The organism is Ekhidna sp. ABH4_415, assembly GCF_056161305.1.
In genome coordinates this window covers 57672-114618 of record NZ_JBSWYW010000010.1, presented here as the reverse complement: position 1 = coordinate 114618, position 56947 = coordinate 57672, and the positions used below count along the sequence as shown (strand labels likewise).

General features: G+C 41.5%; 63 protein-coding genes, 1 tRNA gene and 1 other RNA gene (2 of these 65 only partly in view). 41 read left to right on the top strand and 24 right to left on the bottom strand.

Going from position 1 to position 56947, the window contains the following annotated elements; translation table 11 throughout:
- The 11 genes in view from murI to ACXAH9_RS16415 are tightly spaced (at most 47 nt apart) and all read left to right on the top strand, a layout consistent with a single transcriptional unit that may run on beyond the window.
- Positions 1–167 carry the end of a glutamate racemase gene (gene murI / locus ACXAH9_RS16465; protein WP_474895944.1) on the top strand. The gene continues 658 nt to the left of window position 1, outside the view, so 167 of the gene's 825 nt are visible here — the last part of the coding sequence; the start codon falls outside the window, past its left edge; its stop codon occupies positions 165–167.
- A gap of 9 nt (positions 168–176) precedes the next feature.
- Complete coding sequence (locus ACXAH9_RS16460) at positions 177–665, top strand: hypothetical protein (RefSeq protein ID WP_474895943.1); 489 nt, start codon at positions 177–179, stop codon at positions 663–665.
- Between the two features lie 47 nt (positions 666–712).
- Positions 713–1687 carry an NADH-quinone oxidoreductase subunit NuoH gene (nuoH, locus tag ACXAH9_RS16455; RefSeq protein ID WP_474895942.1) on the top strand — a complete coding sequence of 325 codons (975 nt, stop codon included), beginning with the start codon at positions 713–715 and terminating at the stop codon, positions 1685–1687.
- A 4-nt stretch (positions 1688–1691) separates the two neighbouring features.
- Complete coding sequence (locus ACXAH9_RS16450) at positions 1692–2342, top strand: 4Fe-4S dicluster domain-containing protein (protein ID WP_474895941.1); 651 nt, start codon at positions 1692–1694, stop codon at positions 2340–2342.
- Positions 2342–2833 (top strand): NADH-quinone oxidoreductase subunit J family protein, encoded by a 492-nt coding sequence (locus tag ACXAH9_RS16445; RefSeq protein ID WP_474895940.1) that lies wholly within the window; start codon positions 2342–2344, stop codon positions 2831–2833. The genes ACXAH9_RS16450 and ACXAH9_RS16445 overlap by 1 nt, the downstream gene beginning before the upstream one ends.
- Positions 2826–3137 (top strand): NADH-quinone oxidoreductase subunit NuoK, encoded by a 312-nt coding sequence (gene nuoK / locus ACXAH9_RS16440; RefSeq protein WP_474895939.1) that lies wholly within the window; start codon positions 2826–2828, stop codon positions 3135–3137. Before ACXAH9_RS16445 ends, nuoK begins: the two co-directional genes overlap by 8 nt.
- A complete protein-coding gene (locus ACXAH9_RS16435) occupies positions 3134–5014 on the top strand; it encodes an NADH-quinone oxidoreductase subunit 5 family protein (RefSeq protein WP_474895938.1) in 1881 nt (626 codons plus the stop codon). Before nuoK ends, ACXAH9_RS16435 begins: the two co-directional genes overlap by 4 nt.
- Positions 5015–5020: 6 nt before the next feature.
- A complete protein-coding gene (locus ACXAH9_RS16430) occupies positions 5021–6604 on the top strand; it encodes a complex I subunit 4 family protein (protein WP_474895937.1) in 1584 nt (527 codons plus the stop codon).
- Complete coding sequence (locus ACXAH9_RS16425; protein ID WP_474895936.1) at positions 6601–8034, top strand: NADH-quinone oxidoreductase subunit N; 1434 nt, start codon at positions 6601–6603, stop codon at positions 8032–8034. Before ACXAH9_RS16430 ends, ACXAH9_RS16425 begins: the two co-directional genes overlap by 4 nt.
- Positions 8027–9913 (top strand): amidophosphoribosyltransferase, encoded by a 1887-nt coding sequence (locus ACXAH9_RS16420; RefSeq protein WP_474895935.1) that lies wholly within the window; start codon positions 8027–8029, stop codon positions 9911–9913. Before ACXAH9_RS16425 ends, ACXAH9_RS16420 begins: the two co-directional genes overlap by 8 nt.
- 36 nt (positions 9914–9949) lie before the next feature.
- Positions 9950–10366 carry an arsenate reductase family protein gene (locus ACXAH9_RS16415; protein ID WP_474895934.1) on the top strand — a complete coding sequence of 139 codons (417 nt, stop codon included), beginning with the start codon at positions 9950–9952 and terminating at the stop codon, positions 10364–10366.
- Here the strand turns inward: ACXAH9_RS16415 and ACXAH9_RS16410 are convergent, their stop codons facing one another.
- From ACXAH9_RS16410 to ACXAH9_RS16400, 3 genes are read right to left on the bottom strand one after another with little or no spacing between them, the layout of a single operon-like run.
- A complete protein-coding gene (locus tag ACXAH9_RS16410; RefSeq protein ID WP_474895933.1) occupies positions 10367–10900 on the bottom strand; it encodes a hypothetical protein in 534 nt (177 codons plus the stop codon). It lies immediately after the preceding gene.
- Between the two features lie 30 nt (positions 10901–10930).
- Positions 10931–11257, bottom strand: coding sequence for a HesB/IscA family protein (locus ACXAH9_RS16405; RefSeq protein ID WP_474895932.1), 327 nt, complete (start codon positions 11255–11257; stop codon positions 10931–10933).
- Positions 11257–11664 carry a hypothetical protein gene (locus ACXAH9_RS16400; protein WP_474895931.1) on the bottom strand — a complete coding sequence of 136 codons (408 nt, stop codon included), beginning with the start codon at positions 11662–11664 and terminating at the stop codon, positions 11257–11259. The genes ACXAH9_RS16405 and ACXAH9_RS16400 overlap by 1 nt, the downstream gene beginning before the upstream one ends.
- An 80-nt stretch (positions 11665–11744) precedes the next feature.
- Between ACXAH9_RS16400 and mce the strand changes: the two genes are divergently transcribed.
- The 3 genes from mce to ACXAH9_RS16385 all read left to right on the top strand — a co-directional run bounded on the left by mce (position 11745) and on the right by ACXAH9_RS16385 (position 13841).
- Positions 11745–12146: a methylmalonyl-CoA epimerase gene (mce, locus tag ACXAH9_RS16395; RefSeq protein ID WP_474895930.1), complete on the top strand. Its 402-nt coding sequence runs from the start codon at positions 11745–11747 to the stop codon at positions 12144–12146.
- A gap of 92 nt (positions 12147–12238) precedes the next feature.
- Entirely contained in the window at positions 12239–13270 is a 1032-nt protein-coding gene (thiL, locus tag ACXAH9_RS16390) for a thiamine-phosphate kinase (RefSeq protein ID WP_474895929.1), read from the top strand.
- An 82-nt stretch (positions 13271–13352) separates the two neighbouring features.
- Positions 13353–13841, top strand: a complete 489-nt coding sequence (locus tag ACXAH9_RS16385; protein WP_474895928.1) for a hypothetical protein — start codon at positions 13353–13355, stop codon at positions 13839–13841.
- Between the two features lie 296 nt (positions 13842–14137).
- Here ACXAH9_RS16385 and ACXAH9_RS16380 read toward each other — a convergent pair whose 3' ends face one another.
- Entirely contained in the window at positions 14138–14707 is a 570-nt protein-coding gene (locus tag ACXAH9_RS16380; RefSeq protein ID WP_474895927.1) for a YceI family protein, read from the bottom strand.
- 116 nt (positions 14708–14823) lie between these two features.
- Here ACXAH9_RS16380 and ACXAH9_RS16375 point away from each other — a divergent pair, with 116 nt between their 5' ends.
- A complete protein-coding gene (locus tag ACXAH9_RS16375; protein WP_474895926.1) occupies positions 14824–15384 on the top strand; it encodes a DUF3109 family protein in 561 nt (186 codons plus the stop codon).
- Between the two features lie 176 nt (positions 15385–15560).
- Here ACXAH9_RS16375 and ACXAH9_RS16370 read toward each other — a convergent pair whose 3' ends face one another.
- The 11 genes from ACXAH9_RS16370 to pdxA all read right to left on the bottom strand — a co-directional run bounded on the left by ACXAH9_RS16370 (position 15561) and on the right by pdxA (position 24834).
- Positions 15561–16151 (bottom strand): hypothetical protein, encoded by a 591-nt coding sequence (locus ACXAH9_RS16370; RefSeq protein ID WP_474895925.1) that lies wholly within the window; start codon positions 16149–16151, stop codon positions 15561–15563.
- The gene (locus tag ACXAH9_RS16365) at positions 16148–16495 is read right to left on the bottom strand and encodes a PadR family transcriptional regulator (protein WP_474895924.1); all 348 of its coding nucleotides are present in this window, start codon (positions 16493–16495) and stop codon (positions 16148–16150) included. The genes ACXAH9_RS16370 and ACXAH9_RS16365 overlap by 4 nt, the downstream gene beginning before the upstream one ends.
- A 316-nt stretch (positions 16496–16811) precedes the next feature.
- Entirely contained in the window at positions 16812–18077 is a 1266-nt protein-coding gene (locus tag ACXAH9_RS16360) for a phosphatidylserine decarboxylase (protein ID WP_474895923.1), read from the bottom strand.
- A 342-nt stretch (positions 18078–18419) separates the two neighbouring features.
- Positions 18420–19310 (bottom strand): hypothetical protein, encoded by an 891-nt coding sequence (locus ACXAH9_RS16355; RefSeq protein ID WP_474895922.1) that lies wholly within the window; start codon positions 19308–19310, stop codon positions 18420–18422.
- A 187-nt stretch (positions 19311–19497) separates the two neighbouring features.
- Positions 19498–20844: an acetyl-CoA carboxylase biotin carboxylase subunit gene (gene accC / locus ACXAH9_RS16350; protein ID WP_474895921.1), complete on the bottom strand. Its 1347-nt coding sequence runs from the start codon at positions 20842–20844 to the stop codon at positions 19498–19500.
- A 13-nt stretch (positions 20845–20857) separates the two neighbouring features.
- The gene (gene accB / locus ACXAH9_RS16345) at positions 20858–21331 is read right to left on the bottom strand and encodes an acetyl-CoA carboxylase biotin carboxyl carrier protein (protein ID WP_474895920.1); all 474 of its coding nucleotides are present in this window, start codon (positions 21329–21331) and stop codon (positions 20858–20860) included.
- 66 nt (positions 21332–21397) lie between these two features.
- Positions 21398–21961 (bottom strand): elongation factor P, encoded by a 564-nt coding sequence (gene efp / locus ACXAH9_RS16340; protein WP_474895919.1) that lies wholly within the window; start codon positions 21959–21961, stop codon positions 21398–21400.
- A gap of 23 nt (positions 21962–21984) precedes the next feature.
- Positions 21985–22983 (bottom strand): beta-ketoacyl-ACP synthase III, encoded by a 999-nt coding sequence (locus ACXAH9_RS16335; protein ID WP_474895918.1) that lies wholly within the window; start codon positions 22981–22983, stop codon positions 21985–21987.
- 11 nt (positions 22984–22994) lie between these two features.
- On the bottom strand, positions 22995–23186 hold the full coding sequence (gene rpmF / locus ACXAH9_RS16330; protein WP_089356102.1) for a 50S ribosomal protein L32: 192 nt from the start codon (positions 23184–23186) through the stop codon (positions 22995–22997).
- Positions 23187–23210: 24 nt separating this feature from the next.
- On the bottom strand, positions 23211–23753 hold the full coding sequence (locus ACXAH9_RS16325; RefSeq protein WP_474895917.1) for a YceD family protein: 543 nt from the start codon (positions 23751–23753) through the stop codon (positions 23211–23213).
- A 37-nt stretch (positions 23754–23790) separates the two neighbouring features.
- Positions 23791–24834 carry a 4-hydroxythreonine-4-phosphate dehydrogenase PdxA gene (gene pdxA, locus ACXAH9_RS16320; protein ID WP_474895916.1) on the bottom strand — a complete coding sequence of 348 codons (1044 nt, stop codon included), beginning with the start codon at positions 24832–24834 and terminating at the stop codon, positions 23791–23793.
- A 170-nt stretch (positions 24835–25004) separates the two neighbouring features.
- On the opposite strand from pdxA, the gene rsmA reads away from it, so the two are divergent.
- From rsmA to ACXAH9_RS16290, 6 genes are all read left to right on the top strand, one after another.
- Entirely contained in the window at positions 25005–25763 is a 759-nt protein-coding gene (gene rsmA / locus ACXAH9_RS16315) for a 16S rRNA (adenine(1518)-N(6)/adenine(1519)-N(6))-dimethyltransferase RsmA (protein ID WP_474895915.1), read from the top strand.
- A gap of 1 nt (position 25764) precedes the next feature.
- Entirely contained in the window at positions 25765–27129 is a 1365-nt protein-coding gene (mgtE, locus tag ACXAH9_RS16310; RefSeq protein ID WP_474895914.1) for a magnesium transporter, read from the top strand.
- Positions 27126–28064, top strand: coding sequence for an NAD(P)-dependent oxidoreductase (locus ACXAH9_RS16305; protein ID WP_474895913.1), 939 nt, complete (start codon positions 27126–27128; stop codon positions 28062–28064). Before mgtE ends, ACXAH9_RS16305 begins: the two co-directional genes overlap by 4 nt.
- Positions 28065–28184: 120 nt before the next feature.
- The gene (gene greA, locus ACXAH9_RS16300) at positions 28185–28655 is read left to right on the top strand and encodes a transcription elongation factor GreA (RefSeq protein ID WP_474895912.1); all 471 of its coding nucleotides are present in this window, start codon (positions 28185–28187) and stop codon (positions 28653–28655) included.
- Positions 28655–29050: an HIT family protein gene (locus ACXAH9_RS16295; protein ID WP_474895911.1), complete on the top strand. Its 396-nt coding sequence runs from the start codon at positions 28655–28657 to the stop codon at positions 29048–29050. The genes greA and ACXAH9_RS16295 overlap by 1 nt, the downstream gene beginning before the upstream one ends.
- Positions 29051–29190: 140 nt before the next feature.
- Positions 29191–29373 carry a hypothetical protein gene (locus tag ACXAH9_RS16290; protein WP_474895910.1) on the top strand — a complete coding sequence of 61 codons (183 nt, stop codon included), beginning with the start codon at positions 29191–29193 and terminating at the stop codon, positions 29371–29373.
- 53 nt (positions 29374–29426) lie between these two features.
- Here ACXAH9_RS16290 and ruvC read toward each other — a convergent pair whose 3' ends face one another.
- Positions 29427–29981, bottom strand: a complete 555-nt coding sequence (gene ruvC / locus ACXAH9_RS16285; protein ID WP_474895909.1) for a crossover junction endodeoxyribonuclease RuvC — start codon at positions 29979–29981, stop codon at positions 29427–29429.
- Between the two features lie 2 nt (positions 29982–29983).
- On the opposite strand from ruvC, the gene ACXAH9_RS16280 reads away from it, so the two are divergent.
- The 12 genes from ACXAH9_RS16280 (at position 29984) to ACXAH9_RS16225 (ending at position 38687) form a co-directional block, all read left to right on the top strand.
- Entirely contained in the window at positions 29984–30889 is a 906-nt protein-coding gene (locus tag ACXAH9_RS16280) for a hypothetical protein (protein WP_474895908.1), read from the top strand.
- Entirely contained in the window at positions 30886–31995 is a 1110-nt protein-coding gene (locus ACXAH9_RS16275) for a glycosyltransferase (protein WP_474895907.1), read from the top strand. The genes ACXAH9_RS16280 and ACXAH9_RS16275 overlap by 4 nt, the downstream gene beginning before the upstream one ends.
- Positions 31992–32246, top strand: coding sequence for a hypothetical protein (locus ACXAH9_RS16270; RefSeq protein WP_474895906.1), 255 nt, complete (start codon positions 31992–31994; stop codon positions 32244–32246). The genes ACXAH9_RS16275 and ACXAH9_RS16270 overlap by 4 nt, the downstream gene beginning before the upstream one ends.
- Positions 32243–33430 carry a PP2C family protein-serine/threonine phosphatase gene (locus ACXAH9_RS16265; RefSeq protein ID WP_474895905.1) on the top strand — a complete coding sequence of 396 codons (1188 nt, stop codon included), beginning with the start codon at positions 32243–32245 and terminating at the stop codon, positions 33428–33430. The genes ACXAH9_RS16270 and ACXAH9_RS16265 overlap by 4 nt, the downstream gene beginning before the upstream one ends.
- Complete coding sequence (locus tag ACXAH9_RS16260) at positions 33427–34044, top strand: polysaccharide deacetylase family protein (RefSeq protein WP_474895904.1); 618 nt, start codon at positions 33427–33429, stop codon at positions 34042–34044. The genes ACXAH9_RS16265 and ACXAH9_RS16260 overlap by 4 nt, the downstream gene beginning before the upstream one ends.
- Positions 34045–34284: 240 nt before the next feature.
- Positions 34285–35061: a TatD family hydrolase gene (locus ACXAH9_RS16255; protein ID WP_474895903.1), complete on the top strand. Its 777-nt coding sequence runs from the start codon at positions 34285–34287 to the stop codon at positions 35059–35061.
- Positions 35058–36122 carry an asparaginase gene (locus ACXAH9_RS16250; RefSeq protein WP_474895902.1) on the top strand — a complete coding sequence of 355 codons (1065 nt, stop codon included), beginning with the start codon at positions 35058–35060 and terminating at the stop codon, positions 36120–36122. Before ACXAH9_RS16255 ends, ACXAH9_RS16250 begins: the two co-directional genes overlap by 4 nt.
- A 91-nt stretch (positions 36123–36213) precedes the next feature.
- Positions 36214–36301 (top strand) — tRNA-Ser (locus tag ACXAH9_RS16245).
- 141 nt (positions 36302–36442) lie between these two features.
- On the top strand, positions 36443–37273 hold the full coding sequence (locus ACXAH9_RS16240; RefSeq protein WP_349567589.1) for a MotA/TolQ/ExbB proton channel family protein: 831 nt from the start codon (positions 36443–36445) through the stop codon (positions 37271–37273).
- 21 nt (positions 37274–37294) lie between these two features.
- Complete coding sequence (locus ACXAH9_RS16235; protein WP_424964093.1) at positions 37295–37597, top strand: hypothetical protein; 303 nt, start codon at positions 37295–37297, stop codon at positions 37595–37597.
- Positions 37597–38217, top strand: a complete 621-nt coding sequence (locus ACXAH9_RS16230) for an ExbD/TolR family protein (protein WP_474895901.1) — start codon at positions 37597–37599, stop codon at positions 38215–38217. Before ACXAH9_RS16235 ends, ACXAH9_RS16230 begins: the two co-directional genes overlap by 1 nt.
- Positions 38218–38225: 8 nt before the next feature.
- Entirely contained in the window at positions 38226–38687 is a 462-nt protein-coding gene (locus tag ACXAH9_RS16225) for an ExbD/TolR family protein (protein ID WP_349567583.1), read from the top strand.
- A 99-nt stretch (positions 38688–38786) separates the two neighbouring features.
- Here the strand turns inward: ACXAH9_RS16225 and ACXAH9_RS16220 are convergent, their stop codons facing one another.
- Genes ACXAH9_RS16220 through tsaD form a run of 4 tightly spaced genes read right to left on the bottom strand, consistent with a single transcriptional unit; the run spans position 38787 to position 41168 of the window.
- Complete coding sequence (locus tag ACXAH9_RS16220) at positions 38787–39137, bottom strand: hypothetical protein (RefSeq protein WP_474895900.1); 351 nt, start codon at positions 39135–39137, stop codon at positions 38787–38789.
- 23 nt (positions 39138–39160) lie between these two features.
- On the bottom strand, positions 39161–39670 hold the full coding sequence (locus tag ACXAH9_RS16215; protein ID WP_474895899.1) for an HNH endonuclease: 510 nt from the start codon (positions 39668–39670) through the stop codon (positions 39161–39163).
- Between the two features lie 5 nt (positions 39671–39675).
- Positions 39676–40143, bottom strand: coding sequence for an SsrA-binding protein SmpB (gene smpB / locus ACXAH9_RS16210; RefSeq protein ID WP_474895898.1), 468 nt, complete (start codon positions 40141–40143; stop codon positions 39676–39678).
- A 23-nt stretch (positions 40144–40166) separates the two neighbouring features.
- A complete protein-coding gene (tsaD, locus tag ACXAH9_RS16205) occupies positions 40167–41168 on the bottom strand; it encodes a tRNA (adenosine(37)-N6)-threonylcarbamoyltransferase complex transferase subunit TsaD (protein WP_474895897.1) in 1002 nt (333 codons plus the stop codon).
- A 105-nt stretch (positions 41169–41273) separates the two neighbouring features.
- Here tsaD and ACXAH9_RS16200 point away from each other — a divergent pair, with 105 nt between their 5' ends.
- From ACXAH9_RS16200 to ACXAH9_RS16185, 4 genes are all read left to right on the top strand, one after another.
- Positions 41274–45677 carry a translocation/assembly module TamB domain-containing protein gene (locus ACXAH9_RS16200; protein ID WP_474895896.1) on the top strand — a complete coding sequence of 1468 codons (4404 nt, stop codon included), beginning with the start codon at positions 41274–41276 and terminating at the stop codon, positions 45675–45677.
- 69 nt (positions 45678–45746) lie between these two features.
- A complete protein-coding gene (locus ACXAH9_RS16195; protein WP_474895895.1) occupies positions 45747–46145 on the top strand; it encodes a hypothetical protein in 399 nt (132 codons plus the stop codon).
- A 9-nt stretch (positions 46146–46154) separates the two neighbouring features.
- Positions 46155–46514: RNase P RNA component class A (rnpB, locus tag ACXAH9_RS16190), an RNA gene on the top strand.
- 24 nt (positions 46515–46538) lie between these two features.
- Positions 46539–47696, top strand: a complete 1158-nt coding sequence (locus tag ACXAH9_RS16185; protein ID WP_474895894.1) for a sigma-54-dependent transcriptional regulator — start codon at positions 46539–46541, stop codon at positions 47694–47696.
- Here ACXAH9_RS16185 and ACXAH9_RS16180 read toward each other — a convergent pair.
- Positions 47693–47818: a hypothetical protein gene (locus ACXAH9_RS16180; RefSeq protein ID WP_349567567.1), complete on the bottom strand. Its 126-nt coding sequence runs from the start codon at positions 47816–47818 to the stop codon at positions 47693–47695. The genes ACXAH9_RS16185 and ACXAH9_RS16180 overlap by 4 nt on opposite strands.
- A 108-nt stretch (positions 47819–47926) precedes the next feature.
- On the bottom strand, positions 47927–48883 hold the full coding sequence (locus tag ACXAH9_RS16175) for a LuxE/PaaK family acyltransferase (RefSeq protein ID WP_474895893.1): 957 nt from the start codon (positions 48881–48883) through the stop codon (positions 47927–47929).
- Positions 48884–48930: 47 nt separating this feature from the next.
- Here ACXAH9_RS16175 and ACXAH9_RS16170 point away from each other — a divergent pair, with 47 nt between their 5' ends.
- On the top strand, positions 48931–49818 hold the full coding sequence (locus ACXAH9_RS16170) for a hypothetical protein (RefSeq protein WP_474895892.1): 888 nt from the start codon (positions 48931–48933) through the stop codon (positions 49816–49818).
- Here ACXAH9_RS16170 and ACXAH9_RS16165 read toward each other — a convergent pair.
- The gene (locus tag ACXAH9_RS16165; RefSeq protein WP_474895891.1) at positions 49812–52217 is read right to left on the bottom strand and encodes an alpha-ketoacid dehydrogenase subunit alpha/beta; all 2406 of its coding nucleotides are present in this window, start codon (positions 52215–52217) and stop codon (positions 49812–49814) included. The two genes, ACXAH9_RS16170 and ACXAH9_RS16165, sit on opposite strands and share 7 nt — an antisense overlap.
- A gap of 266 nt (positions 52218–52483) precedes the next feature.
- Between ACXAH9_RS16165 and ald the strand changes: the two genes are divergently transcribed.
- The 3 genes from ald (at position 52484) to ACXAH9_RS16150 (ending at position 55484) form a co-directional block, all read left to right on the top strand.
- Positions 52484–53596: an alanine dehydrogenase gene (ald, locus tag ACXAH9_RS16160; protein WP_474895890.1), complete on the top strand. Its 1113-nt coding sequence runs from the start codon at positions 52484–52486 to the stop codon at positions 53594–53596.
- A 149-nt stretch (positions 53597–53745) separates the two neighbouring features.
- The gene (locus tag ACXAH9_RS16155; protein ID WP_474895889.1) at positions 53746–54777 is read left to right on the top strand and encodes a sensor histidine kinase; all 1032 of its coding nucleotides are present in this window, start codon (positions 53746–53748) and stop codon (positions 54775–54777) included.
- Positions 54774–55484, top strand: a complete 711-nt coding sequence (locus ACXAH9_RS16150; RefSeq protein ID WP_474895888.1) for a LytR/AlgR family response regulator transcription factor — start codon at positions 54774–54776, stop codon at positions 55482–55484. Before ACXAH9_RS16155 ends, ACXAH9_RS16150 begins: the two co-directional genes overlap by 4 nt.
- Here the strand turns inward: ACXAH9_RS16150 and ACXAH9_RS16145 are convergent.
- Positions 55462–56947: the 3' portion of a patatin-like phospholipase family protein gene (locus tag ACXAH9_RS16145; protein ID WP_474895887.1), read on the bottom strand. It continues 782 nt past the right edge of the window; only the last 1486 of its 2268 coding nucleotides appear in the window; the start codon falls outside the window, past its right edge; it ends in the stop codon at positions 55462–55464. The genes ACXAH9_RS16150 and ACXAH9_RS16145 overlap by 23 nt on opposite strands.

Here is a 56947-nt window from a genome sequence, read left to right as displayed (position 1 = left end):
CACTTAAGTCTTTTCTGGAGTATCACCAGCTGGTGAATAAAGAATCCGTGGGTTCAGATCAGTTTTTGGTATCTGATTTTACAGAGTCCTTTGAGCATACAACGAAAACGTTTTTTGGTAAAGAAGTACACCTCGAACAAATCCCAATTTGGGATGAATTGGGTTAGATTTACAGTATGAACAGACTATTTATTCTTTCTATTGCGATCCTTTTATCAGCTTGTGCTGTGAATAAAAGTACTAAAACCATGCATCCGTATGAAGGAGGCATGGTTGGCTGTGGAGACTTTATCATTTATAAGCTGACAAATGACAATCAGGAATATGTTTCAGTAGTGGTTGACATGTCTGCTATTGAGTTAGAGGACTTTCAGGCATATGCCATTGGAAAAGCAGATGTTGTAAATGTGACAAGGAAAAAATTTGAAGGGCCCATTCATGCAGCGCTTTGCAACGATGTTATGGGAGAAAGACCTGAAGAGTTGCTTTCTGAAATTGCATTAAGTGGAATAGTTGAATTACGTGTGAATGAGACGCAGCGTAAGAATAAAGAAAAAGGTGAACCTTATACTGTGACATTGGTTCTCAAAAAGGTGGTTTTTGAAACCATGAGTATTGATTACCTCCGACTGGAGGATGTCAATGTTGGTTGGCTGCCAGGATAAACTTTACAAAATGTTTTCTTAGAAGGCCCTTCGGGGTAAATTCGAGTGTGATTTCATTCGCCATCTATTTGGGTTTCCTTTTAATCTTTGTCGTATTTGCTGTTTATGCAGAGCGAAAGACTGCTGCATTCATTCAAAACAGGCTGGGGCCAATGGAGGTAGGCCCAAAAGGCACACTTCAGACCATTGCGGATCTACTGAAGATGCTTCAGAAAGAGGACATTCGTGCGAACGCAATAGATATCATTCCCTTTTTGTTTGCACCGTTTATCGTATTTGCTGCAGTATTTACAGGCTTTTCGGTACTTCCTCTAAATTCAACCATTGACGGCTCAGGAGTTTCCAGCGGTGTTTTCTTTTTGCTTGCTATTGTGTCGCTTGATGTTCTTGGCATATTGATGGCAGGATGGGCTTCAAATAATAAATACAGCTTATATGGGGCGATGCGTTCAGTAGCGCAAATCGTTTCTTATGAGGTGCCTTTAGGGCTGAGTGTTTTATGTGTGATTATCCTCACAGGAACACTGAACCTTCAAACCATGAGTTTTTTGCAGGAAGGAGGATTTGCTGGGTGGAACATTATACAATACCCGATATTGATTATTCCTTTCATCATTTTCTTTATATCTGGTTTGGCAGAATCTAACCGTACACCTTTTGATTTGCCTGAATCAGAGTCCGAGCTAATTGGTGGGTACCATACAGAATATTCCGGATTTCGGTGGGGGATATTCATGCTTTCAGAATACGGCATGATGTTGCTCTTGTCGATTCTGGCTGCAATTCTGTTTTTTGGTGGGTGGAATTCGCCATTTTCCAGTATGCTGGATGGACCTATTTGGGGTACGTTCTGGTTGTTGTTCAAAGCTCTGCTTTTGATCTTTGTGCAGATGTGGGTACGTTGGACATTACCCCGGCTCAGGGTAGATCAGCTCATGAGTTTATCATGGAAGTATCTAACCCCGCTGGCTATTGTTATGTTGTTTGTCTGTGCAATGTGGAAACTATGGATAATTGGCTGATTTAGTGAGTTATTTAGGAAATATAGCGACCGGATTTAAGACCACCTGGAAGGGAATGAGACTATCCATCAAGTACTTTTTTCAGGCTCGTTTCGCCAGAAAGAAAGAATGGGTAGGAGAGAATAACTACTTTGAAAAAGCAAACGGAACATTCACTGTCCAATACCCTCATGAAGAAATTCCCATCCCGGATATTGGAAGGTATCAGCTTCACAATGAAATAGATGACTGCATTGTTTGTGATAAGTGTGCCAAAATCTGTCCGGTAGACTGCATCGATATTGAGCCGGTAAGATCGCCTGAGGTTTTTGGTCAGACCTCTGATGGCACTCCACTTAGAATCCATGCAGCCAAGTTTGATATCGATATGTCTAAATGCTGCTTTTGTGGATTATGCACGGTGGTTTGCCCCACGGAGTGTCTCACTATGACTAAAGAATTTGATTTTAGTACCACAGACATTCTGGATCATAATTTTTCCTTCAGCAAAATGACTGATCAGGAGATTGCAGAGAAAAAGAAAGAGTTTGAAGATTATCAGGTACAGAAAACGAAGGCAAAGCCTGAGCTCCCGGCTCAGAATAAAGAGGCAGACGTAATGAAGAAGCCAACAGCAAAACCTGTTTTTAAACCCCGAATTCCTAAAAAGAAATAATGATTGTTGCCATTCAGATTTTTATGGGTTTGTTAGTTCTGTCAGGAGTGCTGATCATTCTATTTACCAGGAACATTGTGCATGCTGCATATGCACTGTGTCTGGCACTTATTGGAATTGCTGGAGTCTATGTTGTTTTGATGGCAGAATTACTGGCCGTTGTTCAGATTATGCTTTATGCTGGCGGAGTTGTGATTCTATTGGCTTTCGGAGTGATGATGACGAATCGTCTGCGTGGTGAGAAAGTATTGTCTGGTTCCAATAACCAATTTATAGGAGGAGTTTTATCATTGGGGCTATTTGCCGGTCTTTCCTATCTCATTTCAACGGCATCATTCGGAACAAAACCTGTAAAAGGTCAAGATCAGATTGAATCAATTGGGGTTTCATTTCTTACCGATCACATTGTCGCATTTGAGTTGATCGCGTTTATTTTGTTGGTTGCGCTGGTAGGAGCGGCTTATCTGGCTAAAAATGCAGCAAATGAGTGAGCAGGTTTTAATATATTACTTATACCTTGCTGCGTTTCTATTTTCAGCAGGCACCTACGTGGTACTGACGAAACGAAGTGCCATTTTCGTACTCATAGGGGTCGAACTAATGCTCAATGCTGCGAATGTTGTGTTAGCTGCATTTTCCCAATTTGATCCGCAATTGAAAGGTCAGGTAGTTGCCATCTTTGCTGTCGTACTCACTGTCTGTGAGGTGTCGATTGCACTGGCTATTTTGCTCAATATTTACCGAAAGACCAAAGCTTCCAACCTGGACGAACTCACTAAACTTGGGAATCCATGAGTACGAGCATTGCCACGATATTGACGTTATTCTTACCATTGTTAGGTGGACTAATAGCCCTTGTATTTAAAAGGGAGCTTTATGCAATTCTCGGAATGGGAATCGGGTTCGTTTCATCATTATTTCTGACGATAATAAAAGCTGACTACTTATGGTTGGTGGAATGGCTTCCTGGATACGATTTATCGATTCGGATAGATAGCGCATCTTCCATTCTCATCTCACTTGTATTGCTCATTTCATTGCTGGTACACATTTTTTCACTGGAGTACATGCGTGAAGACAATGGGAAGCCCAGATATTTTGCAAAGTTAGGCTTCTTCACTTTTTCAATGATTGGCTTATTAATGGCTGATCACCTGATTCTACTTTTTGTTTTTTGGGAATTGGTGGGGCTTGCCTCTTACCTCCTGATCGGGTTTTGGTATCGGAAGGATGGAATTCCGTCTTCTGCCCGTTTGGCATTCATGACGAATCGAATTGCAGATGTTGCGCTTCTTGCTGGTATTTTGATGCTCAATTCTCAAGAGGCAATCCAAATTTCAACGATGACCACTAGCTGGTTGTTTGTCCCATCCATTCTGGTCGCCATTGGTGCTTTTGGAAAATCAGCACAACTGCCATTTTCGGGTTGGTTAACGAAAGCGATGGTGGGCCCTACGCCCGTTTCAGCACTCATTCATGCAGCAACGATGGTTGCCGCTGGGGTCTATTTGCTGTTCAGGGTTGCTCCATTTCTTCACCCGGACGCACTCATAATCATTGCGCTGATTGGGGCAGCTACCGCCTTCTATGGTGGCATATGTGCCCTGTTTCAACATGATATAAAGAAAGTGCTGGCATATTCAACCATCTCACAGCTGGGGTATATGGTTCTGGGAATAGGCGTTGGTGGCGCCAGCGCATCGATTTTTCATTTATTCACCCATGCATTTTTCAAAGCTGGACTTTTTTTGGGTGCCGGAGCACTCATTCATTTTATGCATAAGGTATCTACTGAAGATGCTCAGGATATGCGCAATATGGGTGGCTTAAGGAATCAGCTGCCGTGGACTTTTCGAGCTTTTCTGGTTTGCTCGCTGGCACTTGCTGGGTTACCGTTCTTTAGTGGGTTTATGTCAAAGGAAGCCATTATCCTTTCTGCATGGAATTGGGCCGATCAGCTGGGTACCTGGGCATACATTATTCCTGACTTTGCTTTGATCACGGCTTTTCTAACAGCATTGTATGTAGGCAGAATGGTATTATTGGTTTTTTATGGCACCTCCCGAGTTGAACTCAAAAGCTCTTTTGTAGAAAGCAATGCGCTAAAGTTGCCTCTGATATTCCTAGCACTGGGATCTTTATGGATTGCTTTTAATTGGAATCCATTGGCCCATGCTAGTTGGTTTAATTCATATTGGATGATTGAAGAACACTTTAGTGATGGCAGCTTGATTGTTACTTTCATGTCGATACTTTTGGTAGGTGTCGGGCTACTTTTATCCTACGGCCTGTTTAAACCGGACTCTGCATATGCGACTAGTTATCGTGATGTAACTGGTCGATTTGCCTCTGCACTAAATGGGTTTTATGTGGTCTGGCTTTATCAGAGAATTGGTGTGGGATTATCTTATGCAGCTAAACAGCTTCATTCGTTAGATCAAAAAGTGATTGATGGAGCGATTCATTTACTAGGAGTAAGCACGGTTGTATTTTCCAAAACCATCGCTTTGATTGATCGCTTTGCGGTAGATGGTCCGGTAAATGGAGCGGCTCATTTATCAGGGTTCATTGGGAAAAGGTTCGCCGCAATCAACTCAAGGGATACCCAGACCCAACTGGCATGGTTGCTCGTTGGTGTAATTTTAATTTTATCTTGGATTCTGTTTTTTTAACGCAGCATGCAAAATACCCTAACCTACATTTTTCTATTCCCACTGCTCATTGCAATGGTGATGCTTTTCATCCCATCAGAGCGATGGAGAGTGTTCAGGCGGCTATCATTTGCCGCTATCTCCATTCAGTTGATTTTGTCAGTTTTATTAGCACTTAGTTTTGATAAAGAATTAAACGCTAAAAGCTGGGCAGGAATGTTTCAGTTTGTAGAGCAGGTCAATTGGATCAATATGGATCTGGGTTCTGTGGGTTCCATCCAAATCCAGTACTTTTTAGGCGTAGATGGTATCAGTATGCCACTGCTAGTGCTTTCATCTTTTGTGCTGTTGATTGGGGTGATTTCATCCTGGAACATTCAGGAGAAAGCAAAAGGATATTTTATTCTCTATCTGATTCTTAGCTCCAGCATTGTCGGATGTTTTATTGCGTTAGATTTCTTCCTGTTCTATCTCTGCTTTGAGTTTATGCTTCTGCCTATGTTTTTCCTTATTGGAATCTGGGGAGGAGCAAGAAGGTCGTATGCTTCCATCAAATTTTTCCTTTACACACTATTAGGCTCGTTGTTCATTCTAGTGGTAATGATTGGGCTATATCTAAGTGTGGTGGATGGTGATGTAAACACCTTCAGTTTAGTTAAAATGATGGATGGTGCTTATGAATCAGGATCCATTCTGGATCCGTCATCTCCTGAGCTGATCTTTGGATACTCAGCTAGAGTACTCGCATTCATTTTTCTCATCATCGGGTTTGGAATCAAGCTACCTGCTGTGCCTGTACACACCTGGCTGCCAGATGCACACGTGGAAGCCCCCACACCCATATCGGTAGTGCTTGCAGGGCTTTTATTGAAGGTTGGAGCATATGGACTGCTCAGAATCGCATACGGTATCTTCCCGGATATAGCGATTGTCTATTCCGGATTTGTTGCGGTTGTCGGTGTGCTCTCCATCATTTATGGTGGAATGAACGCACTGGCACAAAGAGATTTGAAACGGATGGTGGCCTACTCATCAGTTTCCCACATGGGTTTTGTTCTGGTCGGGTTGGCTTCTCTGACCTCAGTCGGATTTTCCGGATCATTGTTTCACATGGTTTCCCATGGATTGATCTCTCCTGCATTATTCTTGATAGCCGGAGTGATCTATGATCGAACAGGAAACAGACAAATGGAGAATTTCAGTGGCCTGGCTTCCAAAATGCCGGTTTATACTTTCTTTATGGCGATCTTCTTTTTTGCAGGGCTTGGGTTACCCGGACTATCGGGATTTGTTGGGGAACTGATGGTGTTGATGGGAGCTTTTGGGAGTTCGCACTTCTCATTGTGGATCGGGATTCTGGCAACCTCCGGCATAGCAATTTCAGCAGCCTATTTTCTCTGGACCATTCAGCGCATGTTTTATGGAAAATACTTCGTTAGGGAGTCGACATGGGAGCCAAACATGTTGGATTTAACAGCCAGAGAGAAATTCATGCTGATCCCGTTGACGGTTCTGGTTATTGTGTTGGGCGTTTACCCACGTTTGATGCTGGACTACTCCAATGAAACCATCGAATTTTTCATTCAGCAGATAAGCCGTTTCTATCCATGAACTTAAATGATCAGCTAAATGGAATACTGAATGATCTCCAGGGTGTCTGGACGGAATCGATTCTTATCGTTGGAGCCATATTCATTCTCATAGTCGGTCTCCTCGATTCCAATAAATGGTTATTGAAAAGTTGCTTTCTGGGCGTTTTGCTTCTTACAGTGTATCTCAACTCCCTCAATGAGTCGACAGGGCTACTTATTGAGAACAGCCTTCACATCAAACCATCTGCATTGCAGTTTGGATCACTGTTTATATGGGTTGGAATATTACTTCTCAGCTATCAGCGATCAGCTAAACACCTGGTAGAATTCTGTTTTTTTATTCTGGCTCTGTTGGCCGGTAGTTTGTTTATGATGAAAGCCAATAGCTTATTGATCGTGTACCTTTCAATTGAGCTGGCATCATTTGCTTCCTATATCCTCACAAACTTCTCATTCAAAAAACCGGGCTTTGAAGCTGGTATCAAATACTTGCTATTTGGTGCAATAAGTTCTGCATTCATGCTTTTTGGCATAGGAATTATTTATGGGACCACTGGCACTTTTTTCATCTCAGACTGGGGTATCGCTACATTCCAGGACCTGTTTTCACAGGTAGGATTCGTGTTTTTGCTTCTTGGAATTTTCTTTAAGATATCTCTTGTACCCTCTCATATCTGGGTACCGGCAACCTATCAGGCGGCACCTGCTGATGCCACAGCATTTATGTCAATAGTGCCTAAACTGGCTGGTTTGGTCTTGCTGAAAAATCTTTTTGACGCAAACCTATTCGTGGCAGATCATTGGATATATGCATTGGTTTTGATGTTGGGGATACTAACGATACTATTCGGAACACTGGGGGCTCTTCGGCAGCAAAATGCACGAAGGATGATCAGCTTTGGCGCTATTGCTCATTCGGGGTTTCTTCTCCCTTTTGCATTGCTAGCTACTGATTTATCAGCAAGCAGTTTTTGGTACTATGCAGTGACGTATTCCATTATGAACCTTGCCGTATTCTATTTGCTCGATGTTTATGAAAAGAAGGATATTCATAATGTGTCTGATTATGCTAAAACAAAGCATGCTACCTGGTTAGGTGCTGCGTTTACCTTGATATTGATTTCGCTGGTTGGGATACCCCCACTTGCTGGCTTTACAGCAAAGTTTTTCCTTTTCACCACCTTGTGGGAAGGCTATCAGGGACTAGCAAATGGCTATTTACTGTGGTATTTGACAATTGCTGTGCTAGCTACAGTAGCTTCTTTGTTCTTTTATCTACAGCTTCCCAAGCAGATTTTTCTGGGTCAGTCGCAGGACACTCAGTCTATCAAATTCAAATTCTCAACGAAAATTTTGGCAACTCTTTTCTGTATTGTGTTGTTATTGTTGTTCTTTGCACCTCAGCTGGTAATGGAAGCGAAACAATTGCTTAACAACGTCCATGAGTGACCCGATTAAACACGAATGTGGCATAGCCCACCTCCGCCTCAGGAAACCCCTCCAATATTATATTGACAAATACGGCACGCCTGCATATGCAGCCAAAAAGATGTACCTGCTTATGAAAAAGCAGAGTAATCGGGGGCAGGACGGTGTTGGTATTGCAAGTATCAAAATTGATTTACCTCCAGGGCTAAGATACATTTCTCGATATCGCACGATTAATTCCAATCCAATTGAAGAGATATTTGGGAAGATCAGCAAGAAGTATTTAAAGGCAAAAAAAGATCCAAGTGGAGAAGTTTCTAATGCCCAATGGCTAAAAGAAAATTATGCGTTCACCGGGGAATCATGGCTGGGTCACCTCAGATATGGGACACACGGAAAAAATAGTATAGAAAATTGTCATCCGTTTCTAAGACAAAATAACTGGAGAAGCCGTAACCTGGTTATGGCGGGCAACTTCAACATGACCAACGTAGAAGAGCTGTTTAACATTCTGGTTGGTCTGGGACAGTTCCCTAAGGATAAGGTGGATACGGTGACGGTAATGGAAAAAATCGGCCACTTTCTGGATGAGGAAAACCAACGCATTTTCGATAAATACAAGGATGAACTGACCAATGAAGAAATTACCTACAAGATAGAAGAGGAGATTGATCTGCAGCGTGTGTTACACCGCTCTTGTCGGGATTTTGATGGTGGATATGCAATGGCAGGAATCATCGGATATGGAGCATCTTTCGTGGCAAGAGATCCGGCTGGAATACGTCCGGCCTATTATTACGCGGATGATGAAGTGGTTGTCGTCACTTCTGAAAAGCAAGCCATTAAAACTGCCTTTGGTTGTGAGTATTCGGATATACAGGAAATTCATCCGGGACATGCACTTATCATTTCCAAAAATGGCGATTATGAACAGAAGCAATTCATTGAGCCAATAGAGAGGAAATCGTGCTCATTCGAGCGAATCTACTTCTCCCGGGGAACGGACCCGGATATCTATCAGGAACGAAAAAAACTTGGAGAATTATTGGTGCCTCAGGTGCTGAAGTCTATCAACTTTGATCTGAAAAACACGGTTTTCTCATATATTCCAAACACGGCTGAAACATCCTTCCTGGGTCTTATGAGAGGAATGGAGCAATACCTCATTGCCAAGCGAAAGGAGGTCATTATGGATGGAAAGCCATCGGCGGATTCCATCGAGGAGATGCTCAACTTCCAACCCCGCGTAGAGAAGCTGGTATTGAAAGATGCGAAGCTGCGAACATTCATTACAGATGACAAGGGGAGAGACGAGCTGGTATCTCATGTGTATGATACTACCTATGAGGTGATAAATAAACATACGGATACACTGGTAGTCATCGATGATAGTATTGTAAGGGGGACAACCCTTGAAAAGAGCATACTTACCCTTCTGGACCGATTAGAGCCAAAGAAAATCGTCATCGTTTCCTCAGCCCCTCAGATTCGATTCCCGGACTGTTATGGAATAGATATGAGCAAGATGAAGGAGTTTCTTGCCTTTAGAGCGGTACTTGCTCTACTGAAAGAGCATGATAAAGAGGAACTTTTGGATATTGTATTTGATAAATGTCTGACCAGCCAATCTGATCCTAATCCTGTAAATCATGTGAATGAGCTTTATCATGAATTCACGGATGAGCAGATTTCTCAGAAGATCACTGAGATCGTGCAACCGAAGGGAATGAAAGCGGAAGTAGAGGTTGTGTATCAGACAGTCGAAAATCTTCATAAGGCATGTCCTAATCACCTGGGGGACTGGTACTTTACAGGTAACTACCCAACACCGGGAGGCAACCGGGTGGTGAACAAAGCTTTCATTAATTTCATGAAAGGAATCGAAGTTCGCGCCTATTAGCGAAACAATTTTGCCTTTAAATCACTTTATAGTGGTATGAAGGTAAGCGAAAAAGAGATTCTTTTTATTTACGATTCTTCGGACATGCAACAACGCGAGGGGCTGGCCTATGTGAAATCTCTAAGGCATTATGAGGTAAAAGAGATTGATGTTCAAAAAGACAAGGTGACACAGCTTCAGCTAAGTAATCTTGCTAGGCGACTAGATGTATCGATCAAAGCACTAATGCGAACAGACAATGAGTCCCATTTCAGCGATGTGATGGATTTAGACGGACATGATTTTCTGGATTATTTGTCATCTAACTTGTATATGCTTAAGACCCCAATTGTCGTTTATCCTGATCATGCAAAATTTATAGGGTCACAATACGAGTTAATTAAGGAAGACGGTATAAACAGTATGTCCAATGTGCAAACTTCCAGAACAATTAAGCAACGGGAGCAGGGATAATCATTCCAACTGAACCGGCTGCTCAGTACCATATTTTTGTATCATCCACTTTTCCCCGTACACAGATCCGTAAGTGATTTCTATTTCAGGAAAGTCAATACGAGTAGTATCCCCCCCTGAAAACCAGGACCAAAGGATATAAGAGTTTAATGAGTCTTCGTGAACTTGAACAAGGTTTATTGAATTACCTGCTGGAATCAATCTTCCTTTACTAATATTGGAATATCCCAACCTGGTTAATGAATCCTCTTTTTTTATAACTTCATCAACAAAATCTGCTGGATCCATTTTATATATGCTGTCCTTGTAAATCAGTTTCACATCCTCAATGAAAGCAGGGCCGATTCCGTTATTAATCAGGATTAAACGGTAGGCATCATTGTTTCTGGCATTCCAGATTTCAAGATACGGAAGGACCGATGCATACTGCTGTTTCCGGAAAATATTTGTTTGATAGATGATGGTAAATAGCGTACCCAGTGAGGCTACAATAGCTACAATGCTAACCCACCGATCAGAAGACCATTTTTTCATGCAGCTAAAATAGCCACATCGTAGAATATGTTATACGGAAAAGCTCTCGCCGCACCCACAGGTTCGGGATGCATTTGGGTTTACAAACTGAAATCCTTTTCCATTTAATCCATCGGAGAAATCAAGAGTCGTACCCAGGAGGTAAAGCAGACTCTTTTTATCAACGAGTATTTTTACGCCTTTGTCTTCAAATACTTCATCTGAATCCTGGATTTCGGGATCAAAAGACAGATCGTACATAAGTCCCGAACATCCGCCTCCTTTCACTGAAACTCTAATATTATGATCCAATGATTTACCCTCTTTTCCTAGTAGGGTCACAATCTCTTCTCTAGCTTTGTCTGTCACATTTATCATCAGGCCACCGGGTTTAATACAATACTGAAAACGGTAATATTATTCATGTCTCTACCATAATATAGCTTATCCATAGCATCATACATGTTCTTTGCTCGGAAATAAGAAGTCTGCAGTTCATTCATGCCCTTTGTCATCCATTGGATAGTAAATGAACTCTCCTTGTCTTTATGCGTGCGAACGTAATCAAGCATCTTGTGCAAGACATCTGTTTTATCAAAGCCGCTAATCGACTTAAACAGAAATGATTGATTGTGCCGTGGGTTAATAGTGATCAAATCCAGTTTGATCTTCCCCTCAGCATTCGAAAATTCGAAAATCACCTCATCACTCCTCAGTCCGAGGAAGTTCTTTATCTCATTCTGAATCTTTGCAGACTCTACGTGTATGTCTGGTCGTAGCTCCATTTCCTTTAATTAATCGGTAAACTTTTCAGATCGACTGAAAGTTCCTGCATTTTTGCAAACTTACTTAATTGATCTAGTTTATGTGGAAAAACGTTGAGCATATTGGCATAGCAGTCAAAGACTTAAGCAATTCAAACAAGCTGTTTGAAACACTTTTTAACAAGTCGTCTTACAAAGAAGAGGAGGTTGAGTCGGAGGAGGTGACCACCTCGTTCTTCCAACTTGGAGAAACCAAGATAGAGCTGCTGGAAGGAGGAAGTGATAGCGCTATTGCCAAATTCATAGAAAAGAAGGGTGAGGGTATTCATCACATCGCGTTTGAAGTTGAAGACATATATGCAGAAATGGAACGGTTGAGGAATGAAGGATTTCAAATCCTGAATGAAGAACCCAAACGAGGAGCAGACAATAAGCTGGTTTGCTTTGTCCACCCCAAAACAGCCAATGGCGTATTGGTAGAGTTATGTCAGGAAATTAGGTGATAATAATTAGTCTGTCATGCTGACGAAGGAAGCATCTCTGAATATTTAGTAGATCCTTCCCTGCACTCAGGATGACACATTTATAAGATAACATGAGCGACGAAAAAAGAACAGAAATAGGTGAGATTGGCGAATTTGGCTTAATTGACCGAATCGCTGAAAAGTTTGAGCCGAAAAACGAAAAAACAGTTAAAGGTATTGGTGACGATACTGCCGTTTTTGATTTAGGTGATAAATACTTGCTCACTACTACGGACATGCTTTTAGAGGGAGTACACTTTGATTTATCATATATGCCTTTGCCTCACTTAGGCTACAAAGCAGTAGCAGTGAATATCTCTGACATTGCAGCGATGAACGGCACTCCAACGCAAATCACAGTCAATCTGGGACTCAGCAATCGCTTCTCGGTTGAAGCAGTAGAGGCGATCTATGAAGGAGTGAAAGCAGCCTGTGATGAATATAATGTGGATTTGGTTGGAGGTGACACCACGTCTTCTGCGTCCGGTCTGGTTATTTCAGTAACAGCGCTTGGCGAAGTGCAAAGAGACAATATCGTGTACCGCAATGGAGCAATGGAAAACGATATCCTGTGTGTGACGGGTGATTTGGGAGGTGCATTTGTTGGGCTGCAGGTGCTGGAGAGGGAGAAACAGGAATACCTGGCCAATCCGGATATGCAACCACAACTAACGAAATATGAATATGTGGTAGGTAGGCAGCTACGGCCCAAGGCTCGAATGGATATCATTCATGAATTCAAAGATCTGGGCATTCGACCTACATCCATGATCGATGTATCTGACGGACTGGCATCTGAAGCTTTTCACTTGTGTAAACAATCCGGTTTGGGAGTGGCGATCTATGAAGATAAACTTCCGATCGAAAAGGAAGCATTTGAAACCGCAGCGGAATTTAGTATCGATCCAAACTCATGTGCAATGAACGGGGGAGAGGATTATGAGCTTCTTTTCACGATTGGGCAAGATGATTTTGAGAAAATCAAAAACCATGCGGATATCCATACGATTGGGTATATGCAGGCCAAGTCTAAAGGCAAGACGTTTGTTACCAGAAGCCAGAATGTGGTGGAACTACAAGCGCAAGGCTGGAGGCATTTCTAAAAAAAAATACCCCTAAATAGGTATTGTCATTAAGGCCCTAATCATGGATTTTACACTTGAATCAATTTATAAATTTTAAGTGATGAAAAAACTCTATGTAATTTTTTTGGCTGCAATCGTGGCAGCATGTGGCAGTGACGATGGCGGTACCGATCCTTTTTCTGATATTCCTTCTGGAGAAATTGTGTCTGTTGATGAAAGGGACTTTGTACTTACAGGCGAAGATGCTTCCGGAAGAACCGCACAAACGTATAAGTGGTGGAAGCAGGATGTAAGCAAAATTGATTTTAGCTCAGAAGAGTGTGGTGATGATGAAGACTTATCACAAACTGACGTTTATTATGCATTCACATCCTCCGGGGATATACGGGTAAGACAAGGTTCTTCTGGTGATGGTTATGTCGCCAGAACATGGGCATGGTCCTCTTCGGCAAAAGACGCAATCAATATAGATGGCGAGACAAGTGTTGATTTTGAATTAAGGGCTCTGAATAATTCTGAACTTATTTACGCTTCATATCAATCTGCGCAAGGCTGCTCATTGGTTACTTGGGAAAGATTCATTCAGTAATTAAATGTTTTGGGAATGCTGAGCTTTTCGTATGAAAAGCTCACATTTTGTTTTCTTCCCGCGAAATAAAAATGCTTTTCCACGATAGACTCTCCATTCTTTTTTCTTTTTATTAAAGGCTAATCTAAAAGGATACTTTTTTAGGCGAATGTTAAAGTTCATATAATGGCTGTAGTGACTAAACGCAAAATTCTAAATGCCCTATTTCAATTTCTTGCACAATTAGTTACAAAACTTGCATAAAAAAAGGCCGCCCGATTGCTCGGAACGGCCCATCACCTAATCACTAACTACTATTACTTACTCGCTACTAAGCTTATACTTAAGTCGAAATTGTCATAAATTGTTTTGTCACCCAGGTTGTCAAAGAAACTACCTGATCCATATCGCACGTCAAATTTTGATCGGTCAATGGTGATATCTGCTGATGCAGTGATCTTACCATCCTTTTCGTTTACGTCTGCGGTAAACTGAATCTCTTCCGTGTTTTCTTTGATCGTGATGTTGCCAATGATTTTATATTTTCCTGGTCCCTGCGGCACTGCCTTCGTGATCACGAAAGTGGCTGTTGGGTATTTCTCTACTCCAAAGAAATCACTGGATTTAAGGTGTCCTTCCAGCTTTCCTTTCATTTCACCGCTCAGGTCTCTGTTCTCAATGGTAGTCATGTCGATTGTGAATATCCCTCCGACTAACTGTCCATCTTCCATCTCCAATCTTCCGCCTTTCAGCGTAATCACTCCATTGTGCTGACCAGTTACTTTTCTACCAGTCCACTCGACAATACTCTCTTCTACGTTTACGCTATACTTTTCTTTTGCCTCACCACTTAGTAATGCAGCTAGAATGATAAATGTTTTAATCATTGTTTTTTTTGTTAAGTCTTCGTTGTTTCAAATTAAATGTATATACATATAATGTACAAGCGTACAACGAGAAGAGTTCAAAATTGTTCCATAATTTTGAAGAAAATTTGAAAGTAATGATAGAGGTAGGAAAAACGCTGGTTTCTGATGATGTGATAGCTGAGCAGTTTGTATGTGATTTGACGAAATGTAAAGGAGCCTGCTGTGTGGAGGGAGACCTGGGAGCTCCATTGCTAAAGGAGGAATTGCCTGAGATTGAAAAGGTGATCGAGCTGGTAAAGCCCTACCTGACCAAAGAAGCCATTGAGGTATTGGAAAAGGAGGGAGGCTACCTCCTGGATGAGGATGGAGACTATTCTACCACTACGATCAATGGAAAAGAATGTGCATTTGCGTTTTACGATAATGCAGGTATACTCAAATGCAGTATCGAGCAGGCACATAAAGAAGGTAAAACTGACTGGAAAAAGCCAATCTCGTGCCACCTCTATCCGATACGTGTAGCGAAGCTTCCGGACTTTGAAGCACTCAACTACGACCGTTGGCAGATCTGCTCACCAGCCTGTGATCTCGGCAAAGAATTAAAAGTACCTGTATATAAATTTCTTAAAGACGCCCTTATCCGAAAGTTTGGAGAAGACTGGTATGCTGAGTTGATGGAGAAAGTTGAGAGGTAAGTAATGCACCAACCCAAGTCTTAGGAAGCATCCATCCTCTCTACTTTTGAGGGAGGATAAAAAATAGTCTCGGCAATATGCTGAGACTATAATTAGTTTCAGTCGATCGGCTGCACAAGCAGCAGCATACACTCCATTGCAACTATTTAGATAGAAGATTTAGTTAAACCCCAAGGTCAAATGGACACATTGGCTCTGGCTGAGAATAAATTATCCACGATGAAGTAAGTAAAAAGCACAATCCCACCAATCATAATTAGTGAAATTCCGAATGGCCATGCGGTAAAATGAAACGCAATGCCAGAGAGTAAAAATCCTGCTCCAATGAATCCAATGACCGTTTTCAGTCGGTCACGGGTGGACTTAGTATAAGAAAATCGATCAAATATTACTTGTGTACCAAATCCAAACACACCTATAAAGGCTCCCAAAAACATGAGTAATGGTCCACCTTTTAGGAGGCTTACTTCCAGGAAAAATGCAACTACCATGATAACTAATGAAATTACTCCGGTAACTAGTGTTCTCTTTTTCATAATCATATGATTTTTTGTTAATAATAGAGTTTCAGCTTCAATGGCTCTTATTTGGTTAATCTCAAATGCTTCAAATACTTGTTCTTCAGCTACTTTGTAAGGGATGCCTTGGCTCAATCTCTCTTCAACCATGCAACAGACGTGATCAAATAAATCAATAAAAAGGGATTGATTGCTTAGTTCAGCTTCTTCTAGCTTTCTTTCAAGGCTGTCCAAATATTCTCGATTCATGATGTAATTTGGAGTGAAGGTTTAGGATTTAAGAACGCTGTAAGCGTCTTCATGAAATCAAGTAGCTCACTTCTCTTAGTTTCTGAGCTCTCTTTACCATCCGTCGTTAGTGAATAGTATTTTCTGGTTCGATTTCCTACGCTTTCCCTTGTGACTACTACTAACCCGTCTTTTTCTAGTTTGTGTAAAATAGGGTAAAGTGCTCCCTCTGTTAAAATGATTTTCTCCCTGGTTCGCTCTTTCACTACTTTGCTAAGTTCGTAACCATACATTCTGTCATTTTCACTGAGAAGTTGGAGAATGATTGTTTTTAATGTTCCTCTTATGAGCTCATTGGAATACATACCTAAAAATCTTATGCATAACAATATTAGGTATATTTTTTAAAAATTCCAATTCTATGGAGTTTTAAGGGGGCTGATAATGTTTAAGAATGAGTATTTGTTGGGGTTCTTACCTGAGCCCCAACAAGTAAAAGATAATGGCAGCAGTGGTTGGTTTGATGAAAGTGGAGAATCAATTGAAAAGCAGTAGTCTTCGATCCCCGATCCGCCTCAGAGTCACTCCTGGGTAGGAGAGCGGGATAGCGGACTCAGAGGAATACAACAGTAATTAACAAAGCCTCAGAGTACTCTGTGAGTAACTCTGAGGGGAAAGCACTTATTTAGAAAGTATTCCAAATCGTTCTCCCATCAAAAGATGCTTGTAAGAGCTGCCATCTTCTTTCATCGGTGCATCTAAAGTGAATTGAACACCTTCCTGAAAGATCAGGATAAAGTCAGATCCGCCGAATGCAAAATGTCCAAGCATGTCACCTTTCTTAACTTTCGTCCCCGGAACCACATTTGATTCGAAGTTTACTGATCCAACAACCACCATGCCTATAGGTAGTAGTGCGACAAGTCCATAATTTTCAGTTTCAAGGATGACACATCCTCTGGTTTCAACAGTCTGCCAACCGGTTTTGGCAGTAGGGTTAAAAGCGTATCTATTATTTTCTTTATCCCACCATAGCTCACCTCCTGTGGGATTGATTCCCTGAATGATACGAGCTTCTTTTATAGTCCCACCTAGAGGGAAATGATACCGGTGATAGTCATTGACATTCAGAAAAGAATGAGTGAATGTTCCGTTGGCAAAGGCATCTTTGTACTTGCTATCTTCACCTATCAGATTTGAAATGGATTTAAGTGTAGCAGATTTTACCAAAACCCCATCCTTATCTACAAGCATGGAGCTGCTATCAATCGCCCAAACCCCTTGGGGTTCAGAATCAGCAAATGAGGCTACTATGGAGTCTGCCTCAGGATCAGCGATAGGACGCTCATTCGGAGATTTAAGGTAGCGAGCAAAGAAGTCATTGAACGTTTTCCAATTGGATGGATCTTCATACCAGCCATTTTGTAATCCGAAATTCGGATCATTGAGAGCCATTTGGTAATACGATTCATTCCACGAATCTTCTGTATCGAGATAGCTACCCCATGATTTACTGAATGTGACCAGCCATTCAGCAAATGGACCATAGTATTGTAAGGAGTTATTCACTAATCCTTTTCCTTCCAACTCTGGTAGTGGTTGATCGATCAGGAAATAAAAGGCACACAGTCCCTGAAAGATATGATCAAAAATTTCCGGGTACTCCTCTTTTTTAAGTAAAGCCCATGGTACTGTTGTTTCTGCCCACGAGACAAAACGATAATATTCTTCAAGGTTTTGTGCAGGGTTGGTATTTGGATCTGAGTTAATTGCTTTGGCTTTAGCTAAAGATGATTCAACAAGTCCTTTCAATTCAACGTCAGTATCTAAAAGTGCAATAAGTTCTTGAGTGGCTTCCCCATATTGAATTTCTTCATCCGGAGCTGTACAAGAGAAAGTAATGGTAATAAAGAGAATAACCGAAAGTAAGAAGCGTAGCGATCTCATGTTTATAGGATTGGTAATAACTCTAAAGATAGCTAAGATCAAATATAATGTGAGGTTTCGTTTTGCGCATAATTATCAAGTATCAACCCAGAGTTGAGATGCTTTAGATTCGCTATCGCAGATTTAATAAAACAAAAACCCCTCACCGTTTCCGATAAGGGGTTTCAATTTCACAACAGTAATTAACAAAGCCTCAGAGTTCTCTGTGAGTAACTCTGAGGGGAAAGCAACTATTCCTTGAGAAATATTTGGGGTTTAAGAACTCTCCACCTTACTATTTCTTTGTTGGTTTACCCTCTTTAGCTATTTCAAGATGCATCCATGTAAAAGGAGCAGAGTGAATTAATTACCTATTCTTAATGTATCGCCTCTGACAAAGTTTTCATCATTGTATGTTACTGACATACCATTTCCTGTAGCAGCATTTACCTCAAATCGTTTAATCTTATTTTCATGATATTCTAAATAATCTGAGAATAATAATTCTTGTAATCCGTCTTTTGAAATATAAATATTGGTTAGCACATTGTTTTTAAATTGCCAGGTACCTCTTACAGCTACAATGTGGAATATCGAGTCAGTTGGGTGTTGTAGCGAATATGAATAGCTGTGTGAGGGAATAGATTCATTTACTAGCTCCAATGAAATTTCACCTGTATCGAAGTTTGTTGCAATTATTTCGATCCCTGAAGACATTCTATTCAATTCTATATTTATAACATCTCCATTACTTAATTCGTCAAACGAAATAGTTGTGTCAGCAGCATATGCATCAAGTTCTGGAAAGCTAGTATGTTGAACGGATGAACTATCGTTTGTTGTATAAATAACTCCACTTGAACTGTAAGTACCTACGTTATGAGGAGGTTGTGAAAATTCATTAGCTATTGGTATATATTGGCCATTAAACTTAACTGTATTGTTGACTTGCTCCATACCATATCCTGTCCCTTTCTTATACGAGTGCACGTAGAAGGTGTAAGTGCCCTCAGAAATATCCAGACTGATTTCTGTTACTGAAGGAAAGAAAATCCCATCTGCATACATACTACCATCTTTATGTATCATAATTGCTGTGACAGCATTATCTGAGTTATCAGTTATTCGACCTTGATTAAAATCAGAATCGATGACATCCACATATCCAGACAGGTTTATTTTTATGGTTTTAAAGGTGTCAATTTTTTTTTCGTCTTGATCATGTCCGCATGAAATGATTATTAAAGCGGTCAAGGTTAGTGATAAAAGTGATTTCATTAGCTTCTTAAAAATTGATTAGGTTAAGATAGGGTTGTTTGATTATTAATCTTTATATAGTTCTTCTAATCCCTGCAACAGAAAATATTCCTTCCAAATATAATACTAAAAAACCCCTCACCGTTTCCGATGAGGGGTTTCAATTTCTAAGAGAACTTAATGTCTATTTCAGCACACTAAAATCCCAAGTATCCAAATACTTCGTAGTAAATTGACCGGATTTAAACGCCTCATCATCCATCATCTTCAGATGGAAAGGTATGGTCGTTTTTATTCCTTCAATCACGGTCTCTTCCAGCGCTCGCTTCATCTTAATAATTGCTTCTTCCCTGGTTTGAGCACTCACAATCAGTTTACCAATCATTGAGTCGTAGAATGGAGGGATCACATAGCCTGCATAAACGTGGCTATCTATACGCACCCCATGTCCACCAGGGAAGTGCAAGTTCGTGATCTTACCCGGACTAGGACGGAACCCATTTGCAGGATCTTCCGCATTGATCCGCACCTCTATGGAGTGCAGCTGCGGATAGTAGTTGCGCCCGGATATTGGCTCACCAGCCGCTACTTTGATCTGCTCTTTGATCAGGTCATAATCGGTCACTTCTTCCGTGATCGGGTGTTCTACCTGGATACGCGTATTCATTTCCATGAAGTAGAAGTCACCATGCTTATCCACAAGGAACTCTACCGTACCGGCACCTTCATATTTGATCGCTTCTGCACCTTTGATCGCTGCAGCTCCCATCTTCTCCCGTAGCTCTTGCGTTACGATAGGGGAAGGGGTCTCCTCGATCAGTTTCTGGTGTCTTCGCTGGATGGAACAGTCTCTTTCAGAAAGGTGACAAGCTTTTCCTCTACTGTCACCCACGATCTGAATCTCTACGTGACGTGGCTCTTCCACGAATTTCTCCATGTACATGCCATCGTTTCCAAACGAAGCAGCAGCTTCCTGGCGGGCACTATCCCATGCTTTCTTGAATTCGCTTTCCTCTTTGATGAGTCGCATTCCCTTACCACCACCACCGGCAGTCGCTTTGATCATCACCGGGTAGCCTATTTCTTTCGCAAGGCTCATTCCCTGCTCAGCAGACTCAAGCAACCCTTCAGATCCGGGAACAACCGGAACACCAGCAGCAATCATGGTTGCCTTGGCAGTCGCTTTGTCTCCCATTTTGCTGATCATTTCCTCACTTGCACCGATAAACTTAATGTTGTTCTCGGCACACACTCTGGAGAATTCAGCATTCTCAGATAGGAACCCATATCCCGGGTGGATGGCGTCAGCATTTGTTACCTCAGCTGCAGCAATAATATTTGGAATTTTCAGGTAAGAATCCTTTCCTGCAGCAGGACCGATACACACCGCCTCGTCAGCGAAGCGAACATGCAAACTATCAGCGTCAGCTTTGGAGTATACAGCCACCGTTTTGATACCCATCTCCTTACACGTACGAATGATGCGCAAGGCGATTTCACCACGGTTGGCAATCAATATCTTGTTAAACATAAGCAGCTATGTTTTAAGATGGATCAACTAAGAAAAGTGGCTGATCGTATTCTACCGGTTGCGCATTGTCAACCAATACCTTTACGATTTTACCAGACACTTCTGATTCAATTTCATTGAATAGCTTCATCGCTTCGATGATGCAGACCGGATCCCCTGCTTTTACTGAGCTTCCAACCTCTACAAACGAAGGAGACTCAGGGTTTGGTGACCGATAGAACGTACCGATCATCGGAGATTTAATTTCCACAAGGTTGCTATCACCAGCAGGAGCTTCTCCACCACCGTCTGCAGCAGGAGCAGGAGCTGCCTGAGGAGCAGGTGCAGCAGGAGCAGGAGCCGGGGCTGCCGCAGGAGCAGATGCTATTACATGCTGCTCTGCACTTCGCTTGATGCTTACCTTAAAATTGTCTGTTTCAATATTTACTTCTTCCAGTCCTGACTCGGAGAGGAAATTGATCAATTCTTGAATTTCTTTCGCCTTCATAGGTTAATTGTTGATTAAAAAATCTTAAGAACTAAGGTAATTAATTTCTTTCAGGGAAGCAGGTAATTATTTCACCCGTTCCACATAAGTTCCATCCACGGTGTTTACTTTAATTACTTCATCCTGTTCGATGAACATCGGTACCTGGATGGTTGCACCTGTTTCCACCACCGCATTCTTGGTGGCGTTGGTTGCTGTATTGCCTTTCACACCCGGATCAGCCTGAGTAACCGTCATGACTACATGCTGTGGAAGTTCGCAACCCAGAATTTTCTCTTCTTCGGCATGGAAGAGAATTTCTACTTCCTGCCCGTCCTTTAAAAACTTAGGAGCGTTGATCAGGTCTTCTTCGATGGCAACCTGCTCGTAAGTGTTCGTATCCATAAAGTGATAGCCCATATCATCCTTATAGAGGAACTGGTAAGGCCTACGCTCCACACGTGCAGTAGTGATTTTATGTCCGGCAGAAAAGGTATTATCTACCACTTTGCCGGTTCTTATGCTTTTTAGTTTGGTACGTACAAAAGCAGGGCCTTTGCCAGGCTTTACATGTTGAAACTCCACTACACTGTACAGATCGTGGTTAAACTCTATCACCAATCCGTTTTTGATGTCTGACGTAGTTGCCATGAATATTTAGCTTAGTTAGTTGATTACTTTGGATCGTATGCCCACTTCACCCAAATGGACCCCCATGTAAACCCACCACCAAAGGCAGCAAGAATCAGGTTGTCTCCTTTTTTGAGTTTGCTTTCATAATCCCACAAACATAGTGGAATGGTACCACTTGTTGTATTGCCATACTCAGCGATGTTGAGCATTACTTTTTCTTCTCCAACACCCATTCTATTGGCCGTTGCATCGATGATTCGTTTATTGGCCTGATGAGGAACAAGATACGCTACGTCATCTGCAGTCAGGTTATTTCGTTCCATCACCTGCGCTGCTACGTCTGCCATATTCTTCACAGCAAACTTGAATACGGTAGAGCCTTCCTGATAGGCAAAGTGCTCCCTGTTCTTCACTGTTTCTTCTGAAGCAGGGCGTCTGCTACCTCCAGCCTTCATGTGTAGGTAAGGTTCGCCAGAGCCGTCAGATTTCAGGATGGAATCTTTGATGCCAAAGTCCTCTTCAGTTGGTTCCAGCATCACAGCACCAGCTCCATCACCGAAGATGATGCAGGTCGCCCGGTCGGTGTAATCTACAATGGAAGACATCTTGTCTGCTCCAATGACTACTACCTTCTTGTATTTGCCGGTCTCAATGAATTGAGAGCCTGTGGCCAATGCATAAAGGAAACCGGAACAGGCAGCCTGAATGTCATAGCCAAAGGAGTTTACCGCTCCTACTTTATTTGCTATGATATTAGCTGTGGCCGGAAAAACTAAATCCGGAGTAGTCGTCGCACAAATAATGAGATCGATCTCCTCCGGATTGGTATTGGTTTTTTTCAGTAGTCCCTCCAGGGCCTTTACAGCCATGACAGAGGTGCCCTGATTTTCACCTTTTAAAATATGTCTTCGTTTGATGCCCGTTCTTGTGGTGATCCACTCATCGTTGGTGTCCACCATCTTCTCAAGATCCTTATTCGTGATTACGTCCTCAGGTACGTACCCTTGAACGCCGGTAATCGCTGCGTGAATGTTAGGCATCTGAACTTAGCTTAAGCTAGTACTTCTTTTTCCATCACTACTTTACCCTTGTAGTAAAGTTTGCCTTCGTGCCAGAAGGCTCTGTGTGGAAGGTGTGCCTCGCCTGTAGTCGGACAAATCACAAAGCTCTTTGGAGTTGCTTTGTAGTGCGTTCTTCTCTTGTCTCTTCTGGTTTTGGAAATTTTTCGTTTTGGATGCGCCATCTTCTTTCTCTATCTAAATGTTTCTTATTTCAATTTCTTTAGGGCTTCCCATCGTGGGTCTGTGCTTTCTTCCTGTGATTGCTCGTCAGCGTCAGAGGTATAAATTACCTCGTCATCTTCTGAGTCGTCCTGAAATTTAGGATGAAGTTTTTTCATCGGTACTTCCAGGCTGATGGATTCATACAAAAACGTTGAAATGTTGATTTCCTGCTCTCCCTTTAGGATAACAAAAACATCTTCACTTAGCTCTTTCTCCTCATCCCCATACTTGTAGATAATTTCTTTTTCTACTGCGATCGGGTAGTCGAAGAGCTCCAGACTTCTGTCACATTCCAGCTCAATGGTCCCTTTGATCGTAAGATCGACGGTGATCATTGCGTCTGTTTTTGTCAAAACCACATCACAAGTGCCTTTGCCCTTGCTTACCAGGCTGTTTTCGAAATGTGAAAAGAAATCGTCATCAAACGTGAAATTAAAGTCGTGAGTGCTGTTACTCAGTCCAAAAATTTCAATCTTATACGCTTTCAAATCCTTCATTTCCGTCCACTTCCCGGTAAAGACCCGCAAATTTAGATAGAATCCAAGTACTAGAAAAGGTTATTAACTACTTTTCATCATCACTTTCAAAGTGGTTCTCTTTTCGCTGACGGATGACGTCATTGGCCAGGTAGAGCGCATTGCGGAAAGAGGTCTCATCGGCTTCTCCTTTCCCTGCTATCGCAAAGGCGGTCCCATGATCCGGGGAGGTGCGGACAAACGGTAATCCGGCCGTGTAATTAACCCCTTCTTCGAAAGCCATGGTTTTAAAAGGAATGAGCCCCTGATCGTGATACATAGCTAGAACCCCATCGTATTGTTTATAGGACCGCATGCCAAAGAATCCATCGGCAGGGAAAGGGCCTGCCACAATGTTATGTCCCTTTTTCACTTCGTCGATTGCAGGAACAATCACCTTTTCTTCTTCATCTCCTAATAGCCCGTTTTCTCCTGCATGAGGATTAAGACCTAACACGGCCACCCTGGGTTTCTTTATACCGAAATCTTTTTGCAGTGACTTGATCATCTTTTGAAGTTTCGTGACAATCTTTTCCTTGGTCACTTTATCACTCACATCCTTTAAAGGGATATGACCTGTCACTACTCCTACGCGAAGTGCATCATGTACCAAAAACATGAGGCTGTCGGATTCTCCGGCTTCCTGGGTGAGGTACTCCGTATGTCCAGGAAATTTAAAATCATCTGATTGCACCAGGTCTTTGGCCAATGGTGCGGTAACGATAGCATCAATCTTTTCTTCTTTCAGATCTGCTACGGCTTTTTGAAGAGATAGCACCGCATACTTGCCTCCGGTTTCGTTCGCTTGCCCAGGGTTGATTTCGATCGTTTCATCCCAGACATTCAGTACGTTCACTTTTTTATGAGCCACCTTGTCAATACTGGATATCTGCTGATAGTTAAAGCTTTCTTTATCCAGCCCTTTTCGATAATAAGAGATCACTTTGCCTGAACCGTAGATGACAGGCGTGAATTGCTTCAGGATGCGATTGTCCTCTAAAGATTTAATAATCACCTCCGGTCCAATGCCATTGATGTCTCCGATGGTGATTCCTATGACAGGTTTATTTTTTTTGCGTGATGATTCACCCATTTACAGTGTACTTTTATCAAGCTCTATAATTAGTCTTACTTTGCCTACTGAAAAAGATACCTGAATTTGCCGGATTTATTCCGGCATCTTCCAGTTTTGGAAATTCCCGGCACAGGGTCGGGAAACTTAACAAAGTAAAATTGGAGTGGAATTTACTAACGTAGGATAAGTTGGCAAGCGTAAAACCAAAAAAACATTTAGGTCAGCATTTTTTGAAGGATGAAAACATCGCTTTGAAGATTGTTGAGGCGTTGAAGAACGAGAGTAACCTGCCTGTTCTGGAAATTGGTCCAGGGACCGGCGTGCTAACGAAATACCTGCTGGAAAAGCCGGAAATTGATTTTTATGCATTGGATGTCGATTCAGAATCTATCGAATACTTAAAGTCAATATACCCTACACATGCGGATCGCTTTCTCTTTCAGGACTACCTGAAATATGACGTACCATTCGATCGATTTAATGTGATTGGAAATTTTCCTTACAACATTTCTTCGCAGCTGTTTTTCAAAATCTGGGATGATCGTGATCAGGTTGAGGAGGTTGTTTGTATGATCCAAAAAGAAGTGGGTGATCGAATTTGTGCAAGCCATGGAAATAAGACTTATGGCATCCTTAGTGTCTTGCTTCAGGCATTTTACGATATCGACTACCTTTTCAAGGTGCCTCCCGGAGTTTTCAATCCTCCTCCCAAAGTGCAATCGGCCGTAATCCGTTTGAAACGCAATGACACCAAACAGTTATCATGTGACGAGAAGTTGTTTAAACGTGTGGTGAAGTCTGGTTTTGGGAAGCGCCGAAAGACCTTGCGCAACGCCCTAAAAGACCTAAATTTGTCGGATGCTGTAAAAGCTCTTCCGGTCATGGATCAGAGGGCGGAGCAGTTGTCCGTTCAAGAATTTATCTCGCTTACAGAAAAAATCGCCTAACATGGAAGCAGTGATGACGTTTGAGCTTTCGGTTGAATTTAAAGATCGATTTCAACAAGCACTGGATGAGCAGGATACTGCTTTCATTCAATCTACGTTGGATGGCGTCAACCCGGCGGATATTTCTGCTCTGCTGGACGAGTTTGATTCCGTAGAATGCAAATACGTTTTTGACTTGCTGCCCGTCGAGGTAGGAGCACGCATCCTTGAGGATCTGGAGGAAGATGTGCGAGAAGAATTCCTGAAAGAATTTTCTGCTAAAGACCTGGCCTCATTTCTGGAGTTGATGGATTCCGATGATGGGACGGATATCCTCTATGAGATGGGTGTTGCTGATCGGAATGAGGTGATTCGACAGATTGAGGATGAAGAGAAAGCTTCGAACCTGATGGAGCTTCTGGAGTATGATGAGGACGTAGCAGGTGGACTGATGGCGAAAGAGCTGATCAAAGCCAATCTGAACTGGAGTATTTCTCAGTGCATTGATGAGATTAGGATGCAGGCAGAGAATGTACAGAAGATATATTCAGTCTATGTAGTGGATGACAAAGAAAACCTGCTTGGAAAGGTGGGGATTAAAAACCTGATTTTAGGCAAAGGAGGGGCTAAAGTCGCTGATATTTATGATGATCAGATTGTCTCTGTAGAAACTTCTACTTCTGAAGAGGAGGTAGCGACTATCATGCAGAAGTACGATCTGGAAGCCGTTCCTGTAGTAAACGCCCGTGGACGATTGGTTGGCAGAATTACTATCGATGATGTAATTGATGTGATCCGTGAGATAGCAGATGAAGAACGTCAGCTGATGACAGGGGTGAGCTCCGATGTGGAAGAAGACGATACCGTCTGGAAGATTTCACGTGCAAGACTACCGTGGCTGATCATCGGAATGGCCGGTGGACTTGTGGGTGCCCAGTTTCTTGGGCTTTTTAAAGAAGAAATAATTATCGTCCCGGCACTAGCCTTTTTCATTCCACTGATCACTGCATCCGGTGGTAATGTGGGTATTCAATCTTCATCCATAGTCGTTCAGAGTTTAGCTAATCCAAACGTATTTGCAGACAGCATGTGGAAACGACTACTGAAGGTATTTATGGTTGCTATCGTCAATGGAGCCATTCTTTCGCTCATGGTTTTTGGTGCAGTCATTCTTTTCATGCGGGAGCAACCCTTGGCGGCTACTGTAGCTATCGCATTGTTTTCAGTAGTGTTACTAGCTTCTTTCATGGGAACAATCACTCCACTTTTACTCAATCGTTTTGGTGTAAATCCGGCTCTGGCTTCAGGTCCTTTTATCACCACTACGAACGATTTATTGGGTTTGGCTGTCTATTTCTCGATAGCGCACCTATTATATAATCTATGAGCACAAAAAAACGCATCCTCATCGCTGATGACATGCATGAATGTATCCTTCCTTTACTCAGGGAGCAGGGATATGAACCTGTTTACCTGCCAGTCATAGACAGGGAGGGAATTCTGAATATCATTGGAGAGTTTGAGGGCTTGATTATACGAAGTAAAACAGCTGTCAATAAAGAGCTGGTAGATGCTGGGGTAAATCTCAAATTTGTTGCACGGGCAGGTGCTGGAATGGATAAGGTAGATAAAGATTACCTGAATGAAAAGGGGATCAAAGCGATTAATGCCCCTGAAGGAAACCGGGATGCATTGGGGGAACATGCTATGGGTTTATTGTTGTCTTTGCTTCATAAAATTTCATCTGCACATCAAGAGATTAAAGGTCATAAGTGGGATAGGGATGGCAACAGGGGCATAGAGCTGAAAGGAAAGGTTGTAGGCATTTATGGTGTTGGAAATATGGGAATGTCTTTTGCTCAAAAACTACGAGGATTTGATTGTGAGATCATTGGCTTTGACAAATTCAAAGGAGCGTTTGAAGGCGGATTCATTAAAAACGTAGAGCTGGATGAGCTGATGGAGCGAACTGAAATTTTAAGTCTGCATATTCCACTGAACATTGAGACCAGACATCACTTTGATGAGGCGTATCTGCGCAGGTTTAAGAACTTAAAGGTTTTGCTAAATACGGCCCGGGGTGAAATCCTTAGAACGGACGCATTAATCGAGCTACTGGCCGATGGAACTTTGTATGGGGCAGGTCTGGATGTGCTGGACAATGAAAAGTTGCATACTTATACCGAACAAGAAAAAGCGCAATTAGATAAGCTAAATTCTTTTCCAAATGTCCTTATTACACCTCATGTGGGTGGCTGGACGTATGAGTCCTACCAGCGAATTAGTGAGGTGATTGCTCAAAAAATCAAAGAGGAGCTTTAAACCAAATTTTGTGTTTGAGGGGCAAATTCTATATATATTTGCAACATCGAAATAAGAAAAGACGAGGAAACGGCTTCATTGTGAGGCCGTTATTTTTTGTTTAAAGGGGTTAGAACAATTATGGCAGTTAATTACTATACGAAAGAAGGTCTCGACAAACTCAAAGCAGAGTTGAACGAATTAAAGACCAAGGGAAGAGCAGATATGGCAAAGCAAATTGCCGAAGCTCGTGACAAGGGTGACTTGAGTGAAAACGCCGAGTATGATGCAGCGAAAGAAGCTCAGGGACTATTAGAGTTAAAGATTTCCAAGCTGGAAAAGGTGGTTGGAGATGCTCGTATAATTGATGAGTCATCCATTGACACCTCAAAGGTCTCTATCCTATCCACGGTGAAGATCAAAAACAAAAAGAACAACATGGAGGTAAAGTACCAGCTGGTGGCCGAAGAGGAGGCAGACCTGAAGAATGGTAAGATCTCCGTTCAGTCTCCAATCGGTAAGGGCCTTTTAGGTAAGAAAAAAGGAGAGAAGGCAATTATCAAAGTGCCCGCAGGTGATATGGAATTTGAAATCCTGGACATTTCGGTCTGATGGCAAGCATTTTCACAAAAATCATTGAGCGGGAGATTCCAGCCCACATTGTGGCCGAGGATGACAACTACCTGGCTTTTCTTGATATCAATCCACTAACAGAAGGACATACCTTAGTGATCCCAAAAAAAGAGGTGGATTACATCTTTGATCTGGATAATGATACCCTGGCCGGTCTACATTTATTTGCTAAGAAAGTAGCTTTGGGTATTGAGTCTGTGATCAAGTGCGAGCGCATCGGTGTTACTGTGATGGGACTGGAGGTTCCCCACGCCCATGTTCATTTGATCCCGATGCAGACCATGGACGACATGAACTTTGCCAACATGAAGCTCTCACCGAGCAAGGAGGAGATGGCAGAGACAGCCAAGAAGATCAGCGAAGCAGTTAAGTAAATTAGAGATTAGATTCTTGAATATTTAGAACCCATCGGAAGGTGGGTTTTTTGTTTTAAAAGTCGTCCCACGACTCCAAGTCGTAGGACGACTACTTAAAGCTGTAAGCCGATTTGGAGCTAATCCCTAAATTGCTCACCATGCATGAAGAAATGATCAAGAAAATAGATGAGGTTCGTTCACTTCTAACCGACCCGGAAGACTTTGATAAAGTAGTCGCTAAATATGAAGCGGACCCCTGTGAAGAAACCCTTCGGGCAGTCATTGATCAGATGACCATTGAGATAGCAAAAGGTAGGGTAAAGGGGATGAATAAAGAGTAGGTGATCAGATATTGGCCCTCTTGAAGGTGGTTTCGAATGGAAAAAATGAAGGACTACTTCACCCTCCCTGGATTATCCGCAATAAATGACTTCCAGCTTTTCTTACCGACATCAGGAATCCCTGATTTAGAGGAATAATGATGACAAATCGCAACTGCCAATGCATCCGTGGCATCCATCAGCTTAGGTGCATCCTCAAATTTTAACAACATCTGAATCATGTTAGCCACTTGTTCCTTACTGGCGTTACCATTTCCGGTTACTGATTGCTTTACTTTTTTGGGTGCGTACTCATGAATTGGCATGTTTCTGTTCAGGGCAGCAGCCATAGCCACCCCTTGCGCACGTCCAAGCTTCAGCATGGACTGAACGTTTTTTCCAAAGAAAGGAGCCTCCAGTGCTACCTCATCAGGGAGGTATTCTTTGATTAGCTCAGTGACTCGCTCGAAAATCTTCTTGAGTTTTATCTCATGGTTTTTATACTTGCTGAGATGAATAACCCCAAACTGGATGGCACTCATTTTCTCACCTTTACAGTGGATCAGTCCATATCCCATTACATTCGTGCCCGGGTCGATCCCTAATATGATTCGCTCTTTAATCGCCACAGATGCAAATTAAGAACAACCATTCAAACTACCTTCAAAACACCTGGATCATTGGGTTGATTAAGCTGGTGTTGTTTGGAGGATGTCTCTATTTCATCACAACCAAATTCAGGGATCACTCATTCAACTTAAGTGAAACTGAGTGGCCTGACTCATTCGGAATGGTTTTGGGACTGGTAGGCATCCTAATGGTTATTAATTGGTACCTGGAGGCTTTGCGATGGAAAGTTTCACTTCAATCATTTGAACCAATAACGATTAAAATGGCCTGGCAGATTATTCTGAGTGGCCTGGCACTGAACTGGGTGTTGCCATTAACCACAGGTGACTTGCTCGCACGCATCTCGCAGCAGCAGGACAAATACCAAACCACTTCTGCTGCTATGCTCAACAGGGGGATTATGCTTTGTTTCACATTGATCCTTGGAATTTATGGCATGAGCAAGGTGGCTATGATGTATGAAATGAATGGGTGGTTCACTTGGTTATTAATATTTAGTTACCCAATCATCCGCTGGTTATTCAAAAAATCGCTCAATCGTTTTTTTGCCTATTTCAGAAACATAGATCGTAGCACCCTAATCAGGATCATTAGCCTTTCCCTTGCTCGTTATTTGGTCTTCGTCTTTCAGTTTTATTTGTTGCTTTTTGCTTTTTTACCTAATCTACCATCAGACCTTCTTCTGGCTGGAATTGGCTGGGTGTTTTTGATTCGTTCGGCGCTACCGCTGTTGTTTGGAGGGGTAGGGGTGCGGGAGGCATCCGGGATTGTTTTCTTTGAGCCTTATGTGTCGGATATTCAACTCGTCATCATCCCCATATTTTTGATCTGGATGATAAATACCGTATTGCCTTCTTTGGTCGGATTAGTTTTTGTCTTCCAATTTAGGGTTAACATTGCGCGATGATCTTTCTGATTGGCGCATTTACTGTTCTGAACATTTTCTTTTACCTGAGGCTGGCGTTCGGGTGGAGGCGAATTCCTAAGGTCTTTAAAAACGAAAGCCTAATTCCTTTCTCTGTGATCATACCTGTTCGGAATGAAGCAAACACCATTGCTCAAATACTGAAGCACCTCAGTGGTCAGAATTACCCAAAAGATCTGTTCGAGGTGATCGTGGTGGACGACTTTTCGGATGATGATACAGTGGATCAGGTAATTCAATCAAAAGACTCTTTAGACATCACCATACGATTGGTACAGCTAGAGGATGAAAGCCAGCAAGGAAAAAAACATGCACTCACTGCCGGGGTTAAAGCTGCAGCTCATGAAACGATTGTGACAACCGATGCGGATTGCTGGTTTGGTGAAAACTGGATTAGGACCTATAACAATACCTTTGATGATACCACTAATATGGTAGCTGGCCCGGTGGCTATCTTGGGCAAAGGACTATTTGCTCGTTTGCAGCAGGTGGAGTTTTCCGGACTGATGGGGTTTGGAGCGGTCACGATTTCTGAGGAAAATCCGAGCATGTGCAGTGGAGCCAACTTAGGCTTCAGAAAGCGTGCCTTTGAAGAAGTGGGAGGCTATACCAACAACCTTTTTACGCCATCCGGAGATGATGAATTTTTACTTTTCAATATCATGCGAAAGTTTCCGAATTCCACAAAATTCATGAAGTCGCAGGATGCAATCGTTAGCACTTCAGCTCATACGAAATTAAGTGCCTTTATCAATCAGCGAACCCGGTGGACGAGTAAATGGAAACACAATAAAAATGGCAAGGTGAGGATCAGTGCAGTTCTGTTCTTTCTGGATTACCTGCTGTTTTATGCTGCTGTGCTAGGTGTATTTCTGGGTTGGTTCAGCCCGCAACTGGTCGGAGGAATTGTATTCGTGCGATTTGTTGCAATGTTCTCTTATGTAGCCCCCATCAATCGGTTTTTAAAAGGAAAAGGTGCATTTTGGCCATTACTGGTCTTTCAAATTATTTATCCGCTCCATGTATTATTCATGGGCATGAATTCTATCTTTGGCTCATACACCTGGAAAGGAAGAAGATATAAATGACCGATGAGGAATTTGATATAATTGATGAGCTGTATTTCGTTACAGCTTATGCGGATTTGAAAGAAGCATCCGATTTATCTGACGCTGAGCTTAAAGAAAACCTGGTTAAAATGGCAAAAAAAGGATGGGTAAGGGTGTATAAATCCATGGATGAGGAATCGGAGTTGGATAAGCTGGATTTTGATAATGACTATCAGTCGTTCTATTATCTGGCATCCAAAAAAGGACTATTTGAACACAACTCTCAATGAAGGAAGCTTCGCTGGACATAAAAGACCTGCAATTGAATGCGCTACTTGAGGTGACTCAGGCGGTCAATAACAACCTGCCCGAAGATGACTTGCTGAAGATCTATAAGTTTACCTTGCTGGCAGATCTAAAAATTAATAAGCTGGCGCTGTATACTCAAAGGGAGGGTAGCTGGGTCTGCCGGGTGAATTTCGGAACCAAGAACAATCTGATCGGTAGTTCACTACCTGAGGAATACATGGAGCTAAAAAACCAGATGGGGTTGGTCAAAGCCTCATTTGATGAATTTGATGCGGTCTTTCCAGTGTACCATAAAAACAAGTTACTCGCAGTAGTCTTCATTGAGTCAGATTCGGAGTTAGGTGTACAAAACCGATTCCTTAATGCCCTGACGAATATTATTTTGGTGGCCATTGAGAATAAACGATTGGCCCGTCAGCAGATGGAGCAGGAAGCCTATCGGAGGGAATTAGAGATTGCCAAGAAAGTCCAAAACTTCTTATTTCCTAAAGAGCTGCCTAAAATAGAGCGACTGCAGATTGAAGCATTTTACCTTCCGCACCATGACGTTGGAGGAGATTATTATGACTACATCCAAATCGATGAGAATAAGTTTTTGGCATGTATCGCAGATGTATCAGGAAAGGGTGTGCCGGCAGCACTATTGATGTCAAACTTTCAGGCGTCTCTTCGCGCACTGGTGCGGCAGACTAAGAATTTGAAGGAGATCATTGAGGAGTTGAACCTCACGACTTATGTGAGTGGAAACGCTGAAAACTTCATCACCTTTTTTGCTGGAATCTACGATTTTAAAACGAAGGAGTTGGAGTATATCAACTGTGGTCATAACGAAATCCTTCTTAAGCATGAAGACAAGATCGAACTACTGAACGATGGAACCACCGTGCTTGGTATGTTTGATCCACTTCCGTTTCTTGAGACAAAGAAGCTTACCAAGCTTGACGAGTTTTTCTTGTTTACCTACACTGATGGGTTGACGGAAACATTCAATGAGAATGATGAGGCTTTTGAGTTTGATCGGCTACTTGAAATTATAAAGGGAGAATGCCCGGAAGATCTTTCGGTCTTACACGATCAGATTCTTAAATCGCTCAATGAATTCAAGGGGAGTAAGTCGTTTCATGATGACATTACCATGCTATCCTGCCGTATTCAAAACAAATGATGCGGTTCTATCAAACACCCTGGTTTACCAGATTGTGGTATCCATCATTGATCTGGAGCATTCCCTCACAAGATTCCATCTATCTCACATTTGATGATGGACCTACTCCTGAAGTAACAGATTGGGTGCTGGAGCAATTGAATCAAGTAGCCGCAAAAGCAACTTTCTTCTGTCTCGGTAAGCAATTGGAGAAACATCATGAAATAGGTAAACAGATCATTTCTGATGGACATCAAATTGGAAACCACTCGTACAGTCATTTAAAGGGTTGGAAGACGAAAGATGCTCATTACCTGGAAGATGTTAGGCTAGGTGAGGAGGTAATGAAAGAGGTTGGAGTTACAAATAACTTTTTCAGGCCACCCTACGGTCGAATCAGGAAAAGTCAAATAAGAAGGCTGGATCAGCGAATCATCATGTGGAGTCATCTTTCATGGGATTTTGATTCAAATCTTAATGTCAATAAATCCATTGTGCAATTGAAAAGGGCTAAACCCGGCAGTATTCTTGTCTTTCACGACAGCCAGAAGTCTTTTAAAAATCTTCAACTGATTCTTCCTGAGATTCTTTCGCATTTTCAAGCAAAAGGCTTCAAATTCGAGGCTATATTTTAGAATTTGAAGTTAGGAATTGTAAATTCTTTTCAAAAATGACATTAAAGGTCTCCTCTTGGGAGCGGTCAGACGCTTCTGAGGAAGAGGTGGGTCGATATAATAGCAGTCATTTTTGAACTGAATTCAATAAAAAAGAAAACAATTTTTTTAACCCACCCCTACCCCTCCATAGAGGGGATTTTAAGGTGTTTCCTTTTTTATTGAACTCATGATATGTAAAGCACTTTGTAGTCGCAGACAATGATAGACACACACGCACATATATACCTGGAGCATTTCGAAGAGGATCTGGATGAGGTTATCAAACGGGCACGTGAAGCAGGTGTGAAGAAAATCCTCTTGCCAAACATCGATAGCACCTCGATTGAATCAATGTTGAAGCTAGAAGAAAAGTACCCGGATGTTTGCTACCCAATGATGGGGCTGCATCCTTGCTCTGTCAATGAAGATTTTGAAAAAGAATTAAAGCTGGTTGAGGACTGGTTTGAGAAGCGATCGTTTCTGGCGGTTGGAGAGATGGGAACCGATTTGTATTGGGACAAAACCTTCTGGGAGCAACAGAAAGAAGCCTTTCACTTTCAATGTGAGCTCGCTTTGAAATACGATCTTCCGATCGTTATACATTGCCGTGAGACCATCGACCAGACCATCGAACTGGTAAGGCAGTATGAAGGTAAGGGCTTGAAAGGAGTATTTCACTGTTTTAATGGAAGCATTGAACAAGGAAAGCAAATCACCGATCAAGGGTTTTACCTGGGACTCGGTGGCGTCAGCACCTTTAAGAATGGCGGTATGGATCAGGTCATTCCGCATTTAGACCGATCCAAAATCATTCTGGAGACTGACAGTCCCTACCTCACACCTACTCCACACCGAGGCAAGCGTAATGAGCCCGCTTATGTTTCATTGGTAGCTGATAAAGTGTCTGAATACCTGAATGTGAGCAAAGAAGAGTTGGGTACATTGACCACAACAAATGCAAATGCGTTATTTTTCCCGGCTGATAAAGCAGGATGAAATACAAAATCGTAAATATCAATGAGACAGGGGAGCGGTCAGTCCTGATTATATACACAGGCGGAACATTCGGCATGATCCAGGATGAAAGTGGCTCTCTGGCTCCTTTCAACTTTGGAAAGGTGGTTGAGCGTGTGCCTGAGCTACGCCAGCTGGATATTAGGCTGACGGTGATTTCCTTTCCTACTCCTCTCGATTCTTCAAATATACTGATTCATGATTGGAAGGATATGGCCTACATCATTGAGGAAAACTATGAGCAGTATGATGCATTCGTAGTTTTACACGGAACAGATACCATGGCATACTCTGCATCTATGCTAAGCTATATGTTGGAAGGACTAAACAAGCCCGTTATTTTCACAGGTGCACAAATGCCGATTGGTTCCATCCGCTCAGATGCCCGGGAAAATCTTATTACCGCGTTGGAGATCGCTTCAGCTCATGCCGATGGGATACCGATTGTGAGTGAAGTCTGCGTTTATTTCAATTATCGCTTACTACGTGGTTCCCGCTCGCAAAAATTGAGAAGCAGTACGTTTGCTGCATTTGAATCAGAAAACTATCCGGTTCTGGCTGAGGCAGGTATAGAGATCGAATTCAATTATGCCGCTCTAGAACCCTATAATCCTAAATCTGAGCTTAAAGTGCAGAATCAACTAGATCCAAATGTGATCATCTTAAAAATATTTCCGGGCATTACAGAGCATGCAGTCAAGGCGATTCTTAGTGATCCTGAAGTAAAAGGCGTGGTATTGGAGTCATTTGGTTCAGGAAATATTATGAAATTTGACTGGTTTATTAATTGTCTGAAGAAAGCGATTGAAGAAGGAAAAATCATTTTAAATGTGAGCCAGTGTGTAGGTGGAGAGGTAGAGCAGGGGAAGTATGAGACAAGTAAAGGATTGAATCGAATAGGGGTTTTAAGTGGCGGAGACATTACTACTGAGGCTGCAATTACAAAAATGATGTTTTTGCTGGGCCGGGAAACCGATAAAGATCGGTTAAAGCACCAATTAACCCATTCTTTGGCCGGTGAAATGGATTCTGTGTGGGAATGATTGACAGTGAAAGGCCTTGATGTTGGGATAAAACTTGCATAAAGGTATTTTTCATGATTTATTTGTAGCCCGTCAAAAAGTGGCGGTCTACAGAGAGGTGGCCGAGTGGTCGAAGGCGCACGCCTGGAAAGTGTGTATACCCCAAAAGGGTATCGAGGGTTCGAATCCCTTCCTCTCTGCGATTTTTGCAGAGACATTTCTGTGGAATTCGACGATTTTTTATGAGTGGTGCGAATTTTGTGGGAATGAAAATGCAAATTTGGATTTACTAAAACTTAAATATTTAACTAAACCGAAGACTTAACTTACAAGACTGAATTATGAAAAAGTTATTGACTCTCTTAATGTTGGCAGGTGTATTTACCTTCAGTGCTACGGCACAGGGTTTTTCTGACTCTGACTCTACTGAGGTAGACTCTGCAGCTGTTGACACAGCACAGGCGGAAGAAGTATACGAAGAGCCTGTAGAAGAAATCGCTGAAATTGTTGCGCCTGTAGAAGAGCCAGCAGAATCAAAAGGATTTCACCAAGTAGTAAAAGAACAATTCATTGATGGTGGACCAACTTTCATGGGTATCGTTCTTGCATGTTTGATTCTTGGTTTAGCGATTGCTATCGAAAGAATCATTCACCTGAACATGGCATCTACAAACACCAAGAAGCTTCTTGCTGATGTGGAAGATGCTTTGAATGCAGGTGGACCTGATGCAGCGAAAGAAGTTTGCAGAAACACAAGAGGACCTGTTGCATCAATCTTCACTCAGGGACTAATGAGAATGTCTGAAGGAGTAGAGATGGTTGAGAAGTCAATCATTGCATACGGATCTGTAGAGATGGGTAAACTAGAAAGAGGAATGATCTGGATCTCACTTTTCATCTCACTAGCGCCGATGCTTGGTTTCATGGGTACAGTAATTGGTATGATCGAGGCTTTCGACGCGATTGCAGAAGCTGGTGACGTATCTCCTGCACTTGTGGCTAGTGGTATTAAAGTAGCACTTTTGACAACTGTAGGTGGTTTGATTGTGGCTGTTATTCTTCAGCTTTTCTACAACTACCTTGTTTCTAAAGTGGATTCAATCGTGAACAGCATGGAAGATGCATCTATCTCTTTGGTAGACCTTCTTGTGAAGCACAATCTTTCTAAGTAATCATCTAAATAGATTTAGACTATGGTAGATGTTGGATTATTTATAGCATACATATTGATTGGCGTGTGCGTTCTTGCTGCGGTAGGAATGCCATTGTCCAAGGCAATAGGAGATCCGGAATCCCTCAAGAAGATGGGAATCGGAGTAGGAGGAGTTCTTGTAGTTTTCTTAATCTCGTTTTTCATATCGAGTGGTGAAAATTCAGGTGAAGTATCAGAAACTACGGCCAAGCTTGTAGGCGCAGGATTGACCACATTTTACATTCTTGCGATTGGGGCTATTGCCGGAATCGTTTATACAGAAATTAAAAAAGCAGCTGAATAATGGCGAGGAATAAAGATAGAGGCACTCCGGAAGTGAGTTCAGGCTCTATGGCAGACATTGCCTTCCTTTTGCTCATTTTCTTCCTGGTAACAACCACGATTGCAAATGACAAAGGGATTTTAATGCAGCTGCCTCCTCCACCAGAACCAGATCAGCCTGAAATCGAATTTCAGGAGCGAAATATCTTCAAGATATTGGCTAACTCTAACGATCAGCTTTTGGTAGAGAATGAGCCGTATAATAAACCTTTCTCTGAGTTGAAAGAAGAGGTTAAGTCGTTTGTATTGAATTTTGGTAACCCGGATGAAGAAGGCATTGCTGTTTACAACAGTTTGCCAGGTTCACTCAAAGCCAAAGCCAGACAAAGACCAGAATCTTCAGATCATCCAAAGAAAGCGGTAGTATCGTTTAAAGCAAACAGAGGTACTAGCTACGAGCTTTACATTGATGTATTGGACGCTGTTCAGGCAGCTTACAATGAAATCTATGCTGAGCGAGTGGGTATTACTGCACAGGAGTTCCTTGAGCTGGATCAGAGCAAGGACGTGCAGAAAAGAATGTACCAGCAGGCTAGAGCGGGTATACCTAAGGCGATCTCAATTGCAGAACCTGATAAATAAGAATTACTATGTCGAAGTTTAAGAAAAAATCAAGTGCATCACAGGATATACCTACGGCAGCATTGCCGGATATTATCTTCATGCTCTTGTTCTTCTTCATGGTAACGACTGTGATGAGAGAGCAAGAGATTTTAGTAAAGCAGGTACTTCCAAAGGCAGAGCAGCTTTCTAAGATTCAGAAGAAATCATTGGTGAGTCACATCTACATCGGAGAGCCAAAGAACATTGGCACCTACGGTGAAGAACCAAGGATTCAAACCAATGATGTATTCATGGAGCCAGAAGAGTTGACTCTTTTTGTGAACCAGGAAAAGGATAAGCTTTCCGAGGCAGAAAGAGATCGAATTACCATGGCATTGAATATTGATTCTGAAGTAAAAATGGGTATTGTCTCGGATGTTGAGCAAACCCTTAGAAAGTCAAATGCTCGTAAAATTCTTTACAAGTCTTTGAAAGGCATTCAAGATTAAAATAACTTTTTCAGTATATATAAACCCTGGCCATTGGTCAGGGTTTTTTTTTGTTATTTCAGACTTTGATAGTCGTACTTCTTAAAATGGTGAATGGGCTTACTCATTCAATTGTTTCTTCTTCTCCTTAAGCCATTGCTCATATTCTTCCTTGGCTTCATCCAGCGCGTCTTCCAGTTCCTTCTTCGTGGCTTTCCTAAGCTTATCAGCTTCGTCGATTATTTTTTCGCGCTGTTTCTGTAATTTTCTGAGGGCCTTTTCAACATCTCGTTTAGCATTTTCTGCCGCTTCTTCAGAGTCTTCTTTTAATTGTTGAATTTCCTCTTCCAGTTCTTTTTTTTGTTCCTCGAAGCGTTCCAGTGCTTCTTCACGCTCAGATTCTTTCTCTTCTTGCTGTGGGTTGCATGCTATTGTCACAGCTCCAATCAAAATGTAGGTAAGGTATTTCATTGAAAATGTATTTTATTCAAGGCTTACGCACTTGCTCGTTTCGGGTTTAAAAATGGAGCCCATTCATCTCTGTAAACTCCGGTGTTCATTTTAAGAAATGTAAGATAGGAGGGTTTTACCGGTAGTTTTAATAATTTCATCCCAACTTTCTCCAGCGCATAGTCACTCTTCTTTGAGTTACATGTTTTACAAGCAGTCACTAGATTCGTCCAGGTAGATTTACCACCTTTTGATCTTGGGATCACATGATCAATGGTAAGATCTCTGGAGGTACCACAGTACTGACACCTTCCCCCATCTCTTTTGAAAATGTTGTGCCGACTCATAACCACTCCTTTATACGGAATGCTGATGTAGTATTTGATTTTAATCACGGAAGGAAACGGAAATGATTCACTAACAGATCGTAGTTGTCTGTTTTCAACTCCGGATATCAAATCAGCTTTTTTTAGAAACATTAGTAGAAATGCACGCTGTACTGAACATACGGTAAGTGGAGAGTAATCTTGATTAAGTACCAGTACAGTATTCATAATTTCTAAATTTTCATGCGTTCAAGTTCGCGTTTCTGATCCTTCTTTTTAATGCTTTCCCGCTTATCATATATTTTCTTTCCTTTCGCCAGGGCGATTTCCAGTTTGGCTAGTCCTCTGCTGTTGATATAGATCCGAACAGGTACAATAGTCAATCCTTTTTCTTCTGTCTTTGATTTGAACTTTTCGAGCTCCCTCTTTTTCAATAGTAGTTTTCGGTCACGCGTCATCTCATGACTTTCAAAACTGGCTTGGGAGTAGGGAGAAATATTCATGCCTTTAATGTAAAGCTCATTTTTTTTGAAATAGCAATATGCTTCCTGTATGCTGGCTTTTCCTTCTCGTAAGGATTTGACCTCAGTTCCCTTCAGCATAATGCCGGCCTCCACTTTTTCCACAAATTCAAATTCATAGCTCGCCTTGCGATTTTTTATTTGAATATCGTTAGAAAACCTGTTCTTATCCTTAGTCATAGTTTAAATATATAATAGAGTCATCAAAATGGCATACGAGGCAGTGGGCTATCGGTTAGCTCACCAAATGCTTCATGTTCATAAAGTAAGTGCCCACTGATCGCAATCATACCTGCATTGTCAGTACAATATTGAAAGTCTGGTATGAATATGTCCCAACCATTTATTTCAGCTTCCTGTTCCAAAAATTGTCTCAAGCCGCTATTGGCAGAAACACCACCTGCTATCGCGATCTGTTTGATGTCCTCTTGTTTAGCGGCTTTCACAAGCTTATCCATCAGCATGTTGATCAAAGTATGCTGAATGCTTGCTGCCAGGTCATTCAGATTTTGCTTAATGAAATTTTCATCTCTTTGAACCTGCTTTCTTAGAAAATAGAGAATGGACGTTTTTATGCCACTAAATGAATAATCGAGATCGGGCATTTCCGATTGTGAAAACTGAAATTTGCTAGGGTCACCTTCTTTTGAAAGCTTATCAATCATGGGACCTCCTGGGTAAGGTAAACCTAATAGCTTGGCAGCTTTGTCAAAAGCCTCACCTACAGCGTCATCTTGCGTCTGTCCCAGAATGATCATATCAGTAGCACCATTGACCCGAAGAATCTGTGTATGTCCCCCACTCACTGTCAGACAGATAAATGGATAGGAGGGCTTTGGATCATCGATAAAATGGGCTAAGACGTGAGCCTTCATGTGATGAACAGGGATAAGTGGTATATCCAATGATGCAGCCATGGATTTAGCAAAGCTGGATCCAATCAATAGGGCTCCCAACAGCCCAGGCCCTCTTGTATAAGCAATCCCATCCAGGTCTTTTACGTTTATATCAGCGTGAGTGAGCACATGATCAACAACTGGCACGATATTTCTTTGATGTTCCCGTGAGGCAAGTTCGGGCACTACACCTCCGTACTGCTCATGAATTGCTTGGCTCGCAATTTCATTATTGATTACTTTGCCGTTGATACAGACAGATGCTGAAGTTTCGTCGCAAGAAGACTCGATACCTAGAATAACCGCCACCGCTTTTTTTTGAAGGCCAAGATAACGATAACGCAAGTTCGCAGGGTACTCTGGAAGATTATTTCAGGGGTTTTCTTCTATTCATTAATGTTTTTACTGCTAGTAATGCTTCTGTTGCAGCTTCGGCCAGTGCAGACCTTCCTGGCTCAAAAAGTGCTGGAGGGGGTGTCGGAAAAGACCGATCATGAAATTTCACTAAGCAGAGTAAAGATATCCTGGCTGGATCGTGCCTCTTTAGAGGATATACTCATAAAGGATCTGAAAAAAGATACGTTAATATATTCAAGAAGCCTTTCGATTAATTATAAAATATCTGACCTGATCAACGGGAATTATTTAAATGTAGAGGAGATCCAATCACAAGGGTTACGGCTAAAGCTGGTTAAATATCATAGAGAGAGTAAGCTCAATCTTTCACAATTTTTGGATGCCTTAAAGAAAGATACGGTTAAAAAGGAGTCCAAGCCACTTTACATTGATCAAATTACCCTTTCCAATCTTCACCTGAGTTTGCAGGATAAAAGCAAACAACTAAGTCCAAATAAGTTAGATTTTGCAAATCTCAACTTCAGTATTCCCGATTTTGCAGTCAGTCAATTGGCCGTAGAATCAGATACCATATCTGGGAATATTTTTGAAATGACGGGTGTGGAACACAACTCGAATTTTACGATAACTGAGTTTGCTACCAAGTTTAAGTTTAGCAATCAAGCAATTAGTATCGATGATTTGGAGTTTCGAACCCCCACAAGTCACATCACTGATAGTCTGGAATTTTTTTATAATGGACTTGATGATTTTGGCAGCTTCGTTGACAGTGTGTCCTTTATACTTCATTTCAAAGAATCCAAAATATCACAAAAGGACATTAAGATAGTCACCGGTCAGGATCAGGTCAAGGCGGATATTACCATTGATGGAATCATATGGGGTACTGTGGGTGATTTCAATATTGAGGAGACGAGATTTGGTTATGGTGATTCGTATTTTATAGGAGGGGTCAGTTGTTTTGGATTACCAGATATCTCACAAACTTTCGTTCTAGCCGATCTAACAGATTCTCACGTTTTACCAAGGGACCTGAGACCTTACATTGGTGAGTATGCAGATAATCTGGAACAGATGGGTAAAATTGATTTCACTGGAAGTTTTGCCGGATTTCTGAAAGATTTTGTCGCACGCGGTGACTTTATTACCAATCAGGGTTCAGTACACACAGATATCAACCTAAAAATTCCTCAAGACCCCAATCAGATGTCTTATAGAGGCAACCTTGAGTTTAAAGATGTGAACGTTGGTGCATTCTTAAAAAACGATATTCTTCAACGAGTGAACTTGAAAGCATCAATCAATGGAAAAGGGATAACACCAGATAACGCAGACTTTGAGTTAAAGGCATTGATCTATCAAAGTGGTCTCAAGGGCTATGTTTATGATACCATCGAAGCTGAAGGAAAGTTTGCTAAAAACTTTTTTGAGGGTGATTTTGGAATTCACGATCCTAATTGTGACCTGTTAGGTAAGGCCCAGGTTGATTTCAGAGAAGAAGTTGAGATTTTGGACGTAGAAATGGATGTCAAGGAATTTAATCCGAAAGAATTGAATCTTACCGCCAGCCCCATTTCGTCCTATGGAAAAATTCAGGTGAATGTAGTGGATCTCGATCTGGACAATTTTGTTGGGAAACTCAAAATTGATTCCGGGCTTCTAGCATTGAATGGAAAACAGGTGGTGTTGGATTCAATAAGGTTTAGTGCTGATTATGAAGCAGATAGTGCTCGACTAGTCAAGGTGGCTTTTCCAGGATTTCAGTCTCAATTGAAGGGGAAATTCAAAATTTCTGATTTGATCAAGGATGTGCCAGTGATGGCATCTGGGTATGCGCAAAAGTTACAATTGACAAAGGATACCTTGGAAACACAGAAGGTAGGAAGTGGAGCAGACTACAAGGTTACTTTCAATGCTTCAGTAGATAATATTTCAAGCTATCTGGATTCTCTAAAACTACCTGTGTCTATTGGTGGGAAAACCACAATAGAGTCATCTTTTAGACAAAGCAAGAATGTGAATATTTCCCTTTTTGTGGAGTTAGATACCCTTTTTGTTGGAGATAACACTTTTCATCGTCCCATACTCGAAATTTTTGGTTCCAAAGAACTGGATGATTCAGGGGTACTAACAAGTTTTTTGTTTCAATCTGAAAAACAGGAAGTCCCTGGAATGCCGGATACCCAAGGTCTAATGCTTGAAGGTGTTTGGTATGACAAGAATATCGACTTAACTACACTAATAGAGCAACCGGAAACTGGAAGTAATATTCGATTAGAAAGTGCAATTAAGCTATACTCAGATTCGCTTACATTAAAGATGCTTCCATCCGATATTAAGCTTCTTGACGATAACTGGACGTTTAATCCAACAAATCAAATAGTGATCACAAGGAGAAAAACCACTATTTCCAACCTGGAGATTTATGATTCAAGTGAATCCATATCTGTTCAAGGCGTATATGCTGATTCCATCCCCACTTCCATACAGGTTTTTACAGAAGATCTAAATATGAATAAGGCAAGCCTGTTCTCAGGAGAGACTGTTGGAGGCTTTCTGAATGGTAATTTCAGGGTATTTCGTCAAAGTAGTACTGAGCCATTCAAATTTGATGGAGGTTTCTTACTTAAGAATCTTCAATATGGATCGCTGGAAGTAGGAGATGTGAGCGGATCCTCCCGATGGAACCCATCGGACAAGAGTGTTTATACCAAAGTGGAAGTAGAACGAAAAAATGTGAATGCGATCCAGATAGAAGGGTTTTATTATCCAACTTTAGCCACCAATCAGCTTGATTTTGACGTCAAATTTGATGATGCTGAATTGAAAATGGGTGAACCATTTTTACAGGAAAATTTTGATGAAATAGAAGGAAAAGCGGGTGGATCTCTAAAAATATCAGGTACAGTGGACAGTCCTAAAGTAGTAGGTAATTGCAATATTCAAAATGGAGGCGTAACAATCAAATATTTGAATACGCATTATAAGTTCGATGGTCGAATTGATTTTGATCCAGCTCAGATTCGATTAGTCAATTTTGACCTGGTTGATCGAAAAGGGTCGAATGCTATTGTTACAGGATACATCAGTCATCAATCATTTAGCAATCTTGTGACAAACATGACCATTCGTGCTAACAATTTTGAATTTCTGAACACGACCTCTATAGATAACAATCTGTATTATGGCTCTGCTTACGGAACTGGCACCATTGATGTGACGGGTCCATTAAATGACCTGAATATCAAAGCCAATATTACCACAGAGGCCGATACGAGATTCTTCGTACCCATATCAGAAGGAACAAATGTAGGACAAGAGGAATACATTTCATTTGTTGATTTTCAAGATACCACTAGAATAGTTGAAGAGGATGACTTTAATATCTCAGGTCTTACATTGGATTTTGATATTGAAGTGACACCAGATGCCTATTGTGAGCTGATATTTGATATTAAGACAGGAGATATCATTCGTGGAAGAGGGCGAGGTAACTTGAAATTACGACTGGATACGGATGGGGAGTTCAACATGTTTGGTCCTCTTGAAATCACTGAAGGAGCTTACAATTTCACTGTTCCCAATCTGCTAAACAAAGAATTTGGAGTTGTTCCGGGAAGTCGCATTACCTGGTATGGTGATCCTTATAATGCGACATTAGACCTGGATGCTACCTATCTTCAGCGAGCCTCTTTTGAAGGACTTAAGAACCCTGCAGAGCAGGATCCGACCCTACTCGCAAATAAAGTACCGATTCTAGTGATTCTGAGAATTCAGGGAGGAATGCTTTCTCCTGACATTGATTTTGACCTTGAACTTCAAAATGAGTCAGATGCAAATCAGGATAATATTCCTTTGCTTTCTCAGATTACAAGTGATGAACAAGAATTAAAACGTCAGGTAATTAGTTTGCTCTTTCTTAAGCGATTTTCACCACGTCAAAGCTTTACACTTAGTGGCGGTGGAAGTGTAGGTAATAGTGTGAGTGAGTTTCTATCAAGTCAGGTTAGCTACCTGGTTAGTCAGATTGACGAAAACTTAGAGGTTGAGGTGAATCTTGCTGATTTAAATAGTGATGCTTTTAATACATTTCAATTGCGATTCGCTTATACCTTTTTAGATGGTCGCTTAAAGGTGACTCGTGGTGGAGATTTTGGTAGTCAGAATGATCAGAACGATAATGTGCTCAACGATATCGTAGGTGATTGGTCTGTAGAATATAGCTTAACCAAAGACGGAAGACTCAGAGCTAAAGTCTTCAGGACTACTGATCAGCGAATTCAAATTAACGACAATCAGCAAAACCAGGAAACAGGCATCAGTTTGCGCTTTGTACACTCTTTTAACGATTTAACAGAGTTATTGACCATGAAGCGAAATGAGGCTATACTAAGGAGAAAAGACGAAAGCGATGATGACCTGGAGGCTGCTAATGATGAAACCAAAGACTCCACAAAGTAGTTTTGTAGCCAGTTCTGAGGGTAATTCAATTGGAATAGTTATCTTTTTAGAAGATAAATCCTAAACACCATGAATTACAGAAAATTTAGTCAAAGCTACGCCAAAGAAATCGGAGGTGAATTTCGTGAATACGATGAAAACCAATCCGTTATTATTGTCCCTTTAAAACGTGGAAGATTTCAGACAGTCACAGGACATATTGTTGAGCATGCTGGCTATAATAGGGAAGTAGTTCATTTGAAATCAAAGGTGTGCGAGCTTTCGTATGACATACCATTTGATGAGTGTTTGGCAGCTTCAAAGGATTATCCGTACACCAAGTTTATCATTGAGGATGGCTTCCTTAAAGTAGAAGCAATCAATTTCCTTGTGAATCTGAAGGATCAGATGGTTAAGGAAATGATTCAGGAAATTGCCCAACATGCGGATGATTGGGAATTAAAGATCACTGGTAAGGATATTCATTAATATTTTTGCAACGCAAGCCGACCCATCGTACAGGCGTTACAGCCTGTAAGGAAAGTCCGGGCAGCATAGAGTAGCGTGCTTCTTAATCAGAAGCGTGCTGACGGTTACACGTCAGTATAGAGATAGTGCCACAGAAAACAGACTACCTGTCTTTGATAGGAAAAGGTGAAAAGGTGAGGTAAGAGCTCACCGGGCTGATGGTGACATTGGTTGCATGGCAAACCTCACGCGCTGAAAGACCAAATAGGTTCTACGCTGAGAGTTACTCGCTCGAGTGGAATTGGGTAGGTTGATAGACCTTGTCGGTGACGACAAGGCCAGATAAATGATGGGATAGAACAGAACCCGGCTTACTGGCTTGCTTTTTGTATAAGTAGCTTCAAATCTTGATATATGGCTAAAATTCTTGTTGTTGATGATGAAAAGAGTATCAGAGATGCTCTTAGCGACATTCTTTCTGAAGAAAAATATGATGTTCTGACCGCAGAAGATGGTGAATCTGGTTGGACCAAGCTGGAAGATGAAAAAATAGATCTCGTGCTCTGCGATATTAAAATGCCTAAAATGGATGGTATGGAACTGTTGAGCAAAGCTTCAGAGGAGGGGATAGAGGTACCTTTTGTAATGATTTCTGCCCATGGCACCATAGACACTGCAGTGGAAGCCACAAAGAAGGGAGCCTATGATTTCATTCAGAAACCGCCGGATTTAAATCGGATTTTGCTGACTGTTCGTAATGCGCTGGAAAGCTCTAAACTTTCGACAGAAACTAAAGTGCTTAGAAAGAAGGTGAGCAAAGGACTGGAGATCATTGGTGAGTCAAAAGGAATTACAGAGGTAAAAGAAACCATCGAGAAGGTAGCTCCAACAGAGGCGCGAGTGCTGATAACTGGAGAGAATGGAACAGGCAAGGAATTAGTTGCCAGGTGGCTTCACGAAAAAAGTGCTCGTTCAAAGGCTCCATTGGTAGAAGTGAATTGTGCTGCTATTCCCTCAGAGCTAATAGAAAGTGAATTGTTTGGCCATGAAAAAGGCTCCTTCACCTCGGCACATAAGCAACGAATTGGAAAATTTGAACAAGCGCACGGTGGTACCCTCTTTTTGGATGAGATAGGGGATATGAGTCTTTCCGCCCAGGCGAAAGTCTTAAGGGCTTTGCAGGATAAGAAGATATCTCGAGTGGGAGGAGATAAGTCAATAAACGTGGATGTGAGGGTATTAGCTGCAACAAATAAAAATCTGAAAAAGGAGATAGAGGAAGGAAATTTCAGGGAGGACCTTTATCACAGGTTGAGTGTAATGGTGATCACTGTCCCGCCACTTAGGGAGCGAAAAGAGGATATTGGATTGCTCACTGATCATTTTCTGGATCAGGTTGCTGCCGATTATGGCACAGCCAAGAAATCTATAGATAAGGACGCAATTACCCAGCTAGAGGGATACGACTGGACTGGGAATATTCGGGAATTGAGAAATGTAGTCGAGCGATTGGTAATCATGTCTCAGGACACGATTACAAAGAGCGATGTAAAGAAGTACGTAGAAGCTTAAGCGTTTGCTTGCTCTGTTTTCACTTCTTTGGTGTCTTCCTGAGCATAAGTAGGACATGTTCTTTGAGTACATGCACTCATTGCCAAGATTATTACAGCTAGTATGGTAAGTTTCAATTTCATAAGCGGTTTAATTCGATGAGCAAGCTAATTTTATTACTAACCCTTCAAAAATAGAAGAAATAATCTTCTAAACAACAGCGATTTCGTTAAAATATTTCATTCTTTTCGCTAAATCAGCAAGTTACATCCACGAATGTCGCTATTATCAAAACGACCAAGAACTTCAAAAGATTCCCGATTATTCTTTCCCAGATCTTTAGTCTCAATAAAACAGCACGTATCAATGTTTGCCAGGTCTATTACATTAATGCCTCCGGTCTTACCTTCGGGCAAATAGGTGAAGGGATCGTTAATATCTCTGATTAGACACATTGCCCAGGATGGAAATGAAAAATCCCCATCTCTGCCGTAAGCCTGGCTTTGTAATTCCGTCATCCCGTATTCCGACCAGATATGATCTACTCCAAATCCAAGCTTTAAATTTGAATGAAATTCGCTGCGTGTCATTTCTTTTCTTCTTCCTTTCATACCTCCGGTCTCCACGATTATGGCATTGTTTGTTTTAGGGTCTTTTTCTGCCAGATCAAGAAGTGCATAAGACACTCCGATAATTAGCTTTTTATGGTCATTATTGAGTATGTGATCTACATGCTCCTCTAAAAAATATCCAGAATCTGGATTGCTGAATTGCATGAAGTAATCCACCATGCTAATGAGGGATGAGTCGCCCTGTTCTTGATATGATGGTAGAATGGCAACAATTATAAATTCGCTAAGTGAACCGAAAATCGCTTCGAAGTTTGATTTCGCGCTTTGATGATAGTGGGACAGGTCTTTGATAAAATGTTGGCTCCTGCCAGAGGCAGTTGTACCGCTGCTTTTAAAAATTTTCGTTTCATTCCATTCACCACTTTTTACAGCATGATTTTTGAAGCACTCAATCGGAAGAAATGGTATTTCATTTAAATGATTAACATTTTTAGGTGTTCTTTTGAGGTGATTGCAATATTCATGATATATCTGGCAATTTGAATATTGATATTCAAAAGCAGCCAATGAACTATCCTGAAATGTTTCTTCGTTTATTTCAAATATCCTATGCTTGAATTCTTCAGCAAAACTCATAGGTTTGTCTCATTAGGGGCAATGTAGATTATTTTTGTTCTCATCATATGAAAAGACTCCTCAAAAGTATTTGGTTTATTTCGGTATTGGTACTGACACTATCAGGGTGTTTTGAAAAAGATGTATTTCCAGATACCCCAAGAATCGCTTTTGAGGATATCGTATTTTATGATGGAGCCAATACTGATTCACTGATATTATCATTCTCTTTTGAGGATGGAAATGGCGATATAGGAATTAATGAAGGTTCAGATATTTTACCGCCATTTCATGAATTTGATGTCTACATAGATTCACGAGATACTGTGGTTACTGAGGCAAATCTAAATGAGGTGGTGCCTCCAGTCTACCTTGCTCCTTTAATTACTCAAAACTTTGTGCCAATTGGCATTTCTGGAAATTCATTGATTGTTGATCCTTCAGAAAATGATTACCCGGTCTTGGTATTTAATCGGGAGCATTTTTCTGATGATGTCTCGGATATACCTTTCGAATGTCCGGGTTTGGCTAATCAGGATCAAACGTTCCTGAATAATACTACTATTACCTCATATGATTTTGGCGAAAACTCAAGAATTGTTCCTACCACAGGTGCGCAAGTAATAAATACTACCATTCCTGTACGAAGAGTTGAGTCTCACTACAATTTCATTATTGAATTTCAAAAGAAGGTGGGGGAAAACTATGTTCCGCTAAACTATCAGAATATTTTCGGCACTGAACTGTGCGATATTGGGATATTCAACGGGAGAATTCCACTCTACGATCCTGAAGGAAAGAGTGGCACTATTACCTACTCGATTCAGTCAGTAATACTGAGATTAGCTTTTCTTGATGATGTTATCAGAGCAAAGTTTTACATATACGATAGAGCCGGGAATAAAAGTAATGAAGTATTTACTCCCGACTTTGTGTTATCTGATATCACTCAGTAAAGCTGCGGATAGCTTTCTGGATTAGCCTCTGACATCAACGCATACACCCTGTCAAATACATCCTCTACATTAGGTTTAGAGAAGTAATCCCCATCACTGCCATATGCAGGTCTGTGGTTCTTTCCAGTGATTGTTGATGGTTTGGAGTCTAAGTGGAAGTAGCCATTGTCTCTTTCCAGAATCTGTTGCAGAATAAACGCTGAAGCACCACCTTCTACATCCTCATCAACTACAACCAGTCTGTTCGTTTTCTCTAGTGATTGTACAATCATTTGAGGTCTGTCGAAAGGAATAAGTGTTTGTGCGTCAATTACTTCAGCTTCAATGCCTTCTTCAGCCAACTGGTTAGCAGCTTCCATCACAATTCGACAGGTAGATCCGTAAGTAACGATTGTAACATCACTACCTTCACGTAGGATTTCCGGTTCTCCAAGTGCAAGCTTGAATTCTGTTAAATTATCAGGTACTCTTTCCTTTAGACGATAGCCGTTCAGAGATTCGATTACTAATGCAGGATCATCCGATTGTAAAAGTGTATTGTAGAATCCGGCTGCCTGGGTCATGTTTCTTGGAGTAAGAACATATATTCCACGCAGTGCATGCAGAATCATTCCCATTGGAGATCCTGAGTGCCATACACCTTCTAATCTATGTCCTCTTGTTCGGATGATTAGTGGTGCCTTTTGTCCGCCATAGGTGCGGTATTGTAAGGTTGCCAAATCATCAGAAAGGGTTTGAATGGCATAGAGTAAATAATCCAGGTATTGAATTTCAGCAATAGGTCTTAGACCTCTGATCGCAGCACCAATACCCTGGCCAATAATAGTGGTCTCACGAATTCCTGTATCGGTTACTTTAAGCTCACCGTACTTTTCCTGAAGCCCAGCAAAACCTTGGTTTACATCACCAATTTTCCCCACATCTTCACCAAAAGCAAAAATTCTCGGATCGTTCTTGAGAAGATTATCAAAGCAAGCGTTCAATACCTCTCTTCCATCTACCAACTCGCTTGAGTCAGAGTAGGTGGCAGGTATGGTTTCAACGTTCAGTGCTGATTCTTCAGATTGACTGTAAAGCTTCGAATTGAATTGCTTTGAATAAAGGTTAGACTTCTCTTTCAGCCAATTCACCAATGTCTGCTTTTCAGCAGAATTTTCATTCTTTAGTAATCTTAATGTTTGCTTTGCAGAACGGATCACATTGGATTTTTCAGGATTCAGTTCTTTTCTTAAATCCCCAGCGATTTTGGAGATTTCATCTTTTTGAGTTGATGAAATACCAGCCTTTTCTATAAGGTTTAGCGCTTCTTCTACGTCTTTCTTTATGTCCTGGCTATAAGACTTCCATGCCTGATCTTTGGCTTGTTTTGCAGCTTGCTTTGCTTCCTTCTCCATTGCATCCAGCTCTTCAGCAGTAGCAAAGTTCTCACTCTCGATCCATTCGCGCATTTTTAAAATGCAATCATGCTCTTTTTCCCAGTTTAGTCTGTCCTTGGTTTTATATCTCTCATGAGAACCGGAGGTAGAGTGACCTTGCGGTTGAGTTACTTCTACCACATGGATAAGACATGGGATATGTTTTTTTCTAGAGGTTTCAACCGCTTTTTTATAGGTGTCCATAAGTGCCGGATAATCCCACGCTCTCACCTTAAAAATTTCAAATCCTGGCTTGTCCTTTGATCGTTGGAATCCGCTAAGTGCATCAGAAATGCTCTCTTTAATCGTGTGATATTTCTGTGGCACAGATATGCCATATTCGTCATCCCAAACGGACATCACCATCGGCACTTGCAGCACACCTGCGGCATTCATTGTTTCCCAAAAGTGACCTTCCGATGTGGATGCATTACCAATGGTTCCAAAGGCTACTTCGTTTCCCTTTATCGAGAAATCTTCAAACTCCTCAAGGCCTTTATTTTCTCTGTATAGTTTAGATGCGTAGGCAAGGCCTAACAACCGAGGCATTTGTCCTGCTGTTGGAGATATGTCTGCACTACTGTTTTTCTTGTCGGTTTGGGTTAACCATTCACCTTTTTCATTAAGGTAGCGAGTAGCAAAGTGCCCATTCATCATTCTTCCGGCAGAGGCAGGGTCAGCTTCAACGTCAGTGTGGGCATATAGCTGAGCGAAAAATTGCTCGGTATTGAGTTGTCCAATAGCCATCATAAAAGTCTGGTCGCGATAGTAACCCGATCGCCAGTCTCCATTTTGAAAATATTTGGCCATTGCAATCTGAGGCACCTCCTTACCGTCACCAAAAATTCCAAACTTCGCTTTCCCCATGAAAACTTCCTTTCGACCAATCAGGCTGGCTTCCCGGCTCTCAACAGCTAGTTTGTAATCGTTTAAAATTTCCTTTTTAGAAACTGGTAATTTGGTTTTACTTTTCGCCTCGCTCATAATGATGAATGTTTAAGAATCTATAACGATATGCCACTCTCAAAAGTAGGAAAAAATACGCACTTATGAAAGTTGAATTACCATATAAAACTATTGACAGGACATTTTGTTGAGCTTTTATAAGAATAAAATTCTGTTAAATGGATTTTTATATAATTTAATATTGATAAAATAAGAATTATATCTCTGCTTGTTTCGTATTTCATAATGTTGGTTTTCCTCTGAAATACAGTTCCTATATTTGCCATCCCATAATTAATACTACGATGATAATAGGCGTTCCAAAGGAGATTAAAAATAACGAAAACAGGGTGGCTGTTGACCCATCAGGTGTCGTTGAATTTACTAAAAGAGGTCATGAAGTTTATATTCAGTCTACTGCTGGTATAGGTAGTGGATTTACTGACGAGCAGTACATTGAAGCCGGAGCTAAGATTTTACCTACAATCGAGGATGTTTATGAAATAGCCGAGATGATCATGAAGGTGAAGGAGCCCATCGAGCCTGAATATAAACTGTGCAAAAAAGATCAACTGATTTTTACCTATTTCCACTTTGCTTCCTATGAGCCATTGACGAAAGCAATGGTTGAGAGTGGAGCAGTATGCCTGGCATACGAAACGGTAGAAAAAGCTGATCGATCACTTCCACTTTTAGTTCCAATGTCTGAGGTTGCCGGAAGAATGGCAGTGCAGGAGGGCGCAAAGTATTTGGAAAAACCATTGCAGGGTAGGGGAATTCTTCTAGGTGGTGTTCCTGGAGTTCGCCCGGCAAAAGTGATGATCTTAGGTGGAGGTGTTGTTGGTACCAATGCAGCTAAAATGGCGGCAGGAATGGGAGCAGATGTGACCATTCTGGATTTGAATTTGCAACGTCTGAGATACCTGGATGATGTAATGCCTGCGAATGTGAACACATTCATGAGTAGTGAATACAACATTAGGGAGCTGATCGCAACGCATGATCTAATAATAGGTGCAGTTTTAATCCCGGGAGCGAAAGCACCACATTTGATAACTAAAGATATGCTGAAGGAAATGCAGCCTGGTACCGTTTTGGTAGATGTAGCAGTAGACCAGGGGGGTTGTATCGAAACATGTAAACCTACTACACACCAGGATCCAACTTTCATCATTGATGATGTTGTTCATTATTGTGTAGCTAATATGCCAGGGGCAGTTCCGTATACTTCTACATTAGCTTTAACCAATGCTACTTTGCCATATGCGCTTCAGTTAGCAAACAAAGGATGGAAAAAAGCATGTAATGATAACGAAGAGTTGAAGCTTGGATTGAATGTTATTAATGGAGAGATTGTCTATAAAGGGGTGGCGGACGCATTCGATATGCCATATACTCCTGTGGATAAATTGTTATAAGATATTTGAAGATTTCAAATGGGCCCATTCATCAATTTGATGGATGGGTCTTTTTATTTCCATTCATCTGTTGCTTACGACCATTCCCCTCAAAGCTTTCGATTAGGAACATCTAGTCCGTTTTATTTGTGGTGTTCTAAATCAGAGAGATGACCAGAAACACATCATATTGGCTCCTTCAAACCATCGGTTGGTTCATGTACGGAATGATCGGGGTGATCATCGCGCTACTTTTCTATGATAATGTGGACGTTTGGGTGATTTTAGCTCAGTTTTTCAGTGCGATCGTGATGCTTTTTGGCACGCACGTACTTCGCTACAAAATGAAAATGGATGGTTGGTTAAAGCTGAAAATTAAACAACTGATTGTTCGGTTAGTACCAACGCTAATCATTCTGGCATTATTGGCTAATGGCATTACCACCGGATATACTATTTTAACTACAGATTTGATTCCGGTAGATAAAGTTAGTCCTACGGTTTTCTTACTCTTCACCTTTCAAACCTTTGTTTATTTCTGCCTTTGGACAGCCGTTTATCTTATCATCTATTTCTTTAGAAACTACAAAAAAGAAGAGGTGGCCAAGTGGCAGCTCCAGACAGCCGTGAAAGATGCTGAGTTAATTGCATTAAAGGCCCAGATTAATCCTCACTTTTTGTTCAATGCGCTCAATAATATTCGGGCCCTCATATTGGAGGATCACATGAAAGCACGGGATATGGTTTCCCACTTGTCAGAATTGCTGAGATACTCCATTCAATTCAATGACAATGAGAAGGTGACTGTAGAGGAGGAGTTGGAAATTGTGAATAAGTACCTTGAGCTTGAAAGCATTCACTACGAGAACAGGTTGCATTATGAAATTCTTCCTAACATGGAATTAAGCAGATGCAAAATTCCACCGATGCTCATTCAGCTTATGGCCGAAAACGCGATTAAACATGGCATTTCCCAAATAAAAAATGGTGGCGATATATTGATAAGTGTAGATAAAGAAGGGAAAGATCTTGTGCTGGAAGTGAGCAATACTGGAAAGCTAAAGAAGAACTTAGGAAGTGGAATAGGATTACGAAATGCGACAGAAAGAATTAGAATTTTGTTTGATAGCGAACCCGACCTGGAGTTATTCGAACAGGGAAATATGGTTCGATCGAGATTAAAATTACCAATTGAAAAATGAAGGCAATAATTGTAGATGACACCCGACTTGCTCGTCAGGAGCTCCAGTTTCTTTTAAAAAACCACAAGGATGTTCAGGTGATTGACGAAGCTGAGAACGCAGATGAGGCTAAGAAGAAGATCGAAGAATTGAAGCCTGATCTGGTTTTTCTGGACATTCAAATGCCTGATAAGGACGGATTTGAATTGTTGGAGATGCTGGATGAAGTTCCGCAAATCGTATTTACGACCGCATACAGCGAATATGCCATCAAAGCCTTTGACTACAATGCCCTGGATTACTTAAAAAAACCAATTACGGACGATCGATTGACCCTTGCACTTCAACGTGTTCGTGAAAACATTGAAAAGCAGGAAGAGTCAAAAGATGTGCTGAGTGAGAACAGTCAGGTGTTTGTTAAGGACGGAGAGAAGTGCTGGTTTGTAACATTGAAGGATGTTCGTCTGTTTGAGATATGGGATAATTACACACGAATCTACTTTGATGAGCACAAACCTATGATCCCTAAAACGCTTCAGTATATGGAAAGTAGATTGGATCCCAAGGTGTTTTTCAGAGCCAATCGTCAGCAGATCGTAAACATGAAGTGGATTGACAAGATTGAGCCATGGTTCAGTGGCACGATCAGATTGTATCTTAAAGATGGAACAGAGGTGGAGGTGAGCAGGAGGCAAACTTCACGATTCAAGGATTTGATGAGCTTTTAAGAAGGTCCTGAAGCTTTTTGATCGCTTTTTGATTGCTCTCAATATTGATGTTATTGATGATGTGTTGCTTCTCTTTGGTAGTAAGGTGCCAACTTAAAGAGGCGCGTTCCACCTCTGATACTTTTTTGTCTTTTTCAAAAGAATCGTAGGCTATTTCTACCACATCAAAATCCCCTTCAAACCACAGCTTCATTTGCTCCAGCCGGAAATCGTTGTTGATATCCTGCATATTGGTGAGGTTATTGTAAACACTCGCAATAGGGTAGGTTAGCCGGTCGACAACTGAAGGGTTAGGCCGCTTCTCAATCGGCGCGTTTGATTTCGTGTCCCGAACTACCAGAAAAACCACACCCCCTGTATTATCTGCTATCCAATCCTCAAAGACATTGACAAATCGGATTGCATCCGATACTCCGAAATTATCTGAGATTCCAGCATCCATGATCTCTACACGAGGTTCAGCAGGTAGGCTAATATTAGGGGTAATGTAAGGGAAGCTCGCTGACATCCTTAGCGCTGTAAGGAAGCTCAGGTTTTCCGCTTCGTTTTGTCTGAATAGTGTCTGAAAGTCCACGCCCCTGATTTTAGATTCATCACCATCCAGAACCGAGGATGATACGCCCATGTATGAGATTGGCTGTGACGAAATGTAAAGTTTACGCCCATCATTAGCGATGGTAGGTGACATGATCAGCGTTGGTGTTTTTGCTTTTGCTTCCGGTTCCTGATAGTCACTGATCTGTTTATCCAAAATACGCCCCAGATTTTTGTCCAGGTTTTTTTCAAAAACAAATCCCCGATCGACACTGTAGGTTCTACCGGCATATTTATGCTTTCTGATCTTGAAAAACAGGTCATTTACGAGTAGCCCGAAAATGACTGGATTCAGATTGTCTTTACCGATACGGGTTAGTAGTTCTGGCCCCATATCACTTAAAGCAACCCTCGGGGTTAGACGTTGAACTTCCCGGTAATAAGCGGCTCCAATAACTCCGCCGGATGCTCCAGTGATCAGAAAGGTTTGATCCATGAGTGTGCCATTGAGAGCACTGTCCGCTTTAAAGAGTGAATTCACCGTCCATAGTGCGGCTCGCTGACCACCGCCACTCACACACAGGAAAACCATCTTTTGTTCCTTGGGATTCTTCCATTTTGCTTTCCAGTTTTCCAGGGTCTCAAGCATGTGAAGTTTGTCATGAATATATTGTTCTCTGGAATGAACCTTTTTCAGGTTTTCAATGGTGTATTCCGTTTTAATTGTATCGTATTTGAGGCCTGTTGCCTGGTTTACGCCTTTTCCAAACCCGGTTTTTACACCTGTATTCACCAAAACAAAAATACCAAGTGCAAATGCCAGACCCCATCCCTTAAACCAATAGCTAATTGCTCCTACAAGCATTACAGCGATAGCAAAGATGAGAAGAGAACTAGCAGCAGCAGGAATCTGAAGAAACTCTATATTC

Coding starts and splice junctions, on each gene's coding strand:
- ACXAH9_RS16460 (WP_474895943.1), top strand. CDS start 177: ATGAACAGACTATTTATTCTTTCTATTGCGATCCTTTTATCAGCTTGT.
- ACXAH9_RS16445 (WP_474895940.1), top strand. CDS start 2,342: ATGATTGTTGCCATTCAGATTTTTATGGGTTTGTTAGTTCTGTCAGGA.
- nuoK (WP_474895939.1), top strand. CDS start 2,826: ATGAGTGAGCAGGTTTTAATATATTACTTATACCTTGCTGCGTTTCTA.
- ACXAH9_RS16435 (WP_474895938.1), top strand. CDS start 3,134: ATGAGTACGAGCATTGCCACGATATTGACGTTATTCTTACCATTGTTA.
- ACXAH9_RS16430 (WP_474895937.1), top strand. CDS start 5,021: ATGCAAAATACCCTAACCTACATTTTTCTATTCCCACTGCTCATTGCA.
- ACXAH9_RS16425 (WP_474895936.1), top strand. CDS start 6,601: ATGAACTTAAATGATCAGCTAAATGGAATACTGAATGATCTCCAGGGT.
- ACXAH9_RS16420 (WP_474895935.1), top strand. CDS start 8,027: ATGAGTGACCCGATTAAACACGAATGTGGCATAGCCCACCTCCGCCTC.
- ACXAH9_RS16415 (WP_474895934.1), top strand. CDS start 9,950: ATGAAGGTAAGCGAAAAAGAGATTCTTTTTATTTACGATTCTTCGGAC.
- ACXAH9_RS16410 (WP_474895933.1), bottom strand. CDS start 10,900: ATGAAAAAATGGTCTTCTGATCGGTGGGTTAGCATTGTAGCTATTGTA.
- ACXAH9_RS16405 (WP_474895932.1), bottom strand. CDS start 11,257: ATGATAAATGTGACAGACAAAGCTAGAGAAGAGATTGTGACCCTACTA.
- ACXAH9_RS16400 (WP_474895931.1), bottom strand. CDS start 11,664: ATGGAGCTACGACCAGACATACACGTAGAGTCTGCAAAGATTCAGAAT.
- mce (WP_474895930.1), top strand. CDS start 11,745: ATGTGGAAAAACGTTGAGCATATTGGCATAGCAGTCAAAGACTTAAGC.
- thiL (WP_474895929.1), top strand. CDS start 12,239: ATGAGCGACGAAAAAAGAACAGAAATAGGTGAGATTGGCGAATTTGGC.
- ACXAH9_RS16385 (WP_474895928.1), top strand. CDS start 13,353: ATGAAAAAACTCTATGTAATTTTTTTGGCTGCAATCGTGGCAGCATGT.
- ACXAH9_RS16380 (WP_474895927.1), bottom strand. CDS start 14,707: ATGATTAAAACATTTATCATTCTAGCTGCATTACTAAGTGGTGAGGCA.
- ACXAH9_RS16375 (WP_474895926.1), top strand. CDS start 14,824: ATGATAGAGGTAGGAAAAACGCTGGTTTCTGATGATGTGATAGCTGAG.
- ACXAH9_RS16370 (WP_474895925.1), bottom strand. CDS start 16,151: ATGAATCGAGAATATTTGGACAGCCTTGAAAGAAAGCTAGAAGAAGCT.
- ACXAH9_RS16365 (WP_474895924.1), bottom strand. CDS start 16,495: ATGTATTCCAATGAGCTCATAAGAGGAACATTAAAAACAATCATTCTC.
- ACXAH9_RS16360 (WP_474895923.1), bottom strand. CDS start 18,077: ATGAGATCGCTACGCTTCTTACTTTCGGTTATTCTCTTTATTACCATT.
- accC (WP_474895921.1), bottom strand. CDS start 20,844: ATGTTTAACAAGATATTGATTGCCAACCGTGGTGAAATCGCCTTGCGC.
- accB (WP_474895920.1), bottom strand. CDS start 21,331: ATGAAGGCGAAAGAAATTCAAGAATTGATCAATTTCCTCTCCGAGTCA.
- efp (WP_474895919.1), bottom strand. CDS start 21,961: ATGGCAACTACGTCAGACATCAAAAACGGATTGGTGATAGAGTTTAAC.
- ACXAH9_RS16335 (WP_474895918.1), bottom strand. CDS start 22,983: ATGCCTAACATTCACGCAGCGATTACCGGCGTTCAAGGGTACGTACCT.
- rpmF (WP_089356102.1), bottom strand. CDS start 23,186: ATGGCGCATCCAAAACGAAAAATTTCCAAAACCAGAAGAGACAAGAGA.
- pdxA (WP_474895916.1), bottom strand. CDS start 24,834: ATGGGTGAATCATCACGCAAAAAAAATAAACCTGTCATAGGAATCACC.
- mgtE (WP_474895914.1), top strand. CDS start 25,765: ATGGAAGCAGTGATGACGTTTGAGCTTTCGGTTGAATTTAAAGATCGA.
- ACXAH9_RS16305 (WP_474895913.1), top strand. CDS start 27,126: ATGAGCACAAAAAAACGCATCCTCATCGCTGATGACATGCATGAATGT.
- greA (WP_474895912.1), top strand. CDS start 28,185: ATGGCAGTTAATTACTATACGAAAGAAGGTCTCGACAAACTCAAAGCA.
- ACXAH9_RS16295 (WP_474895911.1), top strand. CDS start 28,655: ATGGCAAGCATTTTCACAAAAATCATTGAGCGGGAGATTCCAGCCCAC.
- ACXAH9_RS16290 (WP_474895910.1), top strand. CDS start 29,191: ATGCATGAAGAAATGATCAAGAAAATAGATGAGGTTCGTTCACTTCTA.
- ACXAH9_RS16280 (WP_474895908.1), top strand. CDS start 29,984: ATGCAAATTAAGAACAACCATTCAAACTACCTTCAAAACACCTGGATC.
- ACXAH9_RS16275 (WP_474895907.1), top strand. CDS start 30,886: ATGATCTTTCTGATTGGCGCATTTACTGTTCTGAACATTTTCTTTTAC.
- ACXAH9_RS16270 (WP_474895906.1), top strand. CDS start 31,992: ATGACCGATGAGGAATTTGATATAATTGATGAGCTGTATTTCGTTACA.
- ACXAH9_RS16265 (WP_474895905.1), top strand. CDS start 32,243: ATGAAGGAAGCTTCGCTGGACATAAAAGACCTGCAATTGAATGCGCTA.
- ACXAH9_RS16260 (WP_474895904.1), top strand. CDS start 33,427: ATGATGCGGTTCTATCAAACACCCTGGTTTACCAGATTGTGGTATCCA.
- ACXAH9_RS16255 (WP_474895903.1), top strand. CDS start 34,285: ATGATAGACACACACGCACATATATACCTGGAGCATTTCGAAGAGGAT.
- ACXAH9_RS16250 (WP_474895902.1), top strand. CDS start 35,058: ATGAAATACAAAATCGTAAATATCAATGAGACAGGGGAGCGGTCAGTC.
- ACXAH9_RS16240 (WP_349567589.1), top strand. CDS start 36,443: ATGAAAAAGTTATTGACTCTCTTAATGTTGGCAGGTGTATTTACCTTC.
- ACXAH9_RS16235 (WP_424964093.1), top strand. CDS start 37,295: ATGGTAGATGTTGGATTATTTATAGCATACATATTGATTGGCGTGTGC.
- ACXAH9_RS16230 (WP_474895901.1), top strand. CDS start 37,597: ATGGCGAGGAATAAAGATAGAGGCACTCCGGAAGTGAGTTCAGGCTCT.
- ACXAH9_RS16225 (WP_349567583.1), top strand. CDS start 38,226: ATGTCGAAGTTTAAGAAAAAATCAAGTGCATCACAGGATATACCTACG.
- ACXAH9_RS16220 (WP_474895900.1), bottom strand. CDS start 39,137: ATGAAATACCTTACCTACATTTTGATTGGAGCTGTGACAATAGCATGC.
- ACXAH9_RS16215 (WP_474895899.1), bottom strand. CDS start 39,670: ATGAATACTGTACTGGTACTTAATCAAGATTACTCTCCACTTACCGTA.
- smpB (WP_474895898.1), bottom strand. CDS start 40,143: ATGACTAAGGATAAGAACAGGTTTTCTAACGATATTCAAATAAAAAAT.
- ACXAH9_RS16200 (WP_474895896.1), top strand. CDS start 41,274: ATGCTTCTGTTGCAGCTTCGGCCAGTGCAGACCTTCCTGGCTCAAAAA.
- ACXAH9_RS16195 (WP_474895895.1), top strand. CDS start 45,747: ATGAATTACAGAAAATTTAGTCAAAGCTACGCCAAAGAAATCGGAGGT.
- ACXAH9_RS16185 (WP_474895894.1), top strand. CDS start 46,539: ATGGCTAAAATTCTTGTTGTTGATGATGAAAAGAGTATCAGAGATGCT.
- ACXAH9_RS16180 (WP_349567567.1), bottom strand. CDS start 47,818: ATGAAATTGAAACTTACCATACTAGCTGTAATAATCTTGGCAATGAGT.
- ACXAH9_RS16175 (WP_474895893.1), bottom strand. CDS start 48,883: ATGAGTTTTGCTGAAGAATTCAAGCATAGGATATTTGAAATAAACGAA.
- ACXAH9_RS16170 (WP_474895892.1), top strand. CDS start 48,931: ATGAAAAGACTCCTCAAAAGTATTTGGTTTATTTCGGTATTGGTACTG.
- ACXAH9_RS16165 (WP_474895891.1), bottom strand. CDS start 52,217: ATGAGCGAGGCGAAAAGTAAAACCAAATTACCAGTTTCTAAAAAGGAA.
- ald (WP_474895890.1), top strand. CDS start 52,484: ATGATAATAGGCGTTCCAAAGGAGATTAAAAATAACGAAAACAGGGTG.
- ACXAH9_RS16155 (WP_474895889.1), top strand. CDS start 53,746: ATGACCAGAAACACATCATATTGGCTCCTTCAAACCATCGGTTGGTTC.
- ACXAH9_RS16150 (WP_474895888.1), top strand. CDS start 54,774: ATGAAGGCAATAATTGTAGATGACACCCGACTTGCTCGTCAGGAGCTC.